Origin of the sequence: Citrobacter sp. L55 (assembly GCF_002850715.1) — a bacterium.
GTDB lineage: Bacteria > Pseudomonadota > Gammaproteobacteria > Enterobacterales > Enterobacteriaceae > Citrobacter > Citrobacter braakii.
Map to the genome: position 1 here is coordinate 403,200 of NZ_KZ559401.1, position 56,830 is coordinate 460,029.

Annotated in this window: 61 protein-coding genes and 6 pseudogenes (2 of these 67 only partly in view); 31 read left to right on the forward strand and 36 right to left on the reverse strand. The window is 51.5% G+C overall.

Annotated elements, in window-relative coordinates; genetic code table 11:
* Positions 1 to 13: the 5' portion of an inovirus Gp2 family protein gene (locus B9P82_RS29385; protein WP_371412080.1), read on the reverse strand. Its footprint begins 707 nt before the window's first position; only the first 13 of its 720 coding nucleotides appear in the window; it begins with the start codon at positions 11 to 13; its stop codon lies beyond the left edge, outside the window.
* 297 nt (positions 14 to 310) lie between these two features.
* Here B9P82_RS29385 and B9P82_RS28455 point away from each other — a divergent pair, with 297 nt between their 5' ends.
* The 22 genes from B9P82_RS28455 (at position 311) to B9P82_RS09425 (ending at position 15,075) form a co-directional block, all read left to right on the forward strand.
* Positions 311 to 1,123, forward strand: coding sequence for a hypothetical protein (locus B9P82_RS28455; RefSeq protein ID WP_168188436.1), 813 nt, complete (start codon positions 311 to 313; stop codon positions 1,121 to 1,123).
* A 1,849-nt stretch (positions 1,124 to 2,972) separates the two neighbouring features.
* A complete protein-coding gene (locus tag B9P82_RS09320; protein WP_246842108.1) occupies positions 2,973 to 3,728 on the forward strand; it encodes a hypothetical protein in 756 nt (251 codons plus the stop codon).
* Positions 3,729 to 4,077: 349 nt separating this feature from the next.
* The gene (locus B9P82_RS09325) at positions 4,078 to 4,374 is read left to right on the forward strand and encodes a hypothetical protein (RefSeq protein WP_101700253.1); all 297 of its coding nucleotides are present in this window, start codon (positions 4,078 to 4,080) and stop codon (positions 4,372 to 4,374) included.
* Between the two features lie 261 nt (positions 4,375 to 4,635).
* Positions 4,636 to 5,364: a helix-turn-helix transcriptional regulator gene (locus B9P82_RS09330; protein ID WP_023336632.1), complete on the forward strand. Its 729-nt coding sequence runs from the start codon at positions 4,636 to 4,638 to the stop codon at positions 5,362 to 5,364.
* A complete protein-coding gene (locus B9P82_RS09335) occupies positions 5,361 to 5,627 on the forward strand; it encodes a hypothetical protein (protein WP_023336631.1) in 267 nt (88 codons plus the stop codon). Before B9P82_RS09330 ends, B9P82_RS09335 begins: the two co-directional genes overlap by 4 nt.
* Before the next feature lie 12 nt (positions 5,628 to 5,639).
* Positions 5,640 to 5,951 (forward strand): hypothetical protein, encoded by a 312-nt coding sequence (locus tag B9P82_RS09340; protein ID WP_023336630.1) that lies wholly within the window; start codon positions 5,640 to 5,642, stop codon positions 5,949 to 5,951.
* Positions 5,952 to 5,997: 46 nt separating this feature from the next.
* Complete coding sequence (locus B9P82_RS09345) at positions 5,998 to 6,468, forward strand: hypothetical protein (RefSeq protein WP_101700254.1); 471 nt, start codon at positions 5,998 to 6,000, stop codon at positions 6,466 to 6,468.
* Between the two features lie 45 nt (positions 6,469 to 6,513).
* Positions 6,514 to 7,026, forward strand: a complete 513-nt coding sequence (locus B9P82_RS09350; protein WP_101700255.1) for a DUF4234 domain-containing protein — start codon at positions 6,514 to 6,516, stop codon at positions 7,024 to 7,026.
* 79 nt (positions 7,027 to 7,105) lie between these two features.
* On the forward strand, positions 7,106 to 7,327 hold the full coding sequence (locus tag B9P82_RS09355; RefSeq protein WP_101700256.1) for a hypothetical protein: 222 nt from the start codon (positions 7,106 to 7,108) through the stop codon (positions 7,325 to 7,327).
* A 32-nt stretch (positions 7,328 to 7,359) separates the two neighbouring features.
* Positions 7,360 to 7,617: a DUF905 domain-containing protein gene (locus tag B9P82_RS09360; RefSeq protein WP_225622965.1), complete on the forward strand. Its 258-nt coding sequence runs from the start codon at positions 7,360 to 7,362 to the stop codon at positions 7,615 to 7,617.
* A 111-nt stretch (positions 7,618 to 7,728) separates the two neighbouring features.
* Positions 7,729 to 8,547 (forward strand): DUF932 domain-containing protein, encoded by an 819-nt coding sequence (locus B9P82_RS09365; protein ID WP_101700258.1) that lies wholly within the window; start codon positions 7,729 to 7,731, stop codon positions 8,545 to 8,547.
* A complete protein-coding gene (locus B9P82_RS09370) occupies positions 8,547 to 8,801 on the forward strand; it encodes a hypothetical protein (RefSeq protein WP_101700259.1) in 255 nt (84 codons plus the stop codon). Before B9P82_RS09365 ends, B9P82_RS09370 begins: the two co-directional genes overlap by 1 nt.
* Before the next feature lie 16 nt (positions 8,802 to 8,817).
* Positions 8,818 to 9,303 carry an antirestriction protein gene (locus tag B9P82_RS09375; RefSeq protein ID WP_101700260.1) on the forward strand — a complete coding sequence of 162 codons (486 nt, stop codon included), beginning with the start codon at positions 8,818 to 8,820 and terminating at the stop codon, positions 9,301 to 9,303.
* An 11-nt stretch (positions 9,304 to 9,314) separates the two neighbouring features.
* Positions 9,315 to 9,794 carry a RadC family protein gene (gene radC, locus B9P82_RS09380; protein WP_101700261.1) on the forward strand — a complete coding sequence of 160 codons (480 nt, stop codon included), beginning with the start codon at positions 9,315 to 9,317 and terminating at the stop codon, positions 9,792 to 9,794.
* A 14-nt stretch (positions 9,795 to 9,808) separates the two neighbouring features.
* Positions 9,809 to 10,030, forward strand: a complete 222-nt coding sequence (locus tag B9P82_RS09385; RefSeq protein WP_032648619.1) for a DUF987 domain-containing protein — start codon at positions 9,809 to 9,811, stop codon at positions 10,028 to 10,030.
* Between the two features lie 22 nt (positions 10,031 to 10,052).
* Entirely contained in the window at positions 10,053 to 10,412 is a 360-nt protein-coding gene (locus B9P82_RS09390; RefSeq protein ID WP_101700262.1) for a type IV toxin-antitoxin system YeeU family antitoxin, read from the forward strand.
* A 51-nt stretch (positions 10,413 to 10,463) separates the two neighbouring features.
* On the forward strand, positions 10,464 to 10,841 hold the full coding sequence (locus tag B9P82_RS09395) for a TA system toxin CbtA family protein (RefSeq protein WP_101700263.1): 378 nt from the start codon (positions 10,464 to 10,466) through the stop codon (positions 10,839 to 10,841).
* Positions 10,838 to 11,329: a DUF5983 family protein gene (locus B9P82_RS09400; protein WP_101700264.1), complete on the forward strand. Its 492-nt coding sequence runs from the start codon at positions 10,838 to 10,840 to the stop codon at positions 11,327 to 11,329. Before B9P82_RS09395 ends, B9P82_RS09400 begins: the two co-directional genes overlap by 4 nt.
* 29 nt (positions 11,330 to 11,358) lie before the next feature.
* Positions 11,359 to 11,562, forward strand: a complete 204-nt coding sequence (locus B9P82_RS09405; protein WP_101700265.1) for a DUF957 domain-containing protein — start codon at positions 11,359 to 11,361, stop codon at positions 11,560 to 11,562.
* 80 nt (positions 11,563 to 11,642) lie between these two features.
* Positions 11,643 to 12,488, forward strand: a complete 846-nt coding sequence (locus tag B9P82_RS09410; RefSeq protein ID WP_101700266.1) for a DUF4942 domain-containing protein — start codon at positions 11,643 to 11,645, stop codon at positions 12,486 to 12,488.
* A gap of 865 nt (positions 12,489 to 13,353) precedes the next feature.
* On the forward strand, positions 13,354 to 14,430 hold the full coding sequence (locus B9P82_RS09420; protein WP_101700268.1) for a methyl-accepting chemotaxis protein: 1,077 nt from the start codon (positions 13,354 to 13,356) through the stop codon (positions 14,428 to 14,430).
* 48 nt (positions 14,431 to 14,478) lie between these two features.
* Complete coding sequence (locus B9P82_RS09425; protein WP_101700269.1) at positions 14,479 to 15,075, forward strand: dienelactone hydrolase family protein; 597 nt, start codon at positions 14,479 to 14,481, stop codon at positions 15,073 to 15,075.
* Between the two features lie 54 nt (positions 15,076 to 15,129).
* On the opposite strand, the pseudogene B9P82_RS09430 reads toward B9P82_RS09425, so the two are convergent.
* The 19 genes and pseudogenes from B9P82_RS09430 to B9P82_RS09520 form a co-directional block, all read right to left on the reverse strand.
* Positions 15,130 to 15,396: pseudogene (locus B9P82_RS09430) on the reverse strand (VasL domain-containing protein); the annotation flags it as partial.
* Complete coding sequence (locus B9P82_RS09435) at positions 15,362 to 16,189, reverse strand: T6SS immunity protein Tli4 family protein (RefSeq protein ID WP_371412081.1); 828 nt, start codon at positions 16,187 to 16,189, stop codon at positions 15,362 to 15,364. The pseudogene B9P82_RS09430 and the gene B9P82_RS09435, both read right to left, overlap by 35 nt.
* Positions 16,186 to 16,329: pseudogene (locus B9P82_RS28880) on the reverse strand (acetyltransferase); the annotation flags it as partial. The pseudogene B9P82_RS28880 and the gene B9P82_RS09435, both read right to left, overlap by 4 nt.
* A 56-nt stretch (positions 16,330 to 16,385) precedes the next feature.
* Positions 16,386 to 17,195 carry a T6SS immunity protein Tli4 family protein gene (locus tag B9P82_RS09445; protein WP_246842112.1) on the reverse strand — a complete coding sequence of 270 codons (810 nt, stop codon included), beginning with the start codon at positions 17,193 to 17,195 and terminating at the stop codon, positions 16,386 to 16,388.
* Entirely contained in the window at positions 17,144 to 17,659 is a 516-nt protein-coding gene (locus tag B9P82_RS09450; protein ID WP_143704266.1) for a hypothetical protein, read from the reverse strand. The genes B9P82_RS09445 and B9P82_RS09450 overlap by 52 nt, the downstream gene beginning before the upstream one ends.
* A 43-nt stretch (positions 17,660 to 17,702) precedes the next feature.
* Entirely contained in the window at positions 17,703 to 18,518 is an 816-nt protein-coding gene (locus tag B9P82_RS09455; protein ID WP_246842119.1) for a T6SS immunity protein Tli4 family protein, read from the reverse strand.
* On the reverse strand, positions 18,496 to 18,960 hold the full coding sequence (locus tag B9P82_RS09460) for a hypothetical protein (protein ID WP_246842113.1): 465 nt from the start codon (positions 18,958 to 18,960) through the stop codon (positions 18,496 to 18,498). The genes B9P82_RS09455 and B9P82_RS09460 overlap by 23 nt, the downstream gene beginning before the upstream one ends.
* Complete coding sequence (locus B9P82_RS09465) at positions 18,953 to 20,575, reverse strand: lipase family alpha/beta hydrolase (RefSeq protein WP_101700271.1); 1,623 nt, start codon at positions 20,573 to 20,575, stop codon at positions 18,953 to 18,955. The genes B9P82_RS09460 and B9P82_RS09465 overlap by 8 nt, the downstream gene beginning before the upstream one ends.
* 3 nt (positions 20,576 to 20,578) lie before the next feature.
* Positions 20,579 to 23,079: pseudogene (locus B9P82_RS09470) on the reverse strand (DUF2345 domain-containing protein).
* Complete coding sequence (gene tssH, locus B9P82_RS09475) at positions 23,076 to 25,730, reverse strand: type VI secretion system ATPase TssH (RefSeq protein ID WP_101700272.1); 2,655 nt, start codon at positions 25,728 to 25,730, stop codon at positions 23,076 to 23,078. The pseudogene B9P82_RS09470 and the gene tssH overlap by 4 nt, the downstream one beginning before the upstream one ends.
* Before the next feature lie 173 nt (positions 25,731 to 25,903).
* Positions 25,904 to 26,164, reverse strand: a pseudogene (gene tssD / locus B9P82_RS28885) (type VI secretion system tube protein TssD); the annotation flags it as partial.
* 33 nt (positions 26,165 to 26,197) lie between these two features.
* A pseudogene (hcp, locus tag B9P82_RS28890) lies at positions 26,198 to 26,572 on the reverse strand (type VI secretion system effector Hcp); the annotation flags it as partial.
* Positions 26,573 to 26,577: 5 nt separating this feature from the next.
* Positions 26,578 to 28,287 (reverse strand): OmpA family protein, encoded by a 1,710-nt coding sequence (locus B9P82_RS09485; RefSeq protein ID WP_101700274.1) that lies wholly within the window; start codon positions 28,285 to 28,287, stop codon positions 26,578 to 26,580.
* Positions 28,284 to 28,973, reverse strand: coding sequence for a type VI secretion system protein TssL, short form (gene tssL, locus B9P82_RS09490; protein ID WP_101700275.1), 690 nt, complete (start codon positions 28,971 to 28,973; stop codon positions 28,284 to 28,286). Before tssL ends, B9P82_RS09485 begins: the two co-directional genes overlap by 4 nt.
* A complete protein-coding gene (gene tssK, locus B9P82_RS09495) occupies positions 28,970 to 30,451 on the reverse strand; it encodes a type VI secretion system baseplate subunit TssK (RefSeq protein WP_168188437.1) in 1,482 nt (493 codons plus the stop codon). Before tssK ends, tssL begins: the two co-directional genes overlap by 4 nt.
* A gap of 17 nt (positions 30,452 to 30,468) precedes the next feature.
* Entirely contained in the window at positions 30,469 to 32,016 is a 1,548-nt protein-coding gene (gene tssC, locus B9P82_RS09505; RefSeq protein WP_032947171.1) for a type VI secretion system contractile sheath large subunit, read from the reverse strand.
* A gap of 33 nt (positions 32,017 to 32,049) precedes the next feature.
* Positions 32,050 to 32,547, reverse strand: coding sequence for a type VI secretion system contractile sheath small subunit (gene tssB / locus B9P82_RS09510; RefSeq protein WP_101700276.1), 498 nt, complete (start codon positions 32,545 to 32,547; stop codon positions 32,050 to 32,052).
* Between the two features lie 579 nt (positions 32,548 to 33,126).
* A pseudogene (locus B9P82_RS09515) lies at positions 33,127 to 33,301 on the reverse strand (IS3 family transposase); the annotation flags it as partial.
* Positions 33,302 to 33,412: 111 nt separating this feature from the next.
* Positions 33,413 to 34,000, reverse strand: coding sequence for a MarR family winged helix-turn-helix transcriptional regulator (locus B9P82_RS09520; RefSeq protein WP_094761915.1), 588 nt, complete (start codon positions 33,998 to 34,000; stop codon positions 33,413 to 33,415).
* Between the two features lie 183 nt (positions 34,001 to 34,183).
* On the opposite strand from B9P82_RS09520, the gene B9P82_RS09525 reads away from it, so the two are divergent.
* Genes B9P82_RS09525 through B9P82_RS09535 form a run of 3 tightly spaced genes read left to right on the forward strand, consistent with a single transcriptional unit; the run spans position 34,184 to position 35,753 of the window.
* A complete protein-coding gene (locus tag B9P82_RS09525; RefSeq protein ID WP_016154483.1) occupies positions 34,184 to 34,423 on the forward strand; it encodes a thioredoxin domain-containing protein in 240 nt (79 codons plus the stop codon).
* An 8-nt stretch (positions 34,424 to 34,431) separates the two neighbouring features.
* Positions 34,432 to 35,172, forward strand: a complete 741-nt coding sequence (locus B9P82_RS09530; protein WP_046276181.1) for a hypothetical protein — start codon at positions 34,432 to 34,434, stop codon at positions 35,170 to 35,172.
* A gap of 41 nt (positions 35,173 to 35,213) precedes the next feature.
* Positions 35,214 to 35,753, forward strand: a complete 540-nt coding sequence (locus B9P82_RS09535) for a redoxin domain-containing protein (RefSeq protein WP_046276180.1) — start codon at positions 35,214 to 35,216, stop codon at positions 35,751 to 35,753.
* Positions 35,754 to 35,933: 180 nt separating this feature from the next.
* On the opposite strand, the gene gss is transcribed toward B9P82_RS09535, so the two are convergent.
* Both gss and B9P82_RS09545 read right to left on the reverse strand, forming a co-directional pair.
* Complete coding sequence (gss, locus tag B9P82_RS09540) at positions 35,934 to 37,796, reverse strand: bifunctional glutathionylspermidine amidase/synthase (RefSeq protein ID WP_047358635.1); 1,863 nt, start codon at positions 37,794 to 37,796, stop codon at positions 35,934 to 35,936.
* A 153-nt stretch (positions 37,797 to 37,949) separates the two neighbouring features.
* Positions 37,950 to 40,238 carry an FdhF/YdeP family oxidoreductase gene (locus B9P82_RS09545; RefSeq protein WP_101700277.1) on the reverse strand — a complete coding sequence of 763 codons (2,289 nt, stop codon included), beginning with the start codon at positions 40,236 to 40,238 and terminating at the stop codon, positions 37,950 to 37,952.
* Between the two features lie 218 nt (positions 40,239 to 40,456).
* Between B9P82_RS09545 and yghU the strand changes: the two genes are divergently transcribed.
* Entirely contained in the window at positions 40,457 to 41,323 is an 867-nt protein-coding gene (yghU, locus tag B9P82_RS09550; RefSeq protein WP_016154488.1) for a glutathione-dependent disulfide-bond oxidoreductase, read from the forward strand.
* 50 nt (positions 41,324 to 41,373) lie between these two features.
* Here yghU and hybG read toward each other — a convergent pair whose 3' ends face one another.
* The 11 genes from hybG to yghX all read right to left on the reverse strand — a co-directional run bounded on the left by hybG (position 41,374) and on the right by yghX (position 51,242).
* The gene (gene hybG, locus B9P82_RS09555; protein WP_003024459.1) at positions 41,374 to 41,622 is read right to left on the reverse strand and encodes a hydrogenase maturation factor HybG; all 249 of its coding nucleotides are present in this window, start codon (positions 41,620 to 41,622) and stop codon (positions 41,374 to 41,376) included.
* A gap of 30 nt (positions 41,623 to 41,652) precedes the next feature.
* Positions 41,653 to 41,994 (reverse strand): hydrogenase maturation nickel metallochaperone HypA, encoded by a 342-nt coding sequence (gene hypA / locus B9P82_RS09560; RefSeq protein WP_016157467.1) that lies wholly within the window; start codon positions 41,992 to 41,994, stop codon positions 41,653 to 41,655.
* Positions 41,987 to 42,475 (reverse strand): hydrogenase-2 assembly chaperone, encoded by a 489-nt coding sequence (hybE, locus tag B9P82_RS09565; protein WP_016154490.1) that lies wholly within the window; start codon positions 42,473 to 42,475, stop codon positions 41,987 to 41,989. Before hybE ends, hypA begins: the two co-directional genes overlap by 8 nt.
* Positions 42,468 to 42,962, reverse strand: a complete 495-nt coding sequence (locus B9P82_RS09570) for a HyaD/HybD family hydrogenase maturation endopeptidase (protein WP_016154491.1) — start codon at positions 42,960 to 42,962, stop codon at positions 42,468 to 42,470. Before B9P82_RS09570 ends, hybE begins: the two co-directional genes overlap by 8 nt.
* Positions 42,962 to 44,665 carry a hydrogenase 2 large subunit gene (gene hybC / locus B9P82_RS09575; protein ID WP_003024476.1) on the reverse strand — a complete coding sequence of 568 codons (1,704 nt, stop codon included), beginning with the start codon at positions 44,663 to 44,665 and terminating at the stop codon, positions 42,962 to 42,964. The genes B9P82_RS09570 and hybC overlap by 1 nt, the downstream gene beginning before the upstream one ends.
* Complete coding sequence (gene hybB / locus B9P82_RS09580; protein ID WP_016154492.1) at positions 44,662 to 45,840, reverse strand: Ni/Fe-hydrogenase cytochrome b subunit; 1,179 nt, start codon at positions 45,838 to 45,840, stop codon at positions 44,662 to 44,664. Before hybB ends, hybC begins: the two co-directional genes overlap by 4 nt.
* Complete coding sequence (gene hybA / locus B9P82_RS09585; RefSeq protein WP_003828357.1) at positions 45,830 to 46,816, reverse strand: hydrogenase 2 operon protein HybA; 987 nt, start codon at positions 46,814 to 46,816, stop codon at positions 45,830 to 45,832. The genes hybB and hybA overlap by 11 nt, the downstream gene beginning before the upstream one ends.
* 2 nt (positions 46,817 to 46,818) lie before the next feature.
* Complete coding sequence (gene hybO / locus B9P82_RS09590; RefSeq protein ID WP_016154493.1) at positions 46,819 to 47,937, reverse strand: hydrogenase 2 small subunit; 1,119 nt, start codon at positions 47,935 to 47,937, stop codon at positions 46,819 to 46,821.
* Between the two features lie 189 nt (positions 47,938 to 48,126).
* Positions 48,127 to 48,414: a DUF2623 family protein gene (locus tag B9P82_RS09595; protein ID WP_047358639.1), complete on the reverse strand. Its 288-nt coding sequence runs from the start codon at positions 48,412 to 48,414 to the stop codon at positions 48,127 to 48,129.
* Between the two features lie 85 nt (positions 48,415 to 48,499).
* A complete protein-coding gene (locus B9P82_RS09600) occupies positions 48,500 to 50,140 on the reverse strand; it encodes a methyl-accepting chemotaxis protein (RefSeq protein WP_101700278.1) in 1,641 nt (546 codons plus the stop codon).
* A gap of 214 nt (positions 50,141 to 50,354) precedes the next feature.
* Positions 50,355 to 51,242, reverse strand: a complete 888-nt coding sequence (gene yghX / locus B9P82_RS09605; protein ID WP_049268743.1) for a YghX family hydrolase — start codon at positions 51,240 to 51,242, stop codon at positions 50,355 to 50,357.
* A 155-nt stretch (positions 51,243 to 51,397) separates the two neighbouring features.
* Between yghX and B9P82_RS09610 the strand changes: the two genes are divergently transcribed.
* Complete coding sequence (locus tag B9P82_RS09610) at positions 51,398 to 52,438, forward strand: aldo/keto reductase (protein WP_101700279.1); 1,041 nt, start codon at positions 51,398 to 51,400, stop codon at positions 52,436 to 52,438.
* Positions 52,439 to 52,506: 68 nt separating this feature from the next.
* Here the strand turns inward: B9P82_RS09610 and B9P82_RS09615 are convergent, their stop codons facing one another.
* A complete protein-coding gene (locus B9P82_RS09615; protein ID WP_016154498.1) occupies positions 52,507 to 53,010 on the reverse strand; it encodes an ESA_00282 family adhesion-associated protein in 504 nt (167 codons plus the stop codon).
* Between the two features lie 104 nt (positions 53,011 to 53,114).
* On the opposite strand from B9P82_RS09615, the gene B9P82_RS09620 reads away from it, so the two are divergent.
* Together B9P82_RS09620 and B9P82_RS09625 are read left to right on the forward strand one after the other, a co-directional pair.
* Positions 53,115 to 53,519, forward strand: coding sequence for a hypothetical protein (locus B9P82_RS09620; protein WP_101700280.1), 405 nt, complete (start codon positions 53,115 to 53,117; stop codon positions 53,517 to 53,519).
* A 1-nt stretch (position 53,520) separates the two neighbouring features.
* Complete coding sequence (locus B9P82_RS09625; RefSeq protein ID WP_101700281.1) at positions 53,521 to 53,928, forward strand: cytoplasmic protein; 408 nt, start codon at positions 53,521 to 53,523, stop codon at positions 53,926 to 53,928.
* Between the two features lie 71 nt (positions 53,929 to 53,999).
* Here the strand turns inward: B9P82_RS09625 and exbD are convergent, their stop codons facing one another.
* Positions 54,000 to 54,425, reverse strand: coding sequence for a TonB system transport protein ExbD (gene exbD / locus B9P82_RS09630; protein WP_016154501.1), 426 nt, complete (start codon positions 54,423 to 54,425; stop codon positions 54,000 to 54,002).
* Between the two features lie 6 nt (positions 54,426 to 54,431).
* Complete coding sequence (exbB, locus tag B9P82_RS09635) at positions 54,432 to 55,166, reverse strand: tol-pal system-associated acyl-CoA thioesterase (protein ID WP_016154502.1); 735 nt, start codon at positions 55,164 to 55,166, stop codon at positions 54,432 to 54,434.
* A 309-nt stretch (positions 55,167 to 55,475) separates the two neighbouring features.
* On the opposite strand from exbB, the gene metC reads away from it, so the two are divergent.
* Positions 55,476 to 56,603, forward strand: coding sequence for a cystathionine beta-lyase (gene metC, locus B9P82_RS09645; RefSeq protein ID WP_101700282.1), 1,128 nt, complete (start codon positions 55,476 to 55,478; stop codon positions 56,601 to 56,603).
* 131 nt (positions 56,604 to 56,734) lie between these two features.
* Positions 56,735 to 56,830, forward strand: partial view of a DedA family general envelope maintenance protein YghB gene (gene yghB, locus B9P82_RS09650; protein WP_016154504.1) — the 5' portion only. It continues 564 nt past the right edge of the window; only the first 96 of its 660 coding nucleotides appear in the window; its start codon is at positions 56,735 to 56,737; its stop codon lies beyond the right edge, outside the window.

Consider the following 56,830-nt stretch of genomic DNA (forward strand, 5'->3'; position numbering starts at 1 on the left):
ATGTGTAACTCATTAAAATGGACTCCGGTGGGTTATCGTTCATAGCCATTACCAGCGCCGTAAAAAATAACTTTTTGCCTTCAGCGGGTCCCTAAGCAGGTCCCCAGAGGCGGATGGATTCGATAAAATATCGGGGGTGGCAGGGAGATATATGCAACGGGTAACAGCACTGCGACTGGAGCCATGAGATAACAACGTTTCAGATGCAAGGTGACCTGAAGGCTGCCAAAAAACAGACTTCCCGTTACCGACATCTCCAGGGCTTCAGTGAACAATGGACATGGACAGAAGATAACCAGAGGAAATAACGATGATTGTTGACGTTGAGGAAACTCCGGCGATCGCGCTGGCACTGTTGAAAGAAATACTTCACAACTGGCAAAAGACCATTCCGCCATCCTGGCCCTCAACCTGGCCTGTATTTAACCGGCTGGTTGAACGTCATGACGAGATGGTGGTGGTTTACAGGGAGATAGCGTCCAACAGTCTCTCCAGGCAACAGCTCTGGGTGCTGCTTGAGCAGATTATCCATGCCGGTAGCTTTGGAACCGATGAGCGCTTTGCACAACTACGGGCTGATCATCAGGAGCTTACGGCCCTGAATGACAGTATCAGCGCCATGAGCCAGAAACTGGCTGAAATGCTGGAGCGACGTACTGAGCTTAGTGGGAACGGTCACTTTCATTGCGAGCGTATGCGTAAACTCACCGAATTTATCGATGATGCCGGAGAGAAGAACGGTCATTATCAGCTTCACCTTAAACCAGAACTGCAGCGGCTTAATAGTTTCGATCTTAAGTACTGGCCTGACATGGCCGGGATTATTCGTTCGCTGGGTATGGAGGAGGTTGAGGTTACATTTGCTGATGAAGCAACTAGGGCGATTATCAACGCCCGTAGGCCTTCACGGACGGATTTCTTCAGAGAGTTATTCGATAACATCAGTATGCAAAAAACCGGGGACTACTACGCCTTGCCACGGAGCTTTAAACTCTCAGACGCAGCATTGGCGACGATTTGTAATATCACACGCGACCTTCCACCGGATGAGCTTGTTGACGCGGTTTATGTGAAACGTACCCGTCATCGACTGAAAGAACAGGGTTTTAGCGCGGTATGGTGAAGCCACCAGCCCCATGTAATAGCCATTGCCAGGTTTACTTAAGCGTTTGATGATCGCAATCCCCCTTTTGTATTGACCAGGCTTAAAAAGGGGCTGTGGTTACCCTGAAAAGTAAATATTACCCCTGTGGAATGTATATACCCGGGGTAAGAGCCCCTGTACCAGTCCCCCGTTGCCATCATGATATTATTACCCCGTTCAATAAGCCCGATAAATAATCGTTATCGGGACTACTGCTAAAACGCTCTGTAACGCATCAGGAGCGCCATATTCATACTAACCACAGATTTCCACTACCGTGTTATTCAATGCGCTTATGCAGGCTCACAGGAAGCTATGGCGGTATAAGGCACTACAGCGCTCAATTACTTATTAAATAACTTGCGGTGATTACCAGGGTAATCACCCTATTCCACGTCACCTCAATCAGGTTATTCTGTTTACGATACAATCATGACTATTATTACCAACACGGATAATGCCCCGTTTACAGTCGTTACCAATGGCCTTGTTTACACATATCAAAAAACTTTCAGGGATAATGGGTCACCGTAGTATCTGTAACTGACAGGTATTGTAAGCGTCAATATCAGGCAGACAGAGCAATACCAACAGGCTTACTACAGGTTAGTTCACTGACTGAGCATTTAACGCTCATCACTAATACGCAGACCAGTAATAAACCATTGATACTCACCTGCTGATTTTCAGGCATGACCATTCACCCCAAATGTTAATGTTAACCAGTAATCACCCTGCCGTTATGATTATTAGATTACTGATGTTAATCATCTTCACTTTTATCCTGACGAGGACTAGTCAATGGTAATTTCGACTCAATTCAATTCTGTTTTCTTAATGATAGATTTTTAATGAGTGCTAAACATTCAGGTTGTGACTACATTGAATAGTGTATTGTTTACCTGATGGCAATGATTGCTCAATGGATACCATCCAATAGTACTATCCCCTTAGTGAATACCTTCAGATAATAATACCGCTCAGGCATAACCCACTTACTGATAACACATCATCGATTACTGTTACAAATGATAAACCCCCTTCTTTAATATATTAATACCAATCCAACACACCAGGCATAACAATAACGATGAAGATAACCACGCCAGACAGCACTTACCGACAATAAACGCCTGTATCAGTTACTCTGGAATTATCTTTTTTCAATAACATAAAAATAGACACCACGTCACATCAAATAACCTCAATCAAATTAACCCCGTATCATCACTACCCGCAGAAGCCCTCAATCCTGATTATGAGCAACAAAATGGAAATACCTCATGGCAGCTCGACCAGATACCAGAAATGCCCCCTGAAGCGAACCAGGAACCATGATGGGGATGAAAACGAAAGCATGTAGGAGAACAAGGTAACCTGTTGAGACGATACTCATGCAGTAAACAGAGAAGCATCTGAGAGATAAACAAAGAAAATGACAACTTTAAAACCATGGTAAAACCTTGTCAAAACCAGTATAAATCAACAATAAAACCTCACGATGACTACCAGATGTGTTTTTAAGTGACGATAAAACCATCATCGTGATACTGTTTAGCTACAAAAATCACCACCATAACCACTACTATGTAGTTTACTATTACAGGTATCCACAATGGTTGTACATTACGACAATGGCAGACAAAATCTTATAAATACCCGTGACCTGAGAGTCTGTGCTTTTTATGCCGGGTGGCTGGGTGTTAATAAAATAATTAACACCCGTGACATTCCTCACCAGGATGCAGAAAGTTGTCGACAGGCACTCAACAAACTGATCAATCAGTTCATACAGAATGCAGAACAGCGGGCAAGACTTTTTTCTGATATGGAAACAGCCCGCGATGAAAACATCCTTCCGCTGGAAAGTTTTGACTGGCTAAAACAGGATGAACGGGCAACATTCTGGTTATGGGCGTATATTTGCAAGGCCGGAGACTACGAACTTGGCATTGATAAACCAGCAAATGCAGAGTTCGGAAAGAACTGGTATCAGCGAATGAATCTGAGTGTATCTCCGACAAGCCACCAGGAAAGAATTAATATTATCATCTCTTTTTTCGACAACATTATTATTCCGACCCCACCGGTAAATCATCTCAAGCGCCAGGTCATGGACAGGCTGAAAGACCAGTGGAAAAATATTTACAGCAAACCAGCTCCGCTGAAATGGTTACCTGATGAAGAAGACGCGGTACTGTGGGCATGGAACAGCCTCAAATCGCTTCAGGAAGAAAGAAATGCGCCCACTATCGGGCTCTCATTAAATATTTCAACGCCAGGAATGAGCACCTGGTTTACTCCTCTCAGCCATACTGAACGCAATTTAGCTCTGCGTGCCGCACTCGATTTATGGGACGATGCACCGGATACAAAGCGTTTATTCCTTCTGAACCTGAATAAAGCCTGGAACCAACAAAAATTACGTCAGTCTCGTACCGATAAAAAAGCACTCAATACCTACCTGAAGAACGACACCAAAACACGACTGGACTTTATGGCTGAACGCAGCGGAGTTCGCATCAGCGATTTGCTGGAAACACTGATTAATGACCATTACCGAAAAACCTGTGGTGGTGAGTGAGGATGTTGCACTGAAAACAAGGTGAGCGGAGACAGCAATACAGACCAGAAATGACATTCAAAATAATTTCAGACCTATATTACCAGTGTGAGAACGGCAGCAGAAGTGCTGCCGTTTTGTTATTTCACTCACGGAGGTTAATGTGTCCAGTAAGAACAAACGGGGTCCCGATACCCTGTTACCGTCGTTATTCCTTCTCCCGGGTCAACTGTCCCACAAAACACCCGTGCGTATGCTTCTCGCGCTAAGTCACAGCTATACTTTCTGTTCCGGTACCCAGGTCTCTCTGATACACGGTCCGCCAGCTCATGAAGGCGGCTATTTATTGCCAGTAATAAGGGAGAAGGAAATGCATTGTCCGAATTGCGGTTCACAAAATATACAGCTGCGTCATGTGGGTAAAAAGACGGGAGGGGTCATTGGCGCAACAGCCGGAGGCCTTGCCGGGCTTGAAGGAGCCTCCACCGGTGCGCTGATAGGTTCAGCCATTCCGGTTGTCGGTACGATAGTCGGAGGCCTCATTGGTTTTCTGTCCGGCGCCTGTGCTGGTGCGGTGGCAGGCTCTCTGGCCGGAGAACAACTGGACGGTACCGTCTTTGATGAATACGGCTGCACGCAGTGTGAGCATATCTTCAGTGCACCGTAACGTTAATAAGGGTCAGCCCATCCTGCACAAAGCCTGAGCCGCTGACCGTACTCGCTACGGCACGACTGATGACAGGGCGTGTCAGCATGCTGTCGTCATTTCAGCTACCTGGCACTAACCCTTTGTTAATTCTCCTGTTTACTGAAAGATGAATTTTACTTTTTCTTTTCCGCCATTACGGGGGATGGACATAACGTGTCCCTCCCCTCCCGCATAATAACCGCATGAAATATCAACCTATTTATCGCACACGGAGCGTCCATGCAACGACCCGATGAAGAGGCCCGCTACGACCGGCTGGCCGTCAGATTGTCGGTCATTATCAGCCGGTTAATGGCCGGAGAAACGCTGACCCTTCAGACACTGTCCGGTGAGTTTGGTGTATCGATACGCACCCTGCGTCGTGACTTACATCAACGGCTGGTCCACCTCGACATTATCGGGGAAAACGGCACGTATCGACTCAGTGAGAGCGCCACGCGTGATCACTCTCCGGGGGCCGTTTCCTTTGCCCGCAGTACCGGTATCGCACGCATTATCCCGTCGCAGAACCGGCAACTGATGCACCTGCTGATGAATGAAACGGGCACCTCACCCTGCTTTATCTGGCACGACTTACCGTCAGCATGGACACAGGCTGACAGTTTTCATCGTCTGGCCGAAGCCATTTGTCATCACCGGGTGGTCAGTCTGCTGGTCGGCGGTGTCCGTCACGATGAGCAGGAGCCTTACCGCCTGATTTACCGGCATCAGCACTGGTATCTGGTCGTCTGTTGCCGGGGGAGCCTTCGGGTGTTCCGGCTGGAAGACATTATCTCGGCCTCACTCTCAGAGCAAACCTTCCGTCGCCGGAGCGAAATCAGTTCGCTCATTACTGAAGAGGGATTTATCAGCGCACTGCCCCACTTTCGCTTTATCAGTGATGTCATTCACACATTCAGGGAACAACACCCTGAACATCCATCCAGACCCAAAGGAGTCAAATCGTGAAACCTGTCGCAGGCCCTCTGCTGCTCTTCACCCTGCTGTTGTCTGCCGTAACCCTGAGCGGCTGTGGCGACAAAAATGAACGCGAGTTTATCCAGGGATGCAAATCAGGCGGCGGTACTACCGCCGTCTGCGGATGTATCTGGGATGACCTCAAAACGAAATATACGCACGGGGAGCTGGAGAAAATGAACCAGCAATACGGTTATGTCCCCCCGCGCTTCATGGACAACATGCTGAGCGCTGCTCAGCAGTGCAGAAAATAAGGAAATCTGAACATGGCGCTTGTCATTAAATATTTCGCGATTGCCTTCGCCATCGCGCTTGTGGTCGTGCTGTTTAACGTGTTCGGGAGTACCGGCGAGATACGCAGTTTTGGTCAGGGAATGGGATATCTGTTCTGGATGACGCTTGGGCCCGGAGCCGGTATGACGGTCGGTGCTGCTCTTCGACAATGGCTGATGCCGGATGCGGTATACACCCGCGAAGGAATGACCGGATTACTCAAGGCCCGTCTGTTCTGGCTTGTGGGCCCACAGTGTATCGGCTGGCTGGCCGGACTTATCGTCGTGGGTAAACAACTCATGTAACACGGCTGCCCCTCAACAACATTTTTGACTGAGAAGGAAAAATACCATGCGATTCATGCACGCCATCCTGTCAGCAGGATTACTGACCTTTGCCATCACGGCACAGGCGGTCCCCAATATGTGGAGTAGTGGCTTCGGTATGGGCGTCACCGAGTACATCATCACCAGCCCGGAAAACGTGATGATGAACCTGAACTGCACCGGCAACCCTGACGACCAGAATATCCTGCAGCATCACGTCATGCTCACCCTGCCTGACGGCAGCGGTGCCGATTCACAGGATGATAAGACCGCCATCACCGTCGTCACGGATGACCAGACGTTCCCCCTGCCGTCCTCTCTGGGCTGGCGTAACGGCGACAACGCCTGGCTGTCGTTCATTGATGCCATCAGAAAAGCAACGTCGTTTGAGATTTACGTCAACGACAAAAAGGTGGGGCATTTTTCCCCTTCTGCCGGAAACGTTCACAAGGTTCTGGCTGATATGCCCGAATGCACGACACTGACCGCCGGGTAGCCCCGCCCGCTTGTTTACAGCAACATCAATCAAGGACAATGCAATATGACCGACATCTCGACACTCAGCCAGCGACTGGCAACACCAACGCTCACTTTTGTGCTGCTCACCATCGCAACCTGCGGCATCTGGCCGTTACTCTGGCTGTACCGAAAACAGCAGATTATCAGCGACACCACCGGTTACCCGGTTTGCGGAGATACCTTCGTTATCTGGCTGGCCGTCTGCTTCGGGCTCGGACGCCAGTTCGGCGTGATGGCCTCACCGGACCTCGCCGGCTACGACACGGGCAGCGACACGCTACTGGCCTTAAGCGGCATTCTGTCACTCGCCTGTGGCGTGATGTACATCGTCTGGGCGTTTAAGGCCAGAGCCGCGCTCCGCCACTATGCGCTGAACACCTTTCGCTTTGACCTGAAGATGAATGCGTTCTATACCGTGGTGCTCAACGTCTTTTACATCACGTACTGCATCAATGACATGCCGCAGGCGCTGGCAAAGCACCGAATTATTCATGGTCAGCCCGCCGTGCCACCGGAAACGCCATCTGCACGGTAGCGCCACTCCCCTCTGACTTACCCGGCAGGGGCATCCGTGAATGCCCCATCCGTCCGGGCTCTCCTCTGAGGCTGACTCAATGACATTACTCAAAATACTGCTCGCTGCGCTGGAGCGGGCGCTGACGTGGTGCGCCAGCAGCCGGGCACAGCAGTTTGTGGAAGACCACTTCCGCGAAGAAGGCCACGATGAAGACAGCATTTATATCGCCAGACAGACGGCAACCCTGCTCGCAGGAGCCTTAATCTCGGCCCTGATGGAGCAGATACTGCAATTCATCGCGACACACTTAACCCACTGATGCCCTGCTCACTGAGCGGGGCATCTGGTTTTATGACGTTTACCAGGAGCATTCACATGCACAACACCAACAGTCCGTTGCTACCGCCCGGTCCGTTTACCCGCAGGCAGGCTGAGGCCATTGTGGCGACGTACCAGAACGTGGCGACTGAAGACGACCAGGGCACCGATTTTCGCCTCGTCATCCGTCGCCGCGAGGGGCAGTTACTCTGGCGGGCGTGGAATTTTGAAGCCAGTGCTGGGGAATGGTTCAACCGCTATCTGGCCAGTCACGGCATACCCCGGGACTGACTCACCAGGCCCCTCAGCCGAATACCCGTTACACGACTAACAGGCCATGCTCCCTTCGGGGCGCATGGCTTTTTTGTTTATGCCGCAAAATCAACCCTAAGGAAATTAACCATGCGATTAGCCAGCCGTTTTGGGCGGACAAATCAAATCCGCCGTGACCGTCCACTGACCCACGAAGAATTACACCAACATGTACCCAGCGTTTTTGGCGAGGATAAACACGCATCCCGCTCAGAACGCTACAGCTATATACCGACTATAACCCTGCTCGAAAACCTGCAGCGCGAAGGGTTCCAGCCCTTCTTTGCCTGTCAGTCACGCGTTCGGGACCCTGACCGTCGTGAGCACACAAAGCACCTGCTCCGCTTACGCCGGGCTGGTCAGATAAATGGACAACATGTCCCTGAAATCATCATTCTGAATTCGCACGATGGCGCATCCAGTTTTCAGCTCTTACCAGGAATCTTCAGAAGCGTATGCACGAATTCGCTCGTCTGCGGACAGTCGTTTGGCGAAATCAGAGTTCCGCATCGGGGCAATATCGTTGAGAAAGTGATTGAGGGTGCTTACGAAGTACTCGGTGTCTTTGACAGGGTGGAAGAGAAACGTGACGCCATGCAGTCGCTGCAGTTACCACCACCCGCACAACACGCCCTGGCAAACGCCGCACTAACGTACCGTTTTGGTGAAGAACACCAGCCGGTGACCACCACGCAGGTGCTGACGCCACGACGGTATGAAGACCGGCAGGACGACCTGTGGACAACGTACCAGAGGCTGCAGGAGAACCTGCTGAAAGGCGGCCTGCCCGGACGTACCGCGAAGGGTAAACGCAGCCATACCCGTGCCGTTAGCGGCATCGACGGCGACGTAAAGCTCAACAGGGCGCTCTGGGTGATGGCGGAAAGTCTGCTGGAGACGCTGAAGTAATGCCGCACATCCCTGATGGCAGTTATCAGGTTACGCCATATCCGTTCGTCCTGCTGAGTCTGCCGGGCTGTCGCTCCATCTCCGATGACGACCTGTGCGCCTGGTGCTCACACCTTCTTTATCGGCCCGGCGAGCTCAGCCTGTGCTGCTTAAGTCTTCCTGAAGGCCACTGGCCATCACGCTGTGATGAAGATGGCTATACGCAGTCCTGCCCGTCACTCCTGCTGAACCTGCATCCCCAACCAGATAAATAAACAAGGAAAAACTAACATGACCGACATTATTAACCTTAACGATGCCTTCCAGTTACAGCCACAACATACCGATGCCGGTTCTGCGCCAGCACTGACCGCTACGTCGGTACCGGACGAACAGCGTCTCAGCTTCTGGCCGCAGTACTTCGGCAGCATACCGCAGTGGATAATCCTCGAGCCGACTGTCTTCGCGTGGATGGAACGCTTCTGTGCGGACTATAGCGGCGGCATCTGGCAGTTTTACACGCTCAGCAACGGCGGCGCGTTTATGGCCCCCGAAGCGAATGAGGATACTGATGAACAATGGTCGCTGTTCAACACCCTGAACGGTAACTGTGGAGAGCTCAGCGCTGAGGCTGCCGGAATTGCCGTCTGTCTGATGACGTATAGCCACCACGCCATGCGCACCGAATGCGACGCCATGACGGAGCACTATTATCGCCTGCGAGACTACGCGCTCAACCATGCGGAATGCAGCGCTATCATGCACATCATCGACTGAGGTCAGCCGCAATGGAACAACAGTTACCGCTGTTTGCCCGTGAATTAACCCCTGCCGACCAGCAGACGGTCAGGGAAGCCTTAACCCTGCTGGAGGGTCAGCTACGTGAACCCGGCGCGTCATTTACTTCCAGCCATGCCGTCCGCGACTGGCTGCGTCTGCAGCTTGCTTCGCTGGAGCGGGAAGAGTTTACCGCGCTCTTTCTCGATAACCAGCATCGCCTGATAGCCCACGAAACGCTTTTCACCGGCACCATCAACCATACGCAGGTCCATCCCCGCGAAGTGGTGAAGGCCGGTCTGAAGCATAACTGCGCCGCTGTCATCGTGGCGCATAGCCATCCCTCCGGGGAGGCGGAACCCAGTCAGGCAGATCGTAAAATTACAGAACGCCTGCGAGCTGCGCTGGAGTTAGTCGAAATACGGCTGCTGGATCACCTGGTGGTCGGCGGCATGGAGATCGTCTCGTTTTCTGAGAGAGGCTGGCTTTAAGAAGGAAAATAGCGATGAAGATTATCAGTAAACGCCAGGCAATGGCGATATACCGCCAGCACCCTAAGTCCCGGTTATTTCGCTTCTGTACTGGCAAATACACATGGTCCGGCAGCATCTGCCACTATGCCGGTCGGGAGGTGCAGGATATCAGCGGCGTGCTGGCCGTCTTTGCGGAACGCCGCCAGGACCGCAACGGTCCGTATGTCGTATTACGCAGCGTCACGCTGAATTAATGCATAGTTAAGGATTCCTTAAATGCAGAACACAACAAACGTAGCAAATCATGATATTGCCGAACCCTGGTGGGGACTTAAACCCACCGTCACGCCGTGTTTTGGCGCACGCCTGGTGCAGGAAGGCAACCGCCTGCATTACCTGGCTGACCGCGCCAGTATCACCGGCACCTTTAGTGACGCGGATTTACGCCATCTCGACCAGACATTCCCGGTACTGCTCAAACAGCTTGAACTGATGCTGGTTTCCGGTGAACTCAATCCCCGCCATCAGCACGGTGTCACGCTCTACGCAAAAGGGCTGACATGCGATGCCAACACCCTGGGTAGTTGCGGCTATGTCTATATTGCGCTTTACCCAGCACCTGCAACAACCGCGTAAATCTTCTTACCACTTATCTTCGTTTTAACCCATCAACAAAGAGATCCAGCTATGCAAACTCAACAACTATCCTCAACGGGGGAGGCCTCACCACGTCCGTCACCGGTGGAGATCTGGCAACGGCTTCTGAGCCACCTGCTGGATCATCACTACGGCCTGACGCTCAACGACACACCGTTTGGCAACGATGGTGTCATTCCGGAACATATTGACGCAGGTATTTCGCTGTGCGACGCAGTGAATTTCATCGTCGAAAAGTACGATCTTGTCCGTATCGATCATCGCAGTTTCAGTGCAGAAATACAGTCCCCGCTCATCAGCAGTATTGATATCCTCCGCGCCCGTAAGGCCTGTGGATTGATGACGCGCAACGGCTACAGAATGGTAACCGATATCACCACCGGCAAATACAGCGGAGCGACTCAATGAAGCTGTCCCTGACGGTTGAAGCCGATACAGTTAATGTACTGGCCCTTAATGGGGGCCGGATCGCCGTCGATATCGACGGTATTGAACTGGCCAATCTGATCGATGTGGTCTGCGATAACGGTTATTCGCTTCGCATAGCTGATGCCCCCGGGAAGCTGGTTGTTGAAGATCCACTTCCGCCTGTCGCCCGCGTTAACGGCATTCAGTGCAGCACCGCACATATCACGGAGGAAGACAATGCTCTGCTGTTTGCCCTTTCACACCAGTATGAAGACTTTGGTGAGTCTGAATGGATTTCGTACTCCGGCTCGGGTTACCTGCTCCACCTGGGCGCGTGGTCGTTTCCGGTCTTACGCCTCAAACGCCTCGGTCTGTCAAAATCCTGCCGTCAGTTAGTGGTGACGCTTATCCGTCGCTACTCCGCTGGCATTATTCACCTTGATGCCTGTGGCGAAGTGTTACCCGGCGTTGCTACCTTTGACTGGTAGCGCAACCTCAATCTCCATAAGGTTTTCACATGCCGGAATTAACCACCGAAGCGGCTCTCAACGTTCTGATTGGCTGGCTGCAGGACAACATAGATTGCGGTACGGAGATCATCTTCGACAACGACGAAGACAATACCGACTCAACAAAGTTGTTGCCCTGGATTGAACAGGCATTACAGAACGTTCGCGATCTCCACCATCTTCAGCTTTTGCAACAGGCCAGTACAGATTAACCACCGAACCGTACCCATCACTTACTCATAAACGCCAGCCCTCACCGGCTGGCGTTTTACTTTATATAAGGAAAAAAATGATGTCAGACCTTACCCTCACCGAACCCAAAGTCATCACCGGCCACACCGATGTGATTTGCTCCACCAGCATTGAACGCATCGTCACCGGACGTAATACCGCGCTGGTGCAGATTGAAACGCTGATACAACAACTTGACGATATCTCTGCCCTGACAAGCAGTGTCGGCGGAGGTAAATCGAATGAATGGGGAGTACGGCAATACCGTTACGACTGCTGGTTGATGGAAAAACCAGAAACAGCGATAAAAGCCATCACCCGAAATATCGATCGCAGCATCTGGAAAGACCTGATGAATAAGTCGGGAATGCTGGCGCTCATGGACGCTCAGGCGCGTGACCAGTGGTACAACAGTCTGGAAATGGACGATATTCCGGCTATCAGCGAAGAGAATATTCTCAACACATTCGAGCAGCTGCATCTTAGTAAAGGTGACGTATTTGAACGTGGGGTGATTAACGTGTTTAAGGGCCTGAGCTGGGATTTTAAGAGCAATAGCCCATGTAAGTTTGGGAAAAAGATCATCGTGACAGGGCTGGTGAAATATGATCGTTGGGGATTTGGTCTGAACTGGGGCTGGCAGCGCAATCGGTTAGCAGATCTGGAGCGCATGCTGACGATTCTGGATGGAAAGCCTGTCCCCGACAACCGTGCTGACGTTACCCGTCGTCTCGGCGATCATATCCATGAAAACAGGCACAGTAATCGCTATGAGGATGAGATGTTTGCAATCAAATATTTTCAGAAGGGAACAGCGCACATCGTATTCAAGAGACCAGAGCTGGTTGATAAGCTGAATAACATCATCGCCCGACACTATCCAGGGGCGTTGCCCACTAAACACTAAGGAGCCAGGTTATGGTATCATTTTCAAACGCTGATGGTGCTCACTACGATTCCGTAAACAGCCAGGGCACCGTGCAATCCAAAACACTTCAGATGGACGTAAAAATTCCCGTTCAACCGTCAAATTTTGACGCCCTGCAGATGGGGGCCTTACTGGGGGCCTCAATATTTATGAAACACAATAAAATCCATATGCATCTATATACATACAAATCGAAATTCATTCCGAGTCCGGGCACCACTATTTAAAGAACCCGCCCTAGAGGCGGGTTTTTGCTTTTGGAGAAACGGACTCTCCATCAAGCTCCGTTCGATTATTCGTCTCCAGCGGCTCACCCCTGCGGGGCCAGCGCGACAAGCGCGTTGTTCACCGCCTGCGGCGTTAGTCCGGGTCCGGGCACCGCTGTTATTATAAATACATTAATAATGTTGCATTTTAACCGGCGGTTATCACACTCTCAATTTTGGTCATGTACTCGATATATAGTGATACATCTAACCACTCTCTGAATTTTTCAATGCACACATAAATGATGTAATCCAACTACACATCCAGGCTGGAGAGTGATATCACAGGAATATTTAGGTTAAGCTAAAATATAAAACTAACAGATGGAGATTTTAATACTCTGAAATATCATTATCTGTAGTGTTCAACTGAAGTATAATCCTTATCTTAATAGATAACACGCGCATTTAAAAAACACCAGGACATTTCTGTAAAATAATTCAACAAAACAATTATCAAGAAATTATAATACATCAAATAATACTAATTAAAAATATATTGACGTAATCTATAACATAGGCGATAAACTATTAAACCATTATTTTCTTAAACCTATTATCGAAAAAGGATTGATAAGATGATCAGGAAAATTATCGCTAAGATAGTTAAAAGAAATAGTAACTATAATTACAACACTTCTTCCGACATCATCGAAGCTGACACCCCCATCGCTGAACAAAAAGCAGAAAACTACAATAAAATCATCTGCCATCATTTCACTTCTGGCATATCAACACTCAACCTGATCAGAACATCATTAATTTCAACTCATGAACAATTAAATACAGAAAAAGATAAAATAACAGAACTAAACGCACAAAATAATAAAGCAATGCATTCCCTTGAATCACTCGTTATTGAGATCAATGAGGCAGGCAAAGAATCAGCAGAAATTCAAAAACAAATGACTCATCTGAAGTTATCACTGACTGAAATTAATGATGCAATTAAAGACATACAAAAAATTGCCAATCATACAAATCTAATCGCAATAAATTCAGCGATTGAAGCTGCCCGAGTAGGTGAGGCGGGAAGAGGATTTAGCGTTATATCTAAAGAGGTTAGACAACTGGCTGAAAATGTTAAAATGTGCACTAACCATATATTTTTGCAAACGGAAACCCTCCAGAATAATGGTTCTACGGTTGATACATCCATCGAAGCACAGCTAGCAATAATCACGAAAATCACTCAGCATATGAATGAAGTTGTTTTTTCTATTAAAAGTGTAATTGAAAAATCAGCCGCAATGAAGGCAATTATTGACTACATATCAAATTTACTATTTTTAAGTATCATTAAAATGGATCATGTTATCTGGAAAATAGATCTATATAAAAAACTTACCGAGAATAAATTAGATGATACGTTGACATCATATAGTCAGTGCAGATTGGGGAAATGGTATTACGGTGATACTGGAAGATGTTTCTCTCATTTAACGGGATTTAAAAATCTGGAGGACCCTCACCAGATGTTACATAACTCCGGCGTTCTTGCAATCGAGTATTCGATTTCTGGCGACCATGAGCATATGTCCCTGGCGTTAAAAAGAATGGAACAGGCCAGTGATGAGGTAATGAATCAGCTCGAGATTCTTGGCAACGAGATTTTCAGAGAGGTTGTAAAATTTACGCCCGGTGATAACCCTTGACAAACTTTATTATTAGAATAGATAGTTAAAAACTACTGGAGACAGTTGATGTATACTCTATTATCTAAAAATGAAAATGCTGTGATAGTTTTACATGAAATTTATGGATTGAATAATCATATCAAGCAAGTATGTAAAGAACTGCACAATTCAGGACTTGATGTATATTGCCCCAATTTTTTGAACCGCGAAGAACCTTTCTCATACGATCAACATAGCCAGGCATACGATTATTTTATGAAGTTCTGCGGATTCGATACATCAATGATCTTCGATTTACTGATAAGAATACGTGATCATTATAAAAAAATAATAATCGTCGGATTCAGTGTTGGAGGGACATTAGCATGGCTTTGTTCGGAGAATACACAATGCGATGGTATCGTCAGTTTCTACGGAAGCCGTATACGTGATTATACTGATATAATGCCCAACAGCCCAACACTGGTTATCCAGGCGAAATATGAAGAAGCCTATGATCCTTACTTTCTCCAGCATAAACTCCGTCAGTATCCACTAGTATCGTTTCATATACTCAACAGCCGTCACGGATTTTGCGATCCTTATAATAAGGCATACAATCCGCCTGAATCAGCGAAAGCGCTGACTCTTTTGCATGATTTTATAACGAAGATCATTAACTAAGTTAATATAAACGTCTGACTCATTTGATGATCTCTGGTTGGCTTATTTCCAGTGCTATCGCCCTCGAATGGCATTTTGTTTCAGCAGCGTATAACGATTAAGAAGCTGGTTAAGCCGTATATCGAGCTGCTGATACAAAGCGGGTGATACACTCCCCTGTTTTTTTAATTCCTCATCGATTTGACGCAACAATTCTTCTGTCGGCGGCGTTTGGTCAAGCTGGCGGCGGATAGTGAAAATGGCTGATTTCAACTCCGACCCCGTCAGGTATTTACCCTTGCGTTCATCAAGCGCATTTAGCTGGGCGGTTAAGCGCTTCATTAATTTGCGTACTGCGGTTAAACAACGTGTCGTCTGAACCGTTGATTGTATTATCCATATCGACACCAAAAACAAAATCATCATTTTCATACCGGAATGTGAGACTTTCTTTATGCTTTCCGCCATCATCCCGGATAAATCCATTCGGAATACACACACCTTTAGCCGATGGAATATCCTCATCTTTCCTGCCACTAAGCCGTGATATGAGGGATTGCATGGCCGCCAGTTTGGCTGGCTTAGTATTTGCATCGGCCTCAGTAAACCCCTTGGCGAGATATTTCATCTTTTTGTCACTGTGCTTCTTGTCTGAAAAATCACGAATGTCAGTAGTAATCACAAAAGCTGTCATTCCTGAATAAACATGTGCTTCCAGCTGCCTGTATATATCCGGAGCACCCGACTCATTATGATCGAAAATAGCACCCTTACCATCAGGAAGGAGAACGATCTCTTTTAAAAAAGGGGCATTTTCAGGCCTGTTACCCGGTTTATTAATGGCGTCGCGTAGCGCCTGCTCTCTTAGCTGTACCCGCTGTTTAAATGCGGGTGGATAGAGCAGTTTGCTTTCTATTTTAAAGTCATCGATAAAAATCATATCGTGCAGCTGATTGTTAAACGACGCAGGAACATCAATCACATATTGACCGATACACTGCGGTTTGGTTTGCGCGAACAAAGTATTTATCACTGGACTGTCCTTCTTCACTGGCGTGGATGCCGTAGCCGGGGTAATAAAAAGCATGCTACTGATCATGAGAGATAACGCTGTAATCTGCCGAAAAGTCTTCATGGGGTCGAGATCTCCTGAACCATTTTCACAATGGCCCTGAGGGTAAACTGCAGGGCAGGCCTGGCCTGTATATCCTTCAGGCTGCTGACGTCATAGGCTCCCTGATGGTCAACGTGGGTTGCCAGAACGCTTTTGATTTCGCTGGTTTGAAATTTATGTACTGATGATGCAAATATCTGCCATTCTTTCCGACCAGTCAGAACGCTCCCGGGCGAACGCGTACGCTACGGCTGATCGTGTCCCAGAAGGCAATAATTTCCTCCTTACTGTAGGAGGTCGGTGGCATGGAATCATTCTCAAGAGTCAGAATAAAATTGGGAGTCTTGTAGCTGGCTGTCATTTCATTGATGAACATATCAAAGCCGTAACGCGGCTCGTCTTGAGATGCCTGTAAACCCGTTGCCAGAAACTCCTGGGCCTGCAGCCCGTTCACACTAAAGGCCCCTTTTCTTTCCACGTGACCACGGTACAAGTTACTCTCTATCTCACCAGCTCTCTCCAGCACCGTGTTTTTTTCACGCGTATAGTTATCGGTGGAGAGAATAATTCTGATATGTTCCAGTGACTTACTTTCAAGGCCCACAGAGATATCTTCCCGATCTGCTGCCGTCGTGTCGGTGGCAATAAACGCATGGGTGATACAGGAGCCAGGCTTTACCGGAATAACGTCATTATCCCTGCCGCTGATCCTCGCCATCAGCGACTGCATCTGGCTGACATCTTTTGAGACATAGTTTCTGGCTGGTCGCCCTCTTCGCTGCTCGTTATATTTTGGGCTAGTATCATTAATAGTCTGCTTCTGTAGTTTGATAACCACGCCGTTGGTATACACATAACCTTCCAGTATGCGCATTGCGTCCGAAACTCCTCCATTTTCATTTCTTTCAAAAATTACGCCATCCATGCCATCCGGCAACGGCCAAACCTTTTTCAAAAAGGGCATATCCTGAGCGTCTATGGTTTTACTGTTTCGCAGCGCCTTTTCACGTAACGCCAGCAACTGCACAAAACCNCTCCTCCATTTTCATTTCTTTCAAAAATTACGCCATCCATGCCATCCGGCAACGGCCAAACCTTTTTCAAAAAGGGCATATCCTGAGCGTCTATGGTTTTACTGTTTCGCAGCGCCTTTTCACGTAACGCCAGCAACTGCACAAAACCTGGATGATACATTTTCTTTGTCGCCAGGTAAGTTTTATACATATCTTCCGGCCGGGAAATAACCGCCGCCCAGATATTGTTATCCAGCGGTGCTGTTTCACTGTAGGCCACAAATGAGGATGGCAGATCGAGCATATAGCGCCCGACGCAGTAAGGTTTCATTTCGGCGTTTATCTTGTTCATGGCTTCCTGCTGTGATGACGTCAATGTCTGCGATGATGGGTTATAAGGGCGAGAATATTGATATCCCCCAACGCCCAGTACGACAAAAACAGCAAGAAGAATGATTCTTCGCTTAATTTTATTCATTGTGAAACCTCCCTGTTATTTATCTGCCATCCTTTCCGACCGGTCAAAATGCGCTAGGGCGAATGCGTACGCTACGGCTGATCGTGTCCCAGAAGGCGATAATTTCCTCCTTGCTGTAAGAGGTTGGCGACATACGTTGATTATCCAGGGTCAGCATAAAACCCGGAGTCTTATAGCTGGCGGTCATTTCATTGATATACATTTCAAACTGGTATCGTGGTTCATCGTTGTCTTCCTGTAACCCCATTGCCAGAAACTCCTCCGCCTGTAGCCCATTCACGCTAAAGGCACCTTTTCTTTCTATTGCTCCGCGTGAACGGGAAATATTACTTTTTATTTCTCCCATTCTGTCCAGCACCGTGTTTTCTTCACGCGTGAAGTTATCACTGGAAACTGCAACACGTATATTGTCGAAAGTATTACTGATGAACCCTATGTTAATATCTTCCCGATCTGCTGCCGTCGTGTCGGTGGCAATAAACGCATGGGTGATACAGGAGCCGGGCTTTACCGGAATAACGTCATTATCCCTGCCGCTGATCCTCGCCATCAGCGACTGCATCTGGCTGACATCTTTTGAGACATAGTTTCTGGCTGGCCGACCTCTTCGCTGCTCGTTATATTTTGGGCTAGTATCATTAATAGTCTGCTTCTGTAGTTTGATAACCACACCGTTGGTATACAGATAACCTTCCAGTATGCGCATTGCGTCCGAAACTCCTCCATTTTCATTTCTTTCAAAAATTACGCCATCCATGCCATCCGGCAACGGCCAAACCTTTTTCAAAAAGGGCATATCCTGAGCGTCTATGGTTTTACTGTTTCGCAGCGCCTTTTCACGTANCTCCTCCATTTTCATTTCTTTCAAAAATTACGCCATCCATGCCATCCGGCAACGGCCAAACCTTTTTCAAAAAGGGCATATCCTGAGCGTCTATGGTTTTACTGTTTCGCAGCGCCTTTTCACGTAACGCCAGCAACTGCACAAAACCCGGATGATACATCTTCTTTGTCGCCAGATAGGTTTTATACGAATCCTCTGACCGGGAAATAACCGCCGCCCAGATATTGTTATCCAGCGGTGCTGTTTCATTGTAAGCCTCAAAGGAGGATGGCAGATCGAGCATATAGCGCCCGACGCAGTAAGGTTTCATTTCGGCGTTTATTTTGCTCATGGCTTCCTGCTGTGATGATGTTAGTGTTTGTAGAGACGGGTTATAAGGGCGAAAGTATTGATACAGCCCATATCCCGCTAAGATTAAAACAGCAAAGATAATCACTTTTTTCTTTATATTATTCATGGTAAGCAAGTCCCGTATTTTTCACCTGCTGTACAATTCTTATAATTGACCGCAGGGTAAACCAGAGCGCATCCATGGTGTTATCCGATTTATAAGCTCCCTCATGGTCAACGCCCACGCCCAGCTGGGCCTTTAACTTCGGAGAATTAATAACTGCCGCTCTGACCGGTACCGTGCCGTCACCGTCTTCCGCTGGGGGCGATAATTCATATTTGCGGGTAACATAACCCTGGTCGGGCGTTGCCAGCGTTGCGTAGCGAATCGTCTGATTAAATTTGTCCGCCGGGTAGAAGATTTCCCCCTGTTCACTGACCTGCGAGCGGTAGGCTTCCGGGGTATGTTTTCCACTTACGTCCTTCCAGTGCAGTTCGGCATAAGAGGGATATTTCACACCGTCATTTCCATAAAAAGCATAGGTACTTTCATGGTAGCGTCCATTAAGTCCTTCTATAAACTTTCTAACTTTATTATCAATATTATCCACATATAATTGCCAGTCCTTCTCCAGTTGAATTTTATCCATACCTTTATTTTCTGGATTAATAAAGCGTTCCTCGCATAACCCCCACCACGCCGACCTCTGAGTGTAGATTTCCGTATAAGGGTCTGTCTGAGGCAAAGGCTGCTTAAAGCCCTCAACGTGAAACCAGCCCATACCGTATCCCTTGCCAGGCAGGAGCTGTAGAGGACCCGGCGATTGTGCCAGTACAGGGGTCATTTCAGCGCCATTACCGCCAATTACTAAACCTGTTACTCCTGCCTCTCCCGCTTTCATCCGTTTATAGGCCATCGGGGCACCACGATCCGGCATCACCCCGTGCACGATACCCAGTATATTTTTCTGTCCGTAATCGCCTTCCAGCAGTTCCGAATAATAACGGGCGACGAGCCCCCCCATTGAATGGGTCACCAGAATAACCTTTTCGCATTTGCGTCCGCTAGCTTTGTAATCGCCAATAATCTTTTCGATACGCTTGGCCAGCATTTGAGCTGAATCTACATTCGACTGTAGCCAGTTATAGCCCACTGCATGGACCGGAAAGAGGTACTGATAGCTTAGTGCCACTTCCTCTGTAGTCAGATTACTTTCGCCGATTTCCGCCCCCAACGCTTTATCCAGCAGCCTCTCACGCAAGGTCAGGCTACCATTTTTGTTGGTCTTATTTTTTAACATTGTCTGGTTATCGTTCAGCGCTTCCTGGAGCCAGGGGAGGAAGGTGCCGTAGCTCATCGCCCCCACTTCCCCCCAGCCTCTTTCCCGGCGAGATTTGAATAACAGGCGCTCTTCCGGACTTTCAGTCTCGATTTTCCCACCAGGATCGACAACGGTTTTGGTGGGATCCAGTAATTTTTTTCTTGTCACTGGCCCTCTTCCAATCCAGGGTAACACGCTTGCATTCCCGTTGACGGTCCAGACCGGTTTACCGTCATCGGGGTTCATCAAATTACTGCCCATCACCCCCGGTAAAAACACGACCGGGATGACTCTGTCCGGCATCTTATAAAGTTTGAGCCACTGCTCCTTGTCTTTCGGCGTGGCAATGACCTTATAGAGGGGATGACCAAACTTGTCGTACCCTAGCAGGACACTATTGCTTTCAGTGGCTTCATTCATTTGTTAGTCCTCATCCTTAAGGTTTATCTGCACTGATGCAGGGTCCACCAGGTTTTGCTTTTCCCCACGGCCGGATGCAGAGGTCATTAACTCCTGCACGGTACCATCGCTGTGCGTCAGGCTGATTTTCTGACCCGCTACAGGTTTATCAGAATAGGGCCACTGTACTTCAGGCCCTATTTCAAATTCGCTGCTCTCCCAACTCTGCGCCGCCATGCTCATACTCTGCCCGCCGAACTTCTGCCACACCGCCGCACGCTGGATGATTTTATCCGGCGCCGCACACTCCACGGCTCCATCAGCAATACGGATATAACCGCCCCCGCTGGTGAGAATGATTTCCTGCTTCGCACTTATGACCAGCTTCCCCTCGCTGCTGCTGATGCGGATATCCTTCAGCGCATCCAGCGTCATCTCATCACCCTGCGCCTGTATCTCCACCTTCCCCTGACTGGCAAATATTTTGATACCCAGCTTTTGGGCAAACAGGCTTATTCTCTCTCCTGCCGCCACGGTGAATCTTTTCAGTGCACTGAAATCCGTGTGCTTACCGCTGGTACTGATGACATTCTCGCCCGCTGACAACTGCACACTTTTTGGCGTGCTCTGAGCAATCCCCTCCGGGGCGGAGAGTAACAACGCGGACTGTTGCAAATCGGTCAGCGTTTGCTGCAGCAGCGCCTTCTGAGTCTGAATATCGGCCAGCTCCGCTTTGGCTGTTTCAACTGCGCAGCTCAGCGCTTCGACCTGGTTCTGCGCCTGCTGCAGCTGGCTTAGGGCTGCCCCCATCTCCAGCACCTGACCCTGTGCTTTCGCCTGGCCATCCGCACTGATAAATATGCCTTTCTGCGCCCGTATCGCGCCCCATGAGTCCGTTCTGAGCTCAAAACCCTCACCGCGCTTCTGCTTCTCAGCATCCACTAAATGTCCGAGATTCAGCTGACTCTTGCCGCCGTACTCAGTGGAAACCTTGATATGCTCTTTCCCGCGCTCATCGTCGAGGCGGATTTTGTTGTTCGCCGGTGTGCGCAACACGTTACGTTTGTAGTTGCGGATGGTGACGTGATCGCCGTGGGCCGAGTCGTGAAGTACGCCAGAAATGTACGGTCTGTCCGGGTTACCGTCCTCGAAGCCAATCGCCACTTCGGTGCCCGCCAGCAGCGGCAGGTGCAGGCCGTAGGTATCACCCGCATAAGGGCGGGACTGCCGTACCCACAGGCTCTCGAATCCAGTTTCCCAGTTATCACGGTCAAACAGCATGTTGACGCGATAGCGGCCATCTTTATCGATATGGCCGTAGGTATCGTTCTCGGTGGTGCTCGTGACACGTGCCGGCAATGTGCCGGCCATCACCGGGCGTGAGCCAGGCTCAGGGCGGAAACTAAAATCAGTGCTGTCCGGGATACCGTCGAACCTGACGCCGAAGTCTTCATCACGGCGCGCATGGCTGTGCATCGCTGTGACGACCACGCCCTGAGCAAACACCTCTGCCACTTCGTACCCGCCGGTGACTTTCAGCACCTGCCCAGGAGAGAGGGTCGGGCAGCTGGTGATGGCGCGGGTCTGCGTCTGACCATTCAGGTAGCGCTCATGACGAATGCGGGCATAAAACGCCCCTGACTCCGGGGCCGGATTGCGGTCGTAGGTACTACCTGGTGTCAGATAGTTATCAGCGTAGTGATAGGCATCACCGTAGGTGGTGGCATCCCCGCGGGTCGCATCGACCAGGGTATTCATGTCATCCGTGGCCTGGCGGTAGTTGTAATCACGGGTGCTGACCTGCTTCTGCACCACGTTATGATGGCTCTCCATGCCCCAGACCGAGTCCACGCCTTTTGAATGCTGTCCTGATGGCGGAACCGATGGCAGCGTCAGGCCTTTTTCATACCCCTGCTGACCGTCATAAAACTCCACCACGTCGATGTTCAGGCGCGTGTCGGTGGTGAAGCGGAACCAGATGCCGACTTCGCCCAGCAGACGGGTAATAAAGTGCAGGTCGTCCTCGCCGTACTGCATCACCTGCTCACGGCGCGGGTACTCTTTTGAGAGTGAGAACAGAAAATCCTGACCGCGCATGTTGTGGCGCTCGCGCAAATTTTTTCCACGATTTGTGGGACCGACATGTCCTGATAAATGGCGTTCTGATGCGAACGGTCAAGCAGCGCCAGGCGTGGCTGGAGCGTCAGGGCATAGTGGGTTTCATCCTTTGAGGTGTTGAGGCGTTCAAAGCCGCTCACCACTCCCTGAAGGGTGCGCACGGCCTGTTGCATTTTGATGCCGTAACCCTGGTCTACCGGGGCCTGCAGCGTCAGGGAAGCCGCTTTCATCAGCATCATTTCTTTGCTGATGGCATGGTTGCCGCTGGTGAACTCAATCCGGTAGCTGAACGGCGAGCTCAGGGCTTCATCGCCTTCAAACGCCAGCACATCGAGCTCTGCAGCACAGCCCTTCACCGCCAGCAGGTGATGGTTGTGGCTGAATCTGATTGGGGGATTACTGCTCATGCGTGCACTCCTTGTGTACGGTCAAACTCCAGCCCGATACCCTCTTCCTCACTCCAGCTAAGGCATAGCGACTGTGGTTTCTGTTTCGCGGCCATGTGGGTCAGCAACTGCTGGCTCAGCACCGGCAGAATTTGTTGATTGAGCAGGCTGTCGACGTTACGCGCCCCGGTATCCGGCAGCAGGCAGGCGGCAGTGAGTGCGTCATACAGGCTCTCATCAATGTGCGTGCTCAGGCCGTAGTGGCGATGTAAGCGCTTGCTGACCTGCGCGAGTTTCATCTCCACGATGGTACGCATGGCTGCTTCTGCCAGTGGGCGGTAAATTACGATCTGGAAGCGAGCCAGCAGCGCCGGCTGGAAGTGGTCGCGTAAAATCGGGCGCAACAGCTCGTGCAGATCCGCTTCAGTCGCTTCCGGCTGTTCGTCCAGCAGCTGCATCAGATGATCGCTGCCGAGGTTCGAGGTCATCAGGATAACGGTGTTACGGAAGTCGATTTCACGCCCCTCGCCGTCGCGCATAAAGCCACGGTCGAAGACCTGGTAGAACAGGTTCATCACGTCGCGGTGCGCCTTTTCCACTTCATCGAGCAGCACCACGCTGTACGGACGCTTGCGGACCGCTTCGGTCAGAATGCCGCCCTGACCGTAGCCGACGTAGCCCGGCGGCGAGCCTTTCAGCTGGGACACCGTGTGCGGCTCCTGGTACTCGGACAGGTTGATGGTGATGAGTGACTTCTCGCCACCGTACAGCACATCCGCCAGCGCCAGCGCGGTTTCAGTTTTGCCGACGCCACTTGGACCGACCAGCAGGAACACACCCTGCGGACCATTCTCTGACGTCAGCCCGGTCTTCGCCGCGCGCAAGCGCTGGGCGATAGCGTTGAGTGCCACGTCCTGACCCACCACGCGTTTGCTGATTTCATTTTCCAGGGTCAGCAACTCAGTTTGCTCGTCTTTCATCAGGGAAGAGAGCGGCACGCCGGTCCAGTCGGCAATCACATTGGCGACGGTGCGGACGTCCACATCCACCGACAGCAGCGGGTTGCTGTGCTGTATGCCGTTCAGAGCCTGTTGCAGCGCGTGCGTCTCACTCTGACGGGAGATGTCCTGGCGGCTTTCCAGCAGTTGTTCGGTGAGTTTCAGCTCCTCGCCGTACCGGGCTTCCAGTTCGTCAAGTTCAGCGATAAGGTCCTTCTCTTCCTGCTCAATGGCGGTCAGGCGTTCGCCGTGGCTCTGATTGCCGACTGCGATATCTTCCAGCAGCGCCTGCTTCTCTATGTCCAGCGAGGTCATCAGCGCGCGAATACGGGTCAGCGGCTCCGGCACCGTGTCGAGGCTCATGCGCACGCGGGCGCTGGCCGTATCGAGTAAATCGACGGCCTTGTCCGGTAGCTGGCGTCCGGTCAGGTAACGACGGGACAGCGTGACGGCGGCGCGTACCGCATCGTCAGTAATATGCACGCCATGGTGTTCGGCATAACGGGATTTCAGGCCACGCAGCATCAGGCAGGCCGTATCGTCATCCGGCTCGTCCACTTTCACCATCTGGAAGCGGCGCTCCAGCGCGGCATCGCGTTCAAAATACTGTTTGTACTCGCTCCATGTGGTGGCGGCGATGGTGCGCAGTTCACCGCGGGCCAGTGCCGGTTTCAGCAGGTTGGCCGCATCCGCGCCACCGGCTGAATTCCCTGCACCGATAATGGTATGGGCTTCATCGATAAACAGCAGAATGGGCACCGGCGACTGCTGCACGGCATCGATGACGTTTTTCAGGCGCTGTTCAAATTCGCCCTTCACGCCAGCCCCCGCCTGTAACAGGCCAAGATCAAGGGTACGCAGTACAACAGGCTTGAGTGATTCCGGCACGTTGCCTTCGGCGATGCGTAATGCCAGCCCTTCCACCAGCGCGGTTTTGCCGACGCCCGGTTCACCGACCAGGATCGGATTGTTTTTGCGACGGCGCGAGAGAATATCCACCATCTGGCGGATTTCCGTGTCACGGCCGAACACCGGGTCAATCTTGCCCTCTTTCGCTTTGGCAGTGACGTCGAGCGTGAATTTATCCAGCGCGTTTTGCAGCGCCGGGGTCAGTTCCCCCTCTTTCAGCTCTGCACCGACCGGGCGGCCGACAAATTCCACCTCACTGCCATGCTCCTGGGCCAGTTCAGCCTCAAACTGCAGCTCCGGGCGTTCATCAGATTGTGCATCCAGCAGCGGGCGCAGGCGTTCCAGTTGCCTCTGCCCCAGCGTCAGCAATGGCCACAGGCCGTCGCAGTGAGCAAGTCGTGGGTTTTCCGTCAACGCCATTAGCAGGTGTTGGCTTCGGATACTTTCCTCTCCGGCAAGTGAGGCCTGCATCCACGCTTCCTGCAGCAGTTTCTGAATATCTGCGGATAGCTGCGGGCGGCTGCGAACCGAACGCGGTAGATTGTCGAGCCACGCCAGCAAATCCTGCCACAGTGCATCCATATCCCACTCGTAGCGGCGTGCCAGCACCGTCAGGTCACCTTCCCCCTGTTCTAGCAGCTTCAGCAGCCAGTGCTCCGGCAAAATTTCCGCATGGGCGCGGGTCTGACAGAGCGAAGCCGCCCCTTCCATCGCACGGGCACAGTAAGGGTTCAGACGTCGCAACAGGATGGCTGGATTTTCCATGAATCTCTCTCTTTGTCGGTTCCTGGACACGCTACCGCCCATCGCTGTTTTCCGTGAAGGGGACCAAAGCGCATACGGTCAGGCTGGCAGTTTGTGGTTTTCTTTGCTGAAAACCCGTTTCAGACAGGCTCTCAGCAAAAAAATGCGGACAGGAAACCCCGTCCGCATCAGGCTTACGCGGTGGCGCGTTCGTTCCAGGAATCGGAATGAATGATGTTGCCGTCTTTGTAGGTCCAGGTGATTTTTTCGTAGCGCAGTTCAATGCGCTCAAGGTGGTTGTGCTTCTCTTTAGAAGGATCCTTGATGTCATACATTTCAGGATTCACTTTCACCACTTTCACGTTTTCCAGTTTGGTGTTGAAGTACTCCACTTCCTGGCCCGCGTCGTTGATTTTGTACCACTTGAATTCCGCAGACTTGAGGGTCTGACCGGTNTCAATGCGCTCAAGGTGGTTGTGCTTCTCTTTAGAAGGATCCTTGATGTCATACATTTCAGGATTCACTTTCACCACTTTCACGTTTTCCAGTTTGGTGTTGAAGTACTCCACTTCCTGGCCCGCGTCGTTGATTTTGTACCACTTGAATTCCGCAGACTTGAGGGTCTGACCGGTAGTCACCGCCTTGTACAGATACGGGCTGGACGAGTCGATTTCCTTGGTGAACAGGAACGGGGTGTGGATACGGGTACCGGTCAGCTTGCCGGTGTTGTTATCGGTCGGGATGTACAGGTTATGCTCCTGAGCGACAACCTCGATGCTGCCTTCACGATCCTGAACGTCCACAGAACCTTTAATGTCCGCGCCGCCGTCGTCTTTCAGCCAAAGATAAACAGGAATTGCCATGTGATTTACTCCATTACAGTTTTATCTGCGCCATCATCCGATGACGCCTGGGGATTGCCCGGTATCTGACAGGCATCGGCCTGCGGTACCAGACTGATTTCGACACGACGGTTAAGTGCGCGCCCTTCCGGGGTGTCGTTCGTTGCGATCGGGCGGCTTTCGCCATAGCCCTGCACCGCAAAACAGCTTTCCGGTACATCACCGGTATCACGCATCCAGTTGCGCACCGCTTCGGCACGCTGAAGTGAAAGCGTCTGATTCAGTTTTGGATTGCCGGTGTTGTCGGTGTGACCTGACACCACAATCAGCCAGCCCGGTTTAGCTTTGATGCCAACCAGGGAGGTCACCAGCATTTTGGTGGAGCCCGGCTTGAGGTCGGATTTACCGGAATCGAACAGCGACATGCTGTCGAGGCGGACAATTTTCGGTACCGGTTTGGGTTTCGGCTGTGGTTCAGGCGGCGGAGGTGGAGGCACCCAGGAACGGATCGCATCCAGCACAGGCATTCGCAGACGCTCCCCCTGATACAGACCGAGCCCCATCCGCATCGGTACGCCATTGCGCGACCAATCATTCAGCTCTGCCGCATCGTCACGCAGGACAGCAACGGCATCGGCTTTGGGTCCGAAATCATGCTTCGGGATACGGTCATAGCGGGCAATATCGAAGCTCACACGCTGCAGCAGTTGGCGATTGTTCCAGCCACTACTGAGCAGCGCAGCAATGGCCGCCAGCGTGAAAATCCCGAGCGCACAACGGAAGGCTCGCCCACGCGGCGTCAGGCCTCGCCCTTCGGGCAGCAGTGGCAGGATAAAATCCGGGAAGGGGGAGATAACCGTACTGTCCGTTCCTACCGGCTGCCAGCCCGCTACCTGCTGCATCGCAGTGTGACGGGAAAGCCACGCAGTCCAGGCAGATGTGGCCAGACTTCCGGCAAGGATCGGTCCCATTCCCCACAGCACCGCGGTAGGCGCAATGACAGGAACGTCGGGGTTCTTATCCATAAAGACAGCTTTGACGTGCTGATGGAACCAGCTCATCAGGCTGTTCATCAACACCTGTTGCTGCATCGCAGGCGACCCACCGGTGGTAACCCATGTAGCGATTGAACTCGGCGCTGAAGATTCACGCCAGACCCTCACCCCTTCCCCCGGGATAGCCGCCTGCCAGAGCAGATCATTCGTCATCGCACTGCCAACCTGACCATTCAGAACCAGCGGCACGGAATGCCCGGTTTCTTTACGCAACTGGCTGATTTGCCAGCGCAAGGCCAGCAGACGACTGGTAAGGCGCTCGCTGTCGGCGTGTTTCTGTGGACAGACGCTGACCATCACCGACAGCTGGCGACCCCAGTCAGGTCGCAACCACAGTACCTGGCGGGCTGCCTGCTCCAGATCCTGATGATCCTCCACGCGGATCCAGCATCCCTGCGTGACAGTGAGCACCGGTGACTGCTGCATACATGCCAGCGGCAGATCGCCACAGACCAACACCACGGGCTGACGATAAGTGGCTTCCGGGAGGTCATCCAGACGCAGGGTGACGTCATGCTCCGCACGACGACTGGCGACAGTCCAGAACGCCAGGATAAGCCCCAGCATCGCCAACAGAACAAGCAAAGAAACCAGTCGGGACACCGGCAGGAAACCCAGGCAGACCACTGCACTCAGCAGGGCGGCCCACAACGCAAGCCCGCGCTGTTGTTCAGGACTCATTTCACGGCTCCCGGTAGCAGGGTCAGCAGCGTCTGATCCAACCAGTGATCCAGTCCCCACCAGAGTGCGGCGACTACCATCACGCTCAGGCCGATACGCACGGGCCATGACGCCAGCCAACCACCCATTCCTCGTCCGGTACGGCTTTCTGCCAGTATCGGGTGAGCCTGCGGATAGCTGAACGGCGTGACATGTTCACTGAGCGCATTGACGAGTTTCTGGCGCTCCGGATCGTTCAGCGAGCGGAAACTGCCGAGAAACCCCAGCATCATGACCCGCTGGAAGCAGGTCACAACAGCGTGGTCGGGCGCCGGTTCACGCAGCACATCGCGCATCCGATCGCACAGCGTATCACCGGCATCCATGGTGCCAAGGAAGTGCCCCTGGAGAGGAATGTCATACCACTGCAGGCAGGCATCATCCTCCACACCGCGACCTTTGACGGCTTCATCAAGCAGCGCACACTGTGCAGTGAGAATATGCTGACAGCTGGCTTCATCGAGTTCGCTCGCTTTCAGCTCACGCTGCACGCGTTCGACATCAGCAATGCAGCGCTCCCACAACGTGCGCCCTTCTCCATCCTGAAACGACGGACCGTGACGCAGGCTGATCACCTGCAGCCAGGTGTCCTGCAGCAGGGCATCAATATCAATGGACGCAGCAGCGCTGCGTTTAGGCTCACTCATGTTCTCAGTACCGCAAAGAGTTCAAGTTCAGGCTCGCCGAGCATGCCCGGAACGTAAAACATACAGGTGCCGCCCTGAAGCATTTCGCTGGCCAGAGGATGAGAGACATCGAGGCTGAAATACTGGTTTTCCAGACGCAGTGGGATGGCGGCTGGCACATGACGCAGGGGCATCAGGGGCACACCCACCCGTGATGAATTGACGATACTCCTGATATGATCGGGACTGCCGACCTTGCACTGGCGCGGGAACTGTTCCTGCAGCTGTGCCACCGGTATCGGTGAACGCACGGAGAGGTAGTAATCCGCCCCTTCGCGCAGGCGTGGGTCATGCAGACGGGCCTGCCAGAAGTGAAGCCGGGCATCATGCTCAAGCTCGATCGCTACCACCCGCGACGGCAGGCTGGCTTCCAGCAGGTCGCCCAGTAGGTCAAAGAGCGGCGGGAAGACGTTATTCAGTTGCTCATGCTGCCAGACAGGAATAGCACTCACCTGGTGTTCCAGCGAGAAGGTCAGCAGACTGCCCGCGAGCCTTGCCAGCTCCGGATACAGACGCTCCGGCGGACTTTGCGGGTGTCGCTGAAACTGTCCGAGCACGGGTTCTGCGCTGTTCAGGGCATTGAGCAACCAGAACAGAGACACGTCAGCCACGGCAAAATCGGCCATGCGCTCGTTACTTTCACGACGCATGTCCATCAGGCGACTCAGACGGGCACGCAGTTGCATCATCAGCTGTTCCAGCTGGGTCACCAGCCAGCGGCTGCCCTGCAGAGCCAGCAGTGGCGGAAGAAAGGTTTCATCGAGTGCCCAGCTCCCTTGTGAATCCTGATGTAGACGGGCGACCGGACAGGTTAGGTAATCACTGTTGTTCTGATGGGCGAAACGCAACGTCAGCTCGGGCTGCATCACCGCAATCTGGCGGGTATCGTCCCCAAAGGCGTTACGGACATCCCGCCAGCGCTGGCGATAACGCACAGGGCGCTCGGCCACCTCATCGGGTTTAAGGCAGTTGCCGCCATTTGCCCGCAGTAGCGGAAGCGCCAGAACCACCGCCACTTCCTGTGATTCGCCCTCAAGCGCCAGCACCGGCGGCAGGGAGTCGGCATTATCCGTGTCGATAAGCGTGCCGTCGGGGAAACGGATGTGCAGATGACGGGCCTGCAGGCGGCCCAGTTTCAGTGCATCCGGTTCGAAAGTGGCNTGTGATTCGCCCTCAAGCGCCAGCACCGGCGGCAGGGAGTCGGCATTATCCGTGTCGATAAGCGTGCCGTCGGGGAAACGGATGTGCAGATGACGGGCCTGCAGGCGGCCCAGTTTCAGTGCATCCGGTTCGAAAGTGGCATCAATCATCCCCCAGGGATGGGAGAGGCCCAGTCGGGCAATGCATTCCGCAGACCAGGCCGCGTATGCGGCCTGTTGCTGGAAGTGCTGGGGAGAGACCATAACGCCCCTGCCCCATAACGGTTGTTCCGTTTTCATTGGCTTCCTGCCTTAGCTTATGACTTGGCTTTCGGCATCTGGGAAACCAGTGACAGGTTGACGTCCATCCCTTCGACCTGGAAGTGCGGTACGGCGTACAGCTTCACGCGGAAGAAGCCCGGGTTGTCTTCGATGTCTTCCACCACCACTTTTGCATCACGCAGCGGGTGAGAGGCCTGCAGCTCGTCGCCTGGATCGGTCATTTCAGTCACCAGACTGCGCACCCAGGTGTTGAGCTCAAGCTCCAGCAGACGACGGTCTTTGGTGGTGCCGATGTTTTCGCGCTGGATAAGCTTCAGGTAGTGCGCAATACGCGACAGCAGGAAGATGTACGGCAGACGGGCGTTGATACGGCTGTTAGCCGTGGCATCCGCGGTGTCATACAGTGCCGGCTTCTGGGTGGAGTTAGCGCTGAAGAAGCAGGAATAATCTCTATTTTTATAGTAGGACAGCGGAATGAAGCCCAGATTGGCGAATTCAAATTCGCGGGTTTCCGGGATCATCACTTCTGACGGGATCTTGACCTGATTGCCGGTGCCCAGATCGTACAGATGAATAGGCAGATCCTGCACGGCACCACCGGCCTGCGGGCCACGGATTTGCACACACCAGCCGTTGTTGATGAAGCTGCGAACCATGTTAGACGCAAAAGCAAACGAGGCGTTAGTCCACAGGTATTTGTCGTGATCCGGGCCTTTCACTTCTTCCACATAGTTGAAGCTGCGCACTGGCACGGTGTCCGGACCATAAGGCAGACGACCCAGTACACGCGGCATCACCAGACCGATATAGCGGGCATCGTCCGTCTCGCGGAAGGATTTCCACTTGATGTACTCTGCACGGTCAAAGTAGTTACCAATATCTTTGATGGCCGCCACTTCCTCCATTGAATCCTTGAGAAAGAATTTCGGGCCAGCAGAGCCGATAAACGGCATATGCGCTGCAGCAGACACTTTTGAAATATTGCGCAGCAGGGCAACATCCTGCGCAGACGCATCAAACTCGTAAGCGGAAATCAGCGCGGCAATCGGTTCACCGCCCGGGGTGTCATACTCATCAATGTATGTATGTTTATACAGTCCACTCTGGATGATTTCCGGGCTGTCTTCGAAGTCCTGACGCAGGTCTTCTTTGGACATATCCAGCAGTTCAACCTTCACGTTCTGACGGAAATCAGTTTTGTCGACCAGGGATTTCACGCCGCGCCACAGGCTCTCCACCGCCTGGAATTCTTCGCTATGCATTACCGCATCCAGCTGACGGCTAATCTGGTAGTCCAGCTCTGCAATATGGTGGTCAATAAGGTTTTTATCGAGTTTTTCAACTTTTGAGCCCGCTTTCGTCAGGCATTCGAGAAATACCTGCATCCCCGCCGTTAAACGTTCATCTGCAGTCGCATCCGACATCGCCTGCGCGTCCTGCCAGATATCCAGCGCACTCAGCTCAGAGACCGGGTTCAGATTGATTTTTTCAAACAGGGACGCATAAACCCCGCCCGCAGCAGGACGTTCCAGCACCACGCTTTCGCCACCAGTCGCATTCTCATTTTTTACAGACATCAGCATCTTCCTTTTTAATCCGTTAAATCATCGTGACCGTTATGGCTGTTTAGGTGCCAGAGCAGACAGCTCTGAGCGGAGTTCTGCGCTTAACGCCGGGTCGAGCAGAATTTTTTCCAGCTCCTTTCGGAAAGCCTGATTGTCCAGCAGGTTCGCTTTTAAATCGCGAAGCAGGTTACGCATGGAAAGCATTGCCTTCAGCTGAGGGATCTGTCTGGAAACCTGCTCCGGGGTGAAATCTTTCATGCTCTGGAATGTCAGACTGATATTGTCTTCGCTACCATCACTGGCGAGCGTGTTTTTAACGGTCAGATTGACTTTTGGGGAATATTCGGAAAGAACTGAGTCGAAATTATTCTTGTTCAAGTTAACTTTTTTGCGCTCAGACAGTGGTGCAGATTCCTGACCATTACTGAAGTCGCCCGCCACCAGTAATTTCAGAGGGAGCTCAGTTTTCTTGCTGGCTCCCCCTGTATGCAGGTCAAGCTTTAGATTAATACGTGCCTTTGGCACTTCATTCTGGAAACTATCAGCCATCTCATCATCCCTCGGTTTATCGCTGCGTACATCTTTCAAACGAAAGTTCTTTACATGCGATAATAGAACAATGATCGACAATAGATCAAATTTACCGATCTTTAATCTATTTTAAGTAAATTCTTAGGAATTTTCCTCTAAATGTTAATAGTGAATAGTGCTGAGATGTCAGTAAAATGGACTATTACCAGCACACAAAACAAACATTTATGTCGCAGTAGTTAAAATGAACGGATAATTATTGATAAATGGATCTTGACTTGATCTACATCAATATAAGAAAGTTAAAAACACCAATGCGCTTTCAAGGAAATGGTTTTAGATCAGAAAGAAATCAAAGGGGGCAGTAAGTCATAGCCTTGCTTCATGTGGGAAATACCGCAATAGCCATAAGGAAAGCATCAGGAACATAATCGGTTTTATGTCCCGAAAGAGAGCGTTTCATTTAATGTCAGGGCTGTATAGCGCTCCTGTCAGGCTTCAGCATGACGGCCAGGAGTGCACGGACATGGAAAACCGCCATACACGATGACAAATCGCCAGTCACAAGAAATTCAATCGGTGCAATCAGCTTGCCCTCATCCGGAAGCCTCTCAGCGTTGCCATGGTCACGATACTTCTTGCGCCAGCAAAACCATGGTTGATGTTATGCAACGCCAGAACCTGACGGCGTAATACAGCCCGTCTGCCGTCTGGTTTTTCAGAGGGGTTAACTGCTGCGATGAACCCCGAACACGTGGCAGAGTGAGCATATCACCTCTGTTCAGGTGACCAAATTCAGTGTTCCACTACAAAATCCAGAGAATGCGCATACCATTTTCTGGATTTTTTTATGTCCGCACTTTACCCGTTCAAAAGCCAGTATCTAGCCCTTTCTCTCATTCTGAGCGCTAACGCTGCAACTATTTTCCGGCTCCTCAAATTCACGACAAATTAATGTGATACTTTCCATGGGAATCGGCTCTTCCGTTAGACCACACCAGGGATGCCCATTTATCGACTGATGAAACCGGCAAAAACGGCACTCACCAAACATTCTGGCCCCCTGATTTTTCTGCATACTCCGCAGATGGGCCAGAAAAACTGTTTTCAGTTGTTCCTCAGAAAAAGCTAATGAATCCCAAGGCTCCTGCAGTGTCTCCTGCATGATGGTATGCATCACTTCACTCGCTTTGGATGTCAGAACCAGATGGACAACCCGTTTATCCTTGCCGTCATTTTCTCTTCTAATCCAGCCTTCACGCTCTAGTTTATTCAGGGACTGCGATACCGTGCCTTTAGTCAGCCCGAGGTATTCCGTTGTTGCAGCGGGCGTATTGGAATAACCATTGCATCGCGTTAAATAGAAAAGAATCTGAACCCATGTTGTGGGGAGTCCTTTCAGTTGCGGATGGCGATAAAAGCTGCCCATTTGCAGGCTCACCAGGCGTTCAAGAATATCAAAGAGTGTCACAGTAACCTGCCTCTGCTTGCCGGGATACGTGCTGGATAAACAAACGTCCAGACTTTCTAACGATAGGGTTGTACTGTCATCAATAGTATCGATTCAAAACCATATTGACAATGTTTTCAGTGTGTGTGCAATATCAAATGGTATCGATTCGATACCATTTGATATTGCACAAGGAAAGTCATCATGAGTAAAACAGCCGTTTTCTTTCATGCAGGTTGCCCGGTATGCGTAGATGCAGAACACCAAATCGCACTGGCACTCGATCCCGCTCAATACACGGTAGAAATCGTTCATCTCGGAAATGATAAAACGCGACTGAATGAGGCCATCGAAGCTGGTGTGCAATCTGTTCCAGCCCTGGTACTGGATGGCGGTATCCCGCTTCACATCAACTTTGGTGCGTTTATTAAAGATCTGCTTTAAGGATAAAAATGAAACGTATTGCGATTGTATTAGCAATGGCTGTAGCCACCTCTGCCGGTGCACATGGCAATGAGCCTCATCAGGGCGGTATTAAAACCAGCACCGACAAGGCTGTATTGGCTGAGTTTGATATTGTGCACACGAAAGTCACTACCGAAGGGAATGTTGCCACCTTCCATATGGCAGTTTCCGGCAAGGCAGGTAAAAGTAAGCCTGCAGTAACAGGTAAGCTGGCGGGAACGGAAATTTTCTCTTATGTCTGGCCGACAACGATCGATCCGTATGAAGTGGGATTTGAACATAAGGCCGGTATCCTGGCGCTGGCGGTAACATCCCATCCTGATCTGGATGATACGCCGCTGTATGATGAAAATGGCGATGGTAACCGCAACAATGATGGCGATCTGTGGCATACCCACTGGGTGGTGCTGAAGCCTAACGAGGTCTGCGGGCCTGGCGCACTGGCCGTAGTTGATATTCCTGAGGGACAAAAACCTAGGCTGCCAAAAACCTGGCCTGGCTTGCCGGTATTGTTGGACAGTCCGGGCTGGAATCCTACGCTGACAGGTGAAACTGTAGAAGTGAAAGTTCCGTTCGATAATATTGGCGTGGTCACTGCCAGCCAGTTTGATGGCGTAACTGCCGGGCTACGAGTTAATGCATCCGTTCATGCGCCGCTACTTTGCGTCGAGGATGTATTTAAAGTGGCCTCTGGCAAGCTGACGCTGCCGGGGAAAGTAAACCAGTAACGGAAATTAACCCGCACCACAGTGCGGGTTCTGGAGTTAACATGAATATCATTCGCCATCCGCGAGCACCAACATTGACAATTGAACGCTGGTTTAATACATCACAGCCGATAACCCTGGAATCATTACGCGGCAAGGTCGTGGTAATGGAATCATTTCAGATGCTGTGTCCTGGCTGTGTTTCCCATGGACTGCCGCAGGTTTCACGTGTGTATGCCACTTTTCCACCGGATAAAGTGGCCGTTATTGGCCTACATACGGTTTTTGAGCATCATGAGGTAATGACCGCACAGGCACTGGAAACCTTTCTATCAGAATACCGCATCCCTTTCCCCGTCGGGGTGGATATGCCGTCTCCTGACAATGATGTCCCCCAGACCATGCTGTCCTACGCTATGCGCGGTACACCTACGTTGACGTTAATTGATCAGCAGGGATACCTACGCCAGCAATATTTTGGTCAGGTAGACGACCTCGCGCTGGGAGCAGAAATCGGGGCGTTATTGAATGAGTCGTTGTCTGTTTCCGAGGACGCGTCTATGGCATCAGGGTGCAGTGATGGGCAGTGTGCCACTACATAATTAGATACTGGATATGGCGGAGAGTTTTTTCCTGCCCGTGGGAAGAGTGAAACATTATCCCCGGGCAGTGAAAAAGAAACCGCAACGCTATGCATTACGGTTTCCATCAAAAGCTAAACTGACAAGCATTAGGAGATATACTCCGGCTTTTCGCATTTCAATCAAGAAATCGCAAAAAGATTACTCTTCCTTCACCACAATCAGCGGCTCGATATCGCTCTCTTTTTTAATCACCAGCGACTCATCGCCGCGCAGGCAGGTCCCCCCATAGTTACCGCCTACGGTGAAGGTACAAACCTGAATATATTTACCGGCAATTTTTGGCAGACACCAAAGCTGCTGATAAATGTTCTTCTGCTCGGCAAACTTTCCGCTGGTTTTATCCAGTAACTCTTCCTGATGGCTCACCAGATCGATGTTGCTGCCACAACGTCCTGCAATAGGTTTCACTGCATAACCGGTTTGCGCCAGCTCTTCATTAACAGTGAAATCAGTATCAAGCAGATAGCGGTGGTGTGGGAACAGTTGCCACAGGATCGGCAGAATCGCTTTATTACCAGGGATCACCGTCCACAGAGGTTCAAAGACCAGCACTTCCGGGCGCAGCAACACGTCGATTAAACGCACTTCCTGATTCGTATGCCCGGTACGAATTGGTACCGCAGCGTACTCCGTTTCACTGACCTCTCGCACCTGCTCAATTGCGGTTTCCCACGCCCAGGTTTTCCAGACGCAGTTCACCAGACGACCGTCCCCGTCAATCAGCTGACCGGCGTCATCCCAACGTAGCTCATCGAGGCCACGCAGAATTTTACTGTCAAACCCGGCCTGACGTAGCGCCTGCTGCATAAACTGAGCGTGGTAGTTTTCCTCTATATCTTTATCCTGCATGATGTGGACAAAAGGACGCGCGCGGCTGTGCTTCCAGGCCCCCGCCAGTTCGTTGATCAATCCTTCAGCTGGGTTGTGTCCCTGTCCTGTATAGCCCTGCTCGGCCCATCTTTCGAGGATCAAACCGGCTTCGGTATGGCACGATGCGGAATCGGCGTTGTACTCATACACCTTCAGTCCGCGTTCATCCATACAGAAATCCATACGTCCCGTAATCATATGATGCCGACGACGCTGCCAGGAAAGGCGCAGACGCGGCCAGAGGATTTTCGGGATATCGAACAGCGCCAGCAGGTTGTCATCTTTCAGCACTTTGTCGGTCGCGTGCAGATACATCAGGTGCAGCTCGTTGGTGGCTTTGATCAGTTCCTGCTCTGCACTCTCGGTAATGGTGAAGTACTGATGCGGATCCTGATTAATAACGTGGCCGTTCGCCAGCACGTAGGCTTTCTGCAGCGGATCCTGTTCATCAAGCCATTTACCGTCAAACTGCCCGTTATCTTCCAGTCGCGCACCGCCAATTCTCAACGAGTCGTTGGCGATCTCCGGCTGCGGCAGGCTGTCACGGGTATCATCGGTCTGGATCATCCAGCCAAGGATGGTGGTGTCGTCAAAGGTATCACGCAGGGTGTAACAACCGTTTTCAACCACCATCTCCAGTTCGCGGGTCCACTGCTGTCCGGGAGGCAACGGCGTATGGAGCACGTTCTGTTCGGCAATACGGATTTTGTTTTCCAGCAACTGGGTGACGACCGCCACATGGCCGGTATCGTTAAACTCACCGCCTTTTTGCCAGATAAGCAGAGCACCGGCTACCGGCGCGCGGGGTGAACCATTCGGAAATGCCTGTAACGGCAGGATATTGTCATTCACCACTTCGCGTAGAAAGCGTAAGGAAAAGATCTCCCAGGCCATGCCTACATCGGTGAAGACCACGCCATAATTAAGGAAGAGAAAGCGGCGTGCGAACTCTACGCACTGCCATTTGTGGCCCATGTATTCGTCGTCGATATAGCTGCGAAATGCCGCATCATCGTCGTAGTCCCGTGGGTCGAGGGAGCTGTAATCTGAAGAGTAGATTGCTACGCCGCCTGGGGCGTAGCCCAATAATGTCCCGAATGGGGCATCCTGACTGGTCGTTCCTTTGCTCATGCACCTTACCTCAAAACAATACAGCCTGAGCAGGTTGGCGTGAATTTTTCGCTCTGATTGCCTGCTCTGCGACACTAACCGGACAGAGGTCGACATCATCATACACCTCAACGCAGCGGCTGGCGCTCAGAGGCGAAAAATTCGCAGCAGGAACTACGCTTTTGTCACGGTGACCGGTACGCTTTTATACGCCGGAGTCAAACTTTGTGTGTCCACCGCATCCAGCGAAAGCAGGACATTCGCTTCTGGCAGATAAGCGCCTATTGAGCCCACCGCCATGTTGTAAATCACCACCGTCAAGCCGCACATAATGCGATCCGCACAGGGCTGGCCGCGGTCGTCCAGCGCCTGAACGTTGACCACATCTCCCTGGCTCAGATCGCGAGTCGCCGCTTCTTCAGCGCTTAAAAACACCACATCCCGACGACCGGTAATGCCACGGTAGCGATCGTTCATACCATAAATAGTGGTGTTGTATTGATCGTGGCTGCGCAGCGTCGCCAGAACCAGTGCATCGGCAGGCTGATTTTCTCGCTCTACCGCCCGCTGATGGCTGACGATAAAATTGGCTTTACCATTCGCCGTTCGCCATTCACGGCGCGAAGCGGGCGTATCCATACGAAATCCGCCCGGCTCGGCAATACGGGCATTGTAATCGTGGAACGCCGGGATCACGGCTTCAATGGCGTCACGGATCAGCGCGTAGTCCCCAGTTAACGCTTCCCAGTTGATCGGCGAAAGCGGCAGAGTGGCGTGTGCCATGCCCGCCACAATCGCGGGTTCCGATTTTAACCAGCGGGAAGCTGGCTTCAGCGCGCCGCAGGAAGCGTGGACCATCGACATCGAGTCTTCGACGGTCACCGACTGGATCCCCGTCGCCTGAATGTCGCGCTCCGTTCGACCTAATGCAGGCAGCAGATAATTATGCTTTGCCAGCAGCAAATGCGATCTGTTCAGCTTGGTCGCAACATGGACCTGCAGATCCAAATTTTTCATCGCCGCAAAGGTACGCTGCGGCTGCGGCATCGCCACCGCCAGATTGCCACCCATGCAAATGAGCGCTTTTGCCTCTCCCCGTTCGATGGCCCGAATACTCTCCACGCTGGAGCGGCCATGTGTACGCGGCACACGGATAGAAAAATGCGTCTCAAGGCGTTGCAGGAAGTCTTCGGATGCCGCTTCGTTGATCCCCACGGAACGGTCGCCCTGCACGTTAGAATGACCGCGCAACGGGCAGATCCCCGCCCCCGGCTTACCCATATTGCCTTTCAGTAGCAGCAGGTTTACCAGTTGCTGGACGTTCTCAGTACCGTTTTTATGCTGGGTGATGCCCAGACCATAACAAATAATAGTGGCACGAGATTTACTGTAGCTGTGTGCCAGGTCCTCCATCTGACTGCGCGTCAGGCCCGAGTCCTGTTCCAGCTCCGCCCAGTTATGCTGACGTAAGTCATCATACAGCGCTGCATATCCAGCAGTATGCTCATCGATAAACGCATGATCGAGCGTCGGTTGCTGATCCAGTAAGATCCGCGCTTCATCCATTTCGATCAGCGCCTTCATGATGCCTTTCAGCAGCGAGGCGTCACCGCCCATTTTTACCTGGTAGTAGTCGTTGCTTAGCTGCGTCGACTGACCGGTGAACATCTCTTTCGGGCTTTGCGGGAAACTAAAGCGCTCAAGCCCCCTTTCGTTCAGCGGATTGATAGAGATAATTTTAGCCCCGCGTTTGGCAACGTCGCGTAAGGTGGTCAGCATACGTGGATGATTAGTGCCAGGGTTATGCCCGATACAAATCACCAGATCGCAATGGTCAAAATCGTCAAGTTCAACGGTCCCTTTTCCGAGGCCAATGGCCGGCGTTAGCCCTGCGCTGGTCGGTCCGTGGCACATGTTTGAGCAATCAGGAAAGTTGCTGCTGCCATATTCGCGGGCAAAAAGCTGATACAGGAACGCCGCTTCATTTGACGTTCTGCCGGAGGTGTAAAACTCAACCTGCTGGGGTGAATCATAGCTGCGCAGACGCTCGCCTATCTCCTGGAAGGCGATATCCCAATCCACCGCCTGCCAGGTATCTGATGCTGCATCGTATTTCATCGGATGCGTCAAACGACCGATATTTTCCAGCTCATAATCGCTGTAGTGCCAGAGTGTGGAAACCGGGTGACGGCTGAAAAATTCCGGTGACGCTTTTTTACTGGTTGTCTCCCAGGAGACCGCCTTAACGCCATTTTCGCACAGCTCCATTGGCGCACGGTGCCCTGGGTCCGGCCACGCACAGCCCGGACAGTCGAACCCTTTCACCTGGTTCATTTTGAACATCGCGATAATGTCGCGGGCGACAGCCTTTTGCGAAAACACCGAAGCAGTGACGGCTTTTACCGCGCCCCACCCACCCGCCGGGCCCTGATAACCGCTTACTCCTGGAACACCATTTTTCATTATTACTGCTTATTCACCGCCAATTTTTAATGGCGAATACGGTAGCAATTTCCGTCCAACATTGATTTCCTCTTCATGGAGTACGGAGCGGGTACAATGAACGGGTTAGATTTATCTTCCCCTTTCAGCACAAAGCGACATAAAGTTCCAATCTGTTAAATTGAGTTCTACCTAACTGCTACACTGCATCAACACAACCACTCAGAAGGCAGGTCAATATGTCAGACAATACCTATCAGCCCGCGAAAGTCTGGACGTGGGAAAAATCGAACGGAGGCGCATTCGCCAATATCAACCGCCCGGTTTCCGGAGCCACCCACGAGAAAACGCTGCCGGTTGGCAAACATCCGCTACAGCTCTATTCGCTGGGTACGCCAAACGGGCAGAAAGTGACGATCATGCTGGAGGAGTTGCTGGCGCAGGGGGTGAAGGGCGCGGAATACGATGCCTGGATTATCCGCATTGGCGATGGCGATCAGTTTTCCAGCGGCTTTGTTGAGGTGAATCCGAACTCGAAGATCCCAGCGCTACGCGATCACTCGCAAAACCCACCGGTTCGCGTATTCGAATCTGGCGCAATCCTGCTCTATCTGGCGGAAAAATATGGTTATTTCCTGCCGCAGGATTTGGCAAAACGCACCGAAACGCTGAACTGGTTGTTCTGGTTACAAGGCGCAGCGCCGTTCCTCGGCGGAGGCTTTGGCCACTTCTATAACTATGCTCCGGTAAAAATTGAGTACGCTATCAATCGCTTCACCATGGAAGCCAAGCGCTTACTCGACGTGCTGGATAAACAATTGGCGCAACATCAGTTTGTGGCCGGAGATGAATACACCATTGCCGATATGGCGGTCTGGCCATGGTTTGGCAATGTGGTTCTGGGCAACGTCTACGACGCAGCAGAGTTCCTTGACGCAGGAAGCTACAAGCACGTACAACGCTGGGCAAAAGAGATTGCAGCGCGTCCGGCGGTTAAGCGTGGTCGTATTGTAAACCGCACTAACGGACCGCTGAACGAGCAGCTTCATGAACGCCATGACGCCAGCGACTTCGATACCCAAACCGAAGATAAGCGCCAGAACTAAAATAAATTGCCGGATGGCAACCGCTATCCGGCAATTTCATTCAGGATTTGTCACGCGCTGGTGACGTCGTACTCCATGCGGCGAAGTGCGTCTAACGTGGCTTTAGCTTCATCTTCATCAATGATGCTCATGGCGAACCCTACGTGCACCAGCACCCATTGCCCGACCAGCTCAGCTGTATCACCTTCACAAATCAGGGCAATATTGACATCACGTTTGATGCCGCACACTTCAACCTGCGCAAGCTGGTGAATATCTTCACCAACGGCCAGAACCTGACCAGGGACTCCAATACACATATCTGACTCCGCCCCATAGCAACCTATGGGTTATTCGACTTCAATACTTTTCACTTTCAGTGAATCGCCAGCATCAACCCGCAGGCGATCGCCCTGACATTGTGGACACTGCGCATCATGCTGGGTGATTTCCACAACCTGACTGCAATCCCAGCACCATGCCTGGGCTGGCTTGTAATCAATATGCAGCTCACAACCCTGAGCCAGCGTCCCCTGACAGACGATGTCGAAACTGAAACGAACGGCGCTCTCTTCAACGCAGGAGAGCGCCCCGATTTCCAGCCAAACACCGGTTACACGTTTGACACCGTGCTGCTCTGCCTGCTGTTGAACAATCTCAACCGCGCTCTGACAAAGGGACAACTCATGCATTTTCGCAGTTCCGACGACCCAGCAGCAACGCGCGGCGATTAAGCTGCGGCGCATTCGGATCGCTAACCGGCAGCGATAACAGCATTCGCGCGCAATCGTCAGTCAGACGCATGCCTTCTTGCGCCGACATACTGTGCGAAAGCGGCGACATCAGTGAGCAGGAAAGGTATTGCGATACGCCCTCCAGTTCACCAACGGTAAAGGTCATCTCGCCATACGGCAGACGCAGTCCGATTTTTTCGCTGACTTTACGCACCGGCCAGATCTGGTCCGGTCCGGGGAAAATCAGTGCGCTGAGCATCCAGGGCGTGATAACACACCCCGTCCACTGTCCTTCAAACAACGTAAATTCAGAGACATATACCGGCATGTTCGGATGCAGGAAAGAGAGATCGTGCATTGAACGCCGGGCAACCTCTTCAAACGCTGCCTGAATTTGCATCTTCGGGGCCGTCTGAAAACCGACAAACTCCTCAGACATGAGCCGCCTCCCGCGGGATCGCTTCAACACCTGATTCGCGAAGCGCGGCAAGAACCTGCTCAAGCGCAGGTTCAATCATCGCTTCAACCGTTGGCGTTAGTCCGATATGCGGCTCCAGCGATTCCGGAATAACACCGACTAACGTCAGCTTTTTCGGAAACTCGCCGGTGAAACGCAGGGCCGACAATACGTCGGCCAGACCAAGCTGGTGCGGTGAGATTTTGTTGGTAAACAGCGCCGGGATCTCTTCATCCCGCAGGACCATCATCGTTCCTGGCGTGTTTTTCTTCGACACAATGGCGTCAGCAATGATCAGATGATCTCTGTTCGCCATATCACCGAGAAGCTCCATCCCAGCCGTACCACCGTCCAGAACATCAACAAAGTCTGGCAGGACGTACCGTTGTTCTAATGTTTCAACGATACGTACCCCGATGGCTTCGTCGGTCAGCAAAATATTGCCGACCCCTAAGACTAATATCCGCATTACAGAACCTTAACTGAGACCACTTCGTTCCCATCAACGTCCACCACATGCACCGCACATGACATACAAGGGTCGAAGGAGTGAATGGTACGAACCACTTCCAGCGGTTTGTTTGGATCGGCAATCGGCGTACCTACCAGCGAGCGCTCATACGGTCCCACTTCATCATTAAAGTTACGTGGGCCAGAGTTCCAGGTTGACGGTACTACCGCCTGGTAGTTGCTGATAATGCCATCTTTGATCACCATCCAGTGAGACAGCATACCGCGCGGCGCTTCGAGGAAACCGACACCTTTAAATTCACCCGTTGCCGGGATATCCGGTTTCACGAAGGTGGTGTGGTCACCTTTACCGATGTTCACAATCAGCGCGTTGTACTGATCCTGCAGAACGTTCTGCAGTTCACAGCAGTGAACGGTACGGCCAATAATACGGCCCAACGTAGAGTGCAGCTGTGACACTTCGATAGTTTTACCGGTCAGCTTGGTGTAAATGGCGATGATTTCATTCAGCTTGGCATGGGTAGACTCGCGTTTGGCCGCCAGTTTACACAGCATGTTGGCCAGCGGACCCACTTCAACCGTTTTACCGTAGAAGGTCGGTGCTTTAACCCAGGAGTACTTGCCGTCATCTGACCAACCAGTGTAATCAGGAACCGTTGTGCCTTCCCACGGAGCCTGCGGCGCTTCGTCTTTGTACCACGCGTGTTTCGCACTCTCCTGAATCCCTTTGATCAGGTACTCATCGGAGTGAGAGGTGATCGGACGATAGGTCGACAGATCTTCATTGGTGATGTAACCACCCGGGAACAGGAAGCTGCCGTTTTTACCGTCAGTCGGGAATTCCGGTGCGCTCAGATAGTTAACCGCACCTTGACCACGTTCCAGCCACTCAGGGTAGAACGCAGCAATCACCGCGGTATCAACCTTGTAAACCTGCTCAACGAAGTCGCTCAGCTTATCGATAAAGGACTTGATATACATCAGGCGCTCAAGGTTCAGCACGCCAAGGCCGTCGAGGTTAATTGGGTTAGCAACCCCGCCTACCGCCAGGTTCTGAATGTGCGGCGTTTTACCGCCCAACAGCGCCACAACACGGTTAGCATCACGCTGGCATTCCAGCGCCTGCAGGTAGTGAGCGACCGCAATCAGGTTCACTTCTGGCGGCAGTTGCATTGCCGGGTGACCCCAGCAACCGTTGGCAAAAATGCCTAACTGACCGCTGGCAACAAGGTCTTTGATCTTGTTCTGAACCTTAGTGAACTCTTCTGCGCTGTTCAGGTGCCAGGAGGACACGCCGTTCAGCATGGCAGACGCTTTCGCTGGATCTGCTTTCAGTGCAGAGGTGATATCCACCCAGTCCAGCGCAGAGAGCTGATAGAAGTGAACAATGTGGTCATGCGTAGTGTGCGCGGCCAGAATGATGTTACGGATATACTGTGCGTTCACCGGAACATCAATATTCAGCGCGCTTTCTGCTGCACGAACGGAAGAGATAGCGTGAGTGGTAGTACAAACGCCACAGATACGCTGCACAATCATCCAGGCATCGCGCGGATCGCGGTTTTTCACGATCTCTTCCATGCCGCGCCACATGGTACCGGAAGCCCATGCTTTAGATACCACGCCATTTTCGATTTCGCAGTCGATGCGTAAATGACCCTCAATACGGGTTACCGGATCAATAGTAATTCTCTGGCTCATGCTTTGCTCGCCTCATGACGATTTTGATCGTTTTGTTTTAAAGGAGGAAGTATCGGCAGTAGACGAATGAGTACGATGTATGCACAAATCTCAATAGCCACAAAACCAATAGAAATCAACAGTTCTTCCCAGGTCGGGAAGTAGTGGTAGCCACCACCAGGATTGAACGCCACCAGCGAATAGGACAGACGCCATGTCGCACAACCCAGCAATGCGCTCAGCGCAGACAGATACAGCATGCGCGAGTCGTTACGCAGCTTAGTGACGCGCAGCACCACCAGCGGGAAGACCATCAGCACGACTTCAATCCAGAACATCAGGGAGTAAAGATCGCCTGAGAACGCATAGGACAGCTTGTCGCGATAGATCAGTTCGCCAAAGCGCAGAACCACGAAAATCGCCAACAGCACGCTGATGGTATTCGTCAGCTTGATGAACAAACTTTTCTCGTCCGGACCATTACCTTTCAGCCCGGCTTGTACCAACGAGCCTTCAAAGATGACGATCGAGAAGCCCATAATAAAAGCGGTTAATACGGAGAAAAGCGGCAACATTTCATAAGCTTGCCATAGCGGATGCACCTTATAGCCCGCAGATATCATCAATGAACCCATTGAAGACTGGTGCATAGTTGGCAGCAGCGCGCCAAGGGCAATGATAAAGAACATCACTTTATTCAAACGTTTGAGAGAGACTTTCCACCCCAGACGTTCAAACAAAGCCGGAGCAAATTCCAGCGCCATGATGCCGATATAGATGGTCATACAGACCGCCGTTTCGAACAGTACCGAGTTCACGTTGAAGTGGCCCGGAATGTAGAAATACGGCAGGTTCCAGTAACGACCGACGTCAATGGTGATCGACAGACCACCCAGCGAGTAGCCAAACAGGCTCGCCAGCAGCGCTGGACGTACCAGTGGATGGTATTGTCCTCTGTTGAAAACATACACCGCCCACGCCAGCGCCCAGCCACCACATGCGAAGCCGGTACCAATCAGCAGGTCAAACGCGATCCATACACCCCATGGGAAACCGCCGTTCAGATCGGAGACTGAGCCCAATCCGAAGACCAGACGTTTCACGATCAGGAGCATACACAGGACGATAAGCGGCCCAAAAATAATGACCGGTTTGCTGATTATTTTTCCGCCCAGCGGTTTAGGATCATGACTCATGATCGTCTCCTCCATCGTGATGGTCGTTTTTCGTGTTACGACGAACCAGCACGGTTAAGCCCGCCAGCGCAGCCAGGGGTAATATCATGCCCTTGTACAAGGAATGTTGAACATGTTCGGAACGCGCACCGGTTGAAAGATCATCCAGTTTCGGCAGATCCAAATCCTCGTAAGGAACGCCCGTCAGTACCATAACCTGTGTACCACCACCTTCTTTCTCGCCGTACAGATGGGGGTAATACTTCGGTACCGTATGCAGATAGGTATCGCCTGCTTTCACCGTCTGACGCGGATAGTGGTATTCGCTGCCAGGCTTCAGCGCGAGACGTTTTTTCGCCTCAGCCATCAGCTCTTCACGCGTACCAAAAATCACCGCACCGGCAGGGCACACTTCAACACAACCCGGTAAACCGCCTTTGTCCAGACGCTCAACACCTTTCTGGTTACACAGTTCACATTTGTGAAGCGCACCAAACGGGTTGTTGTAGTCATACTTAGGCACATTGTACGGGCAGGCGACCATGCAGTAACGACAGCCCGTGCAGACATCTTTGTCATAGTGGACGATGCCGGTTTTCGGATCTTTCTTCAGCGCGGAGACCGGGCAAACGGAGACGCAGTTCGGATCGACACAGTGCATGCACTGCTTCTTAATGTATGCGTAGCCGTTTTCTTCCTGGTCTTTGTTAACGCCTGTTCCGCTACGCCACACCTGGATGATGTTATTGGTATACGGTGACAGTTTGTCGTTGTTCGACCAGGTCTGCTCGCCTTCCGGATTACGCGCCGGGAAGTTGATATCCTGACACTTGGTGACACAGGCCTGGCAGCCTACGCACAGCGTCGAGTCATAGAGCATCCCAAGAGAACCAGGGATCGGCGGACGGTTTTCTGCAGCCGCATGGCTGATGGACGGCGCAGCGCCCAACAGCAATGCCCCGCTGGAGGCTGCTTTAATAAAGTTACGTCTGTTCACGGTTATTCTCCCCGTGAGTCAGCGTTATCTTTCTTCTGCTGACGCCCCAGTTCACGAACCGCCATCACGCTGACACCGGCAACCAGTCCTACTACGCCACCAAGCAGCCCAATCGCCCCGGCAGAAATATTGCCGCCTTCTTTCATATTGACGTCAGGTTTCTCGGAACGCGGTGTTTGGTTTTCCACATGAGCAAGCTGGTGAATACCTTTATGGAAACCGACACCTTCTTCGTTACAGCCGTAGCAAGGGTGACCGATAGCCACCGGCCACACGCCGCCAACATCGCAGAATTGCAGCGTTGAGCAGTTGCCGTAGGTTTCTGGTCCTTTACAGCCCAGATGGTAGAGGCACCAGCCTTCACGGTGACCTTCATCGCCAAACTCTTTAGCAAAACGACCTGCATCGAAGTGCGGGCGACGTTCGCAGTGTTCGTGAATCAAACGACCATAGGCAAATGTCGGACGGTTTTTGGTATCCAGCTTCGGCGGCTTACCGTAAGTGATGATATGCGCGACCGTTGCAAGGAAGTTGTGCGGGTTCGGAGGACAGCCGGGGATGTTGATGATGGTTTTGCCTGGCAGAACTTCCTGCAAGCCGACGGCACCCGTTGGGTTAACGCCAGCAGCAGCAACACCACCCCACGCGGCACAAGAGCCGATGGCAATGATAGCGGCAGCGCCTTCTGCGGCCCGGCGGATGTGATCTACGATCGGCTCACCGGCAACCATGCAGTAAATACCATTGTCTTTCAGTGGGATAGAACCATCTACAACCAAAACATATTGCCCTTTGTACTTCTCCAGAGCGTTATGTTTATTCTCTTCGACCTGGTGGCCGAAGGCGGCAGAGAGTACCTCATGGTATTCCAGAGAGATTGTCTCCAGAACGAGGTTTTCCACTGTAGGGTGTGTCGCGCGAAGTAGCGATTCAGTACAACCCGTACACTCCTGCGCACCAATCCAGATAACCGGTGGACGCTGAGGACGAGAAACTGATTCGGCCATTTCTGCGGCGGCTTTGCTACTGAGCCCCATGGTAGCGGCCAGTGCTGCACAAAGCTTCATGAAATCACGGCGATTGATGCCGTTCGAATTGATGAGAGAGTTATCTCCAGTCATTTTATAGTTATTCCGTTGCGAAGACCTGGCTTTTATTTTGCACCTTTCGCATGTTGCATATTGCGATCGGCGCGCCATTTACCACACTTTTTATATGGTTATGTGCATTATAATACTTCGGCGGAGCAACAAAACGAAGGCGTAGGTCAATAGTGTAATTAATTAAAGCAAGATAATACCCCTTTCGGATCAAGCTTCGAGACGATAGCCAGCCATGAAAAAACGAATTGTTGTACTGGACTGGTTCTCTTTAAAGAAATCCATAACCATCTCTTTATCCAGCCCATAGCGACGCGTGAGGATCCCCGCTTCCCACGCGCTGAGCTGTCGATCGCCCGTTTTTTCAAACATTCGATGAGAAAATCCCAGCACAAAACCGCGTTTATAATCAGCACAAAAATTGGCCGCCGTGCGTGCGCTATCCGCACTTGACGCGTTTAATCCGGCCATCAAGCCTTTTCCAAAATGGTTGTTCATGCATAACCTCCAATCGCTATATAATAAATTATATAGCGATTTTTTAAGCAAAGACCAGAGGTATCACGTACTTTTTTATGCCCGCTTAAAAGGACACCCATTCATCCTTTTTAGCGGCTGCAGACGTTTTGATGTCTGCTGAAGGGGAAGCGGTGCTGGCGGCGGCGTACTGCACATCGTTTGCTGAAAGGCGGAACTGTTGTACCGAGCGTTGCAGCTCTTCCGTTTGCCGTTCAAGCGCCACAGCTGCGGCGGAAACTTGCTCTACCAGCGCGGCGTTCTGTTGCGTTACGCTGTCCATCTGCGTGATCGCCACGCTCACCTGCGAAATGCCCTTATTCTGTTCTTCTGAGGCAGAAGCAATTTGCTTCATGATAACGGTCACTTCGGTGGCTCCGCGCAGAATCGCCTCCATGGTTAATCCCGTCTCTTTAACCAGTCGAGCGCCCTGATCGACGCGACGCGACGATTCGCCAATCAGCGTCTCAATCTCTTTCGCAGCCCCGGCGCTACGGCTGGCGAGGTTACGCACCTCACCGGCAACAACGGCAAAACCACGCCCCTGCTCACCTGCTCTGGCAGCTTCAACTGCCGCGTTCAGCGCCAGAATATTGGTCTGGAAGGCAATGCTATTAATAACAGACGTAATTTCCGCGATCTGTTTAGAGCTGGCGGCAATGCCGTCCATCGTCTCAACCACTTCTGAAACCAGGCTGCTCCCTTTACCTGCCGTTTCTGTCGCCGTATCGGCAAGCTGGCTGGCTTCACGCGCGTTTTCGGCGTTCAGTTTTACCGTTGCGGTCAGTTGTTCCATGCTGGCAGCGGTCTCTTCCAGCGCCGCAGCCTGCTCCTCAGTACGCGATGAGAGATCATTATTGCCGGTGGAAATTTCCGTAGCCCCTCGCCAGATGTTGTCACTACCTGAGCGAATTGTACTGACGGCTTCGCGCAGGCTGTCCTGCATCGCGCACAATAACGGCACCAGTTGGCCCACGCAGTTACGGCCAAAATCTTCGATTGGATGGCTGAGATCGCCCTGAGCAATCTGCTGGAACTGCTGGCGGATACGTCCCAGGGGTTTCACCATCATGGCGACGAGGTAACGGTCTGTGAAGAACAGGAGAGCAATACCGAGGATCACGGCGGTAATAATTAGCGTCCGGATGATAGACGTTTTGCCATCGACCATGACGCGCGTGGTATCAAGCCGCTCACCTGCCGTGGCGTTAAAACGTTCGGCACTGGCGCCAAATTCACGGCTCAGCGCTGGCGTAACGGTGCTGGCATGCTCCGCAAAGGCCGTAAGCGTGCCCTGCTGCGCCAGTTGCATTTGCGGAATCACCCCGTTATCCAACAGCGCCTGCCACTTCGTCAGTACCGCCGCGGCAACGTCCGGATCCATAGGCCCCGGAGACAACGTTTTCATCTCCTGGAGTTTTTTGCTCATATTCTCCAGGGACTGCTGCGCTGGTGCAAAATCAGGCGTTCCGCCACTCATTTTGACATCCATGGCGCGACTTAAGCGCGTTACGAAGCGAAAATACTGATCGTTCCCCTGACTGAGCACCGTCATCTGATGGACAAGATGACGGTCAATATCATTGCCTTCAGATATTTTTGATAAAGAATGAAGACTGAATAAACCCACGCCCGACCAGAGCAGGCAAAAAAGTCCCAGTATTGCCAACATGACAATACGAATAGTGAAGTTTTTCAGCAAACGCATAATAATTTCCTTGCCGTTGATGAGGAATTCGCCATCAGGCGATACTTATCCTTGTTATCGGCAGGCAACAGAGAAGATATAATGCATTCTTTATTTTTTTACTTTCTTAAGTATATCCAATATTATTTACACTATATCAACATGAATGCTAATGAAATTAGCTAGCATTATTATTCAGATAATTAACCTGAAGCATTAAATAATCCCTTGTTTTCTATCGTAAATATTTGTTAAACCATGCAAGAGTACGCTCCCAGGCCAAATCAGCGGCAGCATTATCATAACGCGGTGTCGAGTCATTATGAAAACCATGATTAACGCCGGGATAGATATATGCCTCATAGACTTTCTTATTGGCTTTGAGCGCCGCTTCATAGGCAGGCCATCCCTCATTAATTCGGGTATCTAATTGCGCATAGTGCAGTAATAAAGGCGCTTTTATTTTAGGGACATCTGATGCAGGAACCTGACGCCCATAAAAAGGCACTGCGCAGGCCAGTTCAGGAAAAGCAACGGCTGCGGCATTCGATACGCCGCCACCGTAGCAAAATCCGGTGATACCCACCTTTCCCGTCGCGCCTGAATAACGCTGCATAAATTCAATGGCGGCAAAGAAGTCGTTCATCAGCTTTACCGGGTCAACCTGCTGCTGCAACTCCCGACCTTTATCATCATTGCCAGGATAGCCCCCTACTGAACTTAATCCATCAGGCGCGAGTGCAATATAGCCCGCCTTCGCCACCCGCCGTGCCACATCCTCAATATACGGATTCAGCCCACGATTCTCATGCACCACCACTACCGCCGGAACTTTCCCCGTCGCTTTCGCAGGTTTAACCAGATACCCACGCACATCACCATGCCCTTCAGGTGAAGGATAAGTCATGTATTCCGCCAGGATATCAGGATCGGTGAACTCCACCTGCGTTGCGAGGGCATAATTGGGTTTCAATACATTGAATAAAGCCAGCGCCGTCATACCACCGACTGCATATTTCGCAGCAAGATTGAGAAACTCGCGTTTCGTTATTTTGCCATGAGCGTAATAGTCATAGTAGTCGAGCAATTCTTGCGGAAAGTCTTTGGCAGTTAGACGCGACATGGCAGCACTCCGGATCGATGTTTTTTTAAGCAAAGCACAGTGGTCTGTTTTTGCCCAGTTTTTCATTCCAGTGTGACCTGGTGAACGGGATATTCACCATGAACCCGCTAGAATAGAAACGTTGTTTCGAAATTCACCTGCACTAAGGAGATCTCATGGACTGGTTTGCCAATCCTGAACGTTACGAGCAGATGCTCTATCGCTACTGCGGGCGCAGCGGTTTACGTTTACCCGCGCTATCACTGGGTTTGTGGCACAGTTTTGGGCACGTTCAGGCGCTGGACTCACAGCGCGCTCTGCTGCGTAAAGCATTTGATTTAGGCATCACGCATTTTGATTTAGCCAATAACTACGGGCCGCCTCCGGGCAGCGCAGAAGAGAATTTTGGCCGATTACTGCGCGAGGATTTTGCACACTATCGTGATGAACTGATCATCTCCACCAAGGCAGGCTATGACATGTGGCCAGGGCCATACGGTTCTGGCGGTTCGCGCAAATACCTGCTCGCCAGCCTCGACCAGAGCCTGAAACGCATGGGCCTCGACTATGTCGATATCTTCTACTCGCACCGCGTTGACGAAAATACGCCAATGGAAGAGACCGCCTCAGCGCTGGCCCATGCGGTGCAAAGCGGTAAAGCGCTGTATGTCGGCATCTCATCCTATTCCCCGGAGCGTACGCAGAAAATGGCCGAGCTGATGCGGGAATGGAAAATTCCGCTGCTGATCCACCAGCCTTCTTACAACCTGCTTAACCGTTGGGTAGACAGCAGCGGTCTGCTGGATACGCTGGAATCCAACGGCATGGGCTGCATCGCATTTACGCCGCTGGCCCAGGGGCTGCTGACGGGGAAATACCTCAACGGCATTCCGGAAGGTTCACGCATGCAGCGTGAAGGGAAAAAAGTTCGTGGGCTGACGGAAAATATGCTGACGGAAGAAAACCTTAACAGCCTGCGTTTGCTCAATGAGATGGCGCAACAGCGCGGACAGTCGATGGCGCAAATGGCCTTAAGCTGGCTGCTAAAAGACAACCGGGTGACGTCGGTATTAATTGGCGCCAGCCGACCGGAGCAACTGGAGGAGAACGTTCAGGCGTTGGCTAACCTGACGTTCAGCGCCGAAGAACTGGCGCAGATCGATAAGCATGTCACGGATGGTAAACTGAACCTGTGGCAGGCCTCATCTGACAAATAGCCGTTTGTAACTCTGTGCCGGGAAGCGGCGTTAGCCTCCCCGGCACGTAACAGGGCCAGCCAATCCCTTCACACCTCTTCCGCTTTGATCTCTGGACGTTGAAATTCCGGCCACACCAGCGCGACAAGCGCAGGATAAGCCTCCAGACTGAACTCCCTGAAGCACTGGCGTAAGTTAAGCACATCCAGATCGGCATGCGGGACTTTCTCACCGCTCAGACAGCGCTTTTTTATATTGTCGTAATATTTATACACCGCAGAGTTGAGATCGCTACAACGCCGCTGTGCATCAAATAGCCCTGGCGTCTCATTTAGCTCCACCATTGTCATCCGCTTGATCGTTGAGTGGATAAAATCGATATATTCGTGATTAACGCGCCAATACCATACTGGGGTAATCGAATTCATCAGTACCGAAAAATGGTCTTCCCCCTCTTCTTTACTCAGCATTTCCGGCTGGTTTTCAGAGTGCCCATTTTCTGCATATCGGTTCTTATTTGCACTGCGCATCAACAAAAGTACCCCGCAGGTAAGCAATAGCAGGGTAATAACAGAATAAAATATACTGTTCATATACTGGCTCCATTTTTTTTGATTTTAAAATTACGCCATGCTATTGTCAACGCAGCCTGGTTTATTTAGAACAACATATCATTGGCATCAAAGGATATTTCAACATGCTTCCCGAGCATCTTGTTCCCTCGCGTTTTCACTTATCCAGCTCATCTACTAATACCCGTCCCGCAGATAATAGTGAAAATTTGACTCAGGGAAAGAGAACATTAAGTGATTATGAACCCGATATTTTGATTAACTCTACAGCTAACGGCCAGGCGCGCAATATGTTATTTGAAGAGTGCGATCGCCATTTAAAAGAGCGCCTGTTTCGTGCCGCAAAAATTGAGTCCTTCACTCGCCTGCTCAATTCACTACAAGCGGAAGGCGACATTAACGCTCAAGAATTAAGTAAAATTTTATCGACAAAAACAGCCAGCGTAAATGAACAGGGCAATAAAATTTGGCTTAATTTAATTACGCGTGAGACCAGCGATCCTATTTTTTATTCTCTGGAAGAGAAATAAAATGAAAGATGTTGAGGATAATAATGTTTATTTGGCTTTAGATGACCATAAAAGCGATGAGTTTGTCTTAAAGCAAAATTTGGCCGTATTGATTGCCAATAAAAATGCGACGTTGGAAAGCGTTGCCCAGGAGATGGTCTCTATTCCCGCCGCGCTGGTGCGGCTGAAATGGCAAAATCGTCGCGAAATTTATGCGCTACAGGCTAAAGAAGAGATCTATGGCGCCGCGATTGAAGCCATTATGGAGCAGCAACCAGAACTACGGGACAAAATCATGGCCCGGCTGGAGAGCACATACCAGCATATACTCAAGCGAGAAACAGCCACCTTACGCCTGACGCGTAAACTGTCTGAAGGGAACTACGAACCCACCAGGATAACGGCAGTCGCACTGGATGAGGACAGATAAGGGCGTCTGGGGAGAGTTAAATCAGGAGAGGAAGGCCGGGTAAGGCAACAACCATTACCCGGCAATCAGGATTACTTCGCTTTCACGGTCTCTTCACCGACCAGACCAATCTTCAGGAAACCCGCCTGATGCAGCGTATCCATAACTTTCATCATGGTTTCATAATCGACGGTTTTATCCGCACGGAAGAAAATCGTGGTGTCTTTCTTCCCATCGGTCAGCGTATTTAATTCGCTAATCATGGTGTCATCCGTCACCTGATTGTTGCCAATAAACATACTCTTATCGGCTTTAACAGACAGGTAAACCGGTTTTTCCGGACGCGGCTGCGGCGTGCTGGTGGAAGCCGGGAGATTCACCTTCACATCCACCGTTGCCAACGGTGCGGCCACCATAAAGATGATCAATAAAACCAACATAACATCGATAAACGGCGTCACGTTGATTTCATGCATTTCACCGTTATCGTCCAGGTTTTCATTAAAGCTCATTGCCATGGAACATTATCCTACACGTAATTTCTGCGCTGCACGTACCGGATGGGCAGAAGCGCTAGCGTTCAGGTCCAGATCGCGACTTTGCAGCAACAGTACCTGTGCCGCGACATCGCCCAGCATCGCTTTATAGCTGCCAATCTGACGTGCGAAAATGTTGTAGATAACGACCGCAGGAATTGCCGCGACCAGACCGATCGCCGTCGCTAACAGTGCTTCTGCGATACCCGGCGCAACAACGGCCAGGTTGGTCGTTTGGGTTTGTGCAATCCCGATGAAGCTATTCATGATGCCCCATACGGTACCGAACAGACCCACAAATGGAGAGATAGCCCCGATGGTGGCCAGGTAGCCGTTACCACGTCCCATATGACGACCTACCGCCGCCACACGACGCTCCAGACGAAAGCCGGTACGCTCTTTAATACCTTCGTTGTCGTCGCTGCCTTCTGACAATTCCAGTTCGTTCTGCGCTTCGTAAATCAACTGTGCGCCCAGGCTTTTGCCATCAAATCCTGCAGCAATCTCATTTGCCTGGTCTAAAGAGCGGGCGTCCGCCAGCAGTTGCTGTTCACGCTTAAGGCGGCGTTTCTGAGTAAAGAACTCAAGGCTCTTACTAAAGAAGATAGCCCAGGTGACCACTGATGCCAAAATCAGCCCAATCATCACGCACTTAACCACGATATCGGCGTGCTGATACATACCCCAGACGGAAAGATCCGTCTGCATCAAATTATTACCCACTCTGTATCTCCAGGACGCAAATCACAAAATCTGAGCGTAATGATATCAAAACGACGTCGAATTGATAGTCGTTCTCATTACTATTTACATATTGCCGCACCTTTGGTTTCTTTTCCTTGCGCTTACGCAGTAAAAAAGTCACCAGAAGCATTTTGAGATTATTTTCTACTGTATGACCGTTCTGCAGGATGCGTCATCTTTGATTCATGGTAGTTTAGACATCCAGACGTATAAAAACAGGTAAGACGACATGGCAGATAACAACTTGAAACCAAACTCGTTCACGCAGGACGCAGTAAAAAGTACACGCTGGGCGCGGTAAATAGCGTGATCCAGCGCGCTTCTTCGCTAGTGTTTGACACCGTAGAGGCCAAAAAGCAGGCTACGCACAACCGTGCTAACGGTGCGCTTTTCTATGGACGTCGCGGAACCCTGACGCATTTTTCCCTGCAGGAGGCAATGTGTGAACTGGAAGGCGGCGCGGGTTGCGCGTTGTTCCCCTGCGGCGCGGCGGCCGTTGCCAACACCATCCTCGCCTTTGTGGAACAAGGGGATCATGTGCTGATGACCAACACCGCCTATGAACCCAGCCAGGATTTCTGCACCAAAATTCTCGGCAAACTCGGCGTGTCCACCGGATGGTTCGATCCGCTGGTTGGTGCCGATATTGTGAAGCACATACAGCCGAACACTAAAGTCGTATTTCTGGAATCTCCCGGCTCTGTCACCATGGAAGTACATGATGTTCCTGCTATTGTTGCCGCCGTCAGAAGCGTCGCGCCGGATGCGATCATCATAATTGATAACACCTGGGCTGCCGGGGTGCTGTTCAAAGCGCTGGATTTTGGCATCGATATTTCTATTCAGGCTGGCACCAAATATCTGATTGGCCATTCCGACGCCATGGTCGGCACTGCGGTAGCTAATGCCCGTTGCTGGGATCAACTGCGCGAAAATGCCTATCTGATGGGGCAAATGCTGGACGCCGATACCGCCTATATGACCAGCCGCGGACTGCGTACGCTAAGCGTTCGCCTGCGCCAACATCATGAAAGCAGCTTAAAGGTCGCCGAGTGGCTGGCCAGCCATCCGCAGGTCGCCCGCGTGAACCACCCCGCGCTGCCCGGCAGTAAAGGCCACGAATTCTGGAAGCGTGATTTCACCGGCAGCAGCGGACTGTTCTCATTTGTATTGAATAAGAAACTAAATCATGAAGAGCTGGCCGCGTATCTGGACCACTTCAGCCTGTTCAGCATGGCCTACTCCTGGGGCGGTTTTGAGTCGCTGATTCTCGCTAATCAGCCGGAACATATTGCGGCAATCCGTCCCCAAGGCGAGGTGGACTTCAGTGGAACGCTCATCCGTTTGCATATCGGTTTAGAGAATGTTGACGATCTGATTGCCGATTTGGCCGCAGGATTTGCCCGAATCGAGTAAAATTGCCATAGATGGACATATATGCAGACACTTCTGGTGGAAAAGTCTGCAATTGTTGCGTCCGGGATCAAGGCATCCCGGACAATTCAGGAGTACAATCCACACATAAACGCTGTTCCACAGGAAAGTCCATGGTAGTCATTCAAGATATTGTCTCCGCGCTTTGGCAACACGATTTTGCCGCGTTGGCGGATCCGCACGTTGTGAGCGTGGTGTACTTCGTAATG

Excerpts from the sequence above, each read along its gene's own strand:
- hybE (WP_016154490.1), bottom strand. The coding sequence starts at position 42,475 with ATGTCTGAGGAGTTTGTCGGTTTTCAGACGGCCCCGAAGATGCAAATT.
- B9P82_RS09615 (WP_016154498.1), bottom strand. The coding sequence starts at position 53,010 with ATGAACAGTATATTTTATTCTGTTATTACCCTGCTATTGCTTACCTGC.
- B9P82_RS09570 (WP_016154491.1), bottom strand. The coding sequence starts at position 42,962 with ATGCGGATATTAGTCTTAGGGGTCGGCAATATTTTGCTGACCGACGAA.
- hybO (WP_016154493.1), bottom strand. The coding sequence starts at position 47,937 with ATGACTGGAGATAACTCTCTCATCAATTCGAACGGCATCAATCGCCGT.
- hybC (WP_003024476.1), bottom strand. The coding sequence starts at position 44,665 with ATGAGCCAGAGAATTACTATTGATCCGGTAACCCGTATTGAGGGTCAT.
- B9P82_RS09340 (WP_023336630.1), top strand. The coding sequence starts at position 5,640 with ATGGCGCTTGTCATTAAATATTTCGCGATTGCCTTCGCCATCGCGCTT.
- hybB (WP_016154492.1), bottom strand. The coding sequence starts at position 45,840 with ATGAGTCATGATCCTAAACCGCTGGGCGGAAAAATAATCAGCAAACCG.
- B9P82_RS09400 (WP_101700264.1), top strand. The coding sequence starts at position 10,838 with ATGAAGCTGTCCCTGACGGTTGAAGCCGATACAGTTAATGTACTGGCC.
- B9P82_RS09355 (WP_101700256.1), top strand. The coding sequence starts at position 7,106 with ATGACATTACTCAAAATACTGCTCGCTGCGCTGGAGCGGGCGCTGACG.
- B9P82_RS09405 (WP_101700265.1), top strand. The coding sequence starts at position 11,359 with ATGCCGGAATTAACCACCGAAGCGGCTCTCAACGTTCTGATTGGCTGG.
- B9P82_RS09545 (WP_101700277.1), bottom strand. The coding sequence starts at position 40,238 with ATGAAAAATGGTGTTCCAGGAGTAAGCGGTTATCAGGGCCCGGCGGGT.
- tssL (WP_101700275.1), bottom strand. The coding sequence starts at position 28,973 with ATGAGTGAGCCTAAACGCAGCGCTGCTGCGTCCATTGATATTGATGCC.
- B9P82_RS28455 (WP_168188436.1), top strand. The coding sequence starts at position 311 with ATGATTGTTGACGTTGAGGAAACTCCGGCGATCGCGCTGGCACTGTTG.
- tssH (WP_101700272.1), bottom strand. The coding sequence starts at position 25,730 with ATGGAAAATCCAGCCATCCTGTTGCGACGTCTGAACCCTTACTGTGCC.
- B9P82_RS09395 (WP_101700263.1), top strand. The coding sequence starts at position 10,464 with ATGCAAACTCAACAACTATCCTCAACGGGGGAGGCCTCACCACGTCCG.
- B9P82_RS09330 (WP_023336632.1), top strand. The coding sequence starts at position 4,636 with ATGCAACGACCCGATGAAGAGGCCCGCTACGACCGGCTGGCCGTCAGA.
- B9P82_RS09600 (WP_101700278.1), bottom strand. The coding sequence starts at position 50,140 with ATGCGTTTGCTGAAAAACTTCACTATTCGTATTGTCATGTTGGCAATA.
- tssC (WP_032947171.1), bottom strand. The coding sequence starts at position 32,016 with ATGCTGATGTCTGTAAAAAATGAGAATGCGACTGGTGGCGAAAGCGTG.
- B9P82_RS09325 (WP_101700253.1), top strand. The coding sequence starts at position 4,078 with ATGCATTGTCCGAATTGCGGTTCACAAAATATACAGCTGCGTCATGTG.
- B9P82_RS09420 (WP_101700268.1), top strand. The coding sequence starts at position 13,354 with ATGATCAGGAAAATTATCGCTAAGATAGTTAAAAGAAATAGTAACTAT.
- B9P82_RS09595 (WP_047358639.1), bottom strand. The coding sequence starts at position 48,414 with ATGAACAACCATTTTGGAAAAGGCTTGATGGCCGGATTAAACGCGTCA.
- yghX (WP_049268743.1), bottom strand. The coding sequence starts at position 51,242 with ATGTCGCGTCTAACTGCCAAAGACTTTCCGCAAGAATTGCTCGACTAC.
- B9P82_RS09345 (WP_101700254.1), top strand. The coding sequence starts at position 5,998 with ATGCGATTCATGCACGCCATCCTGTCAGCAGGATTACTGACCTTTGCC.
- B9P82_RS09485 (WP_101700274.1), bottom strand. The coding sequence starts at position 28,287 with ATGAGTCCTGAACAACAGCGCGGGCTTGCGTTGTGGGCCGCCCTGCTG.
- B9P82_RS09410 (WP_101700266.1), top strand. The coding sequence starts at position 11,643 with ATGTCAGACCTTACCCTCACCGAACCCAAAGTCATCACCGGCCACACC.
- B9P82_RS09350 (WP_101700255.1), top strand. The coding sequence starts at position 6,514 with ATGACCGACATCTCGACACTCAGCCAGCGACTGGCAACACCAACGCTC.
- gss (WP_047358635.1), bottom strand. The coding sequence starts at position 37,796 with ATGAGCAAAGGAACGACCAGTCAGGATGCCCCATTCGGGACATTATTG.
- yghU (WP_016154488.1), top strand. The coding sequence starts at position 40,457 with ATGTCAGACAATACCTATCAGCCCGCGAAAGTCTGGACGTGGGAAAAA.
- B9P82_RS09370 (WP_101700259.1), top strand. The coding sequence starts at position 8,547 with ATGCCGCACATCCCTGATGGCAGTTATCAGGTTACGCCATATCCGTTC.
- B9P82_RS09390 (WP_101700262.1), top strand. The coding sequence starts at position 10,053 with ATGCAGAACACAACAAACGTAGCAAATCATGATATTGCCGAACCCTGG.
- B9P82_RS09360 (WP_225622965.1), top strand. The coding sequence starts at position 7,360 with ATGACGTTTACCAGGAGCATTCACATGCACAACACCAACAGTCCGTTG.
- B9P82_RS09625 (WP_101700281.1), top strand. The coding sequence starts at position 53,521 with ATGAAAGATGTTGAGGATAATAATGTTTATTTGGCTTTAGATGACCAT.
- hypA (WP_016157467.1), bottom strand. The coding sequence starts at position 41,994 with ATGCATGAGTTGTCCCTTTGTCAGAGCGCGGTTGAGATTGTTCAACAG.
- B9P82_RS09465 (WP_101700271.1), bottom strand. The coding sequence starts at position 20,575 with ATGAATGAAGCCACTGAAAGCAATAGTGTCCTGCTAGGGTACGACAAG.
- B9P82_RS09610 (WP_101700279.1), top strand. The coding sequence starts at position 51,398 with ATGGACTGGTTTGCCAATCCTGAACGTTACGAGCAGATGCTCTATCGC.
- B9P82_RS09535 (WP_046276180.1), top strand. The coding sequence starts at position 35,214 with ATGAATATCATTCGCCATCCGCGAGCACCAACATTGACAATTGAACGC.
- tssB (WP_101700276.1), bottom strand. The coding sequence starts at position 32,547 with ATGGCTGATAGTTTCCAGAATGAAGTGCCAAAGGCACGTATTAATCTA.
- B9P82_RS09620 (WP_101700280.1), top strand. The coding sequence starts at position 53,115 with ATGCTTCCCGAGCATCTTGTTCCCTCGCGTTTTCACTTATCCAGCTCA.
- B9P82_RS09425 (WP_101700269.1), top strand. The coding sequence starts at position 14,479 with ATGTATACTCTATTATCTAAAAATGAAAATGCTGTGATAGTTTTACAT.
- hybG (WP_003024459.1), bottom strand. The coding sequence starts at position 41,622 with ATGTGTATTGGAGTCCCTGGTCAGGTTCTGGCCGTTGGTGAAGATATT.
- B9P82_RS09530 (WP_046276181.1), top strand. The coding sequence starts at position 34,432 with ATGAAACGTATTGCGATTGTATTAGCAATGGCTGTAGCCACCTCTGCC.
- radC (WP_101700261.1), top strand. The coding sequence starts at position 9,315 with ATGGAACAACAGTTACCGCTGTTTGCCCGTGAATTAACCCCTGCCGAC.
- B9P82_RS09365 (WP_101700258.1), top strand. The coding sequence starts at position 7,729 with ATGCGATTAGCCAGCCGTTTTGGGCGGACAAATCAAATCCGCCGTGAC.
- B9P82_RS09435 (WP_371412081.1), bottom strand. The coding sequence starts at position 16,189 with ATGAAGACTTTTCGGCAGATTACAGCGTTATCTCTCATGATCAGTAGC.
- B9P82_RS09525 (WP_016154483.1), top strand. The coding sequence starts at position 34,184 with ATGAGTAAAACAGCCGTTTTCTTTCATGCAGGTTGCCCGGTATGCGTA.
- exbD (WP_016154501.1), bottom strand. The coding sequence starts at position 54,425 with ATGGCAATGAGCTTTAATGAAAACCTGGACGATAACGGTGAAATGCAT.
- B9P82_RS09385 (WP_032648619.1), top strand. The coding sequence starts at position 9,809 with ATGAAGATTATCAGTAAACGCCAGGCAATGGCGATATACCGCCAGCAC.
- B9P82_RS09320 (WP_246842108.1), top strand. The coding sequence starts at position 2,973 with ATGGAAACAGCCCGCGATGAAAACATCCTTCCGCTGGAAAGTTTTGAC.
- B9P82_RS09375 (WP_101700260.1), top strand. The coding sequence starts at position 8,818 with ATGACCGACATTATTAACCTTAACGATGCCTTCCAGTTACAGCCACAA.